Origin of the sequence: Halomonas sp. SpR1 (assembly GCF_031010175.1) — a bacterium.
Lineage (GTDB): Bacteria > Pseudomonadota > Gammaproteobacteria > Pseudomonadales > Halomonadaceae > Vreelandella.
Genome location: NZ_JAUAMB010000035.1, coordinates 1 through 57037 on the forward strand (window position 1 = coordinate 1; position 57037 = coordinate 57037).

Annotated in this window: 48 protein-coding genes and 7 tRNA genes; 29 read left to right on the top strand and 26 right to left on the bottom strand. The window is 55.3% G+C overall.

What is annotated here, in order from left to right; all coding sequences use genetic code 11:
- A partial coding sequence (locus tag QT231_RS19380) for a hypothetical protein (protein ID WP_308338466.1) occupies window positions 1-225 on the top strand: 225 nt, incomplete at its 5' end.
- A 972-nt stretch (window positions 226-1197) separates the two neighbouring features.
- On the opposite strand, the gene QT231_RS19385 is transcribed toward QT231_RS19380, so the two are convergent.
- On the bottom strand, window positions 1198-1884 hold the full coding sequence (locus QT231_RS19385; RefSeq protein ID WP_308338467.1) for a type 1 glutamine amidotransferase domain-containing protein: 687 nt from the start codon (window positions 1882-1884) through the stop codon (window positions 1198-1200).
- Window positions 1885-1975: 91 nt separating this feature from the next.
- Between QT231_RS19385 and QT231_RS19390 the strand changes: the two genes are divergently transcribed.
- Both QT231_RS19390 and QT231_RS19395 read left to right on the top strand, forming a co-directional pair.
- Window positions 1976-2755, top strand: coding sequence for a CLCA_X family protein (locus tag QT231_RS19390; RefSeq protein WP_308338468.1), 780 nt, complete (start codon window positions 1976-1978; stop codon window positions 2753-2755).
- Window positions 2756-3383: 628 nt separating this feature from the next.
- The gene (locus QT231_RS19395) at window positions 3384-4118 is read left to right on the top strand and encodes a Crp/Fnr family transcriptional regulator (RefSeq protein WP_308338469.1); all 735 of its coding nucleotides are present in this window, start codon (window positions 3384-3386) and stop codon (window positions 4116-4118) included.
- 357 nt (window positions 4119-4475) lie between these two features.
- Here QT231_RS19395 and QT231_RS19400 read toward each other — a convergent pair.
- The 6 genes from QT231_RS19400 to QT231_RS19425 form a co-directional block, all read right to left on the bottom strand.
- Window positions 4476-4563 (bottom strand) — tRNA-Ser (locus QT231_RS19400).
- A gap of 106 nt (window positions 4564-4669) precedes the next feature.
- Window positions 4670-5179, bottom strand: a complete 510-nt coding sequence (locus tag QT231_RS19405; RefSeq protein ID WP_308338470.1) for a YiiD C-terminal domain-containing protein — start codon at window positions 5177-5179, stop codon at window positions 4670-4672.
- 15 nt (window positions 5180-5194) lie between these two features.
- The gene (locus QT231_RS19410) at window positions 5195-5755 is read right to left on the bottom strand and encodes a nitroreductase family protein (protein WP_308338471.1); all 561 of its coding nucleotides are present in this window, start codon (window positions 5753-5755) and stop codon (window positions 5195-5197) included.
- A gap of 61 nt (window positions 5756-5816) precedes the next feature.
- Window positions 5817-6650 carry an NADPH-dependent 7-cyano-7-deazaguanine reductase QueF gene (gene queF, locus QT231_RS19415; RefSeq protein ID WP_308338472.1) on the bottom strand — a complete coding sequence of 278 codons (834 nt, stop codon included), beginning with the start codon at window positions 6648-6650 and terminating at the stop codon, window positions 5817-5819.
- 33 nt (window positions 6651-6683) lie between these two features.
- Window positions 6684-7457 (bottom strand): ABC transporter permease, encoded by a 774-nt coding sequence (locus QT231_RS19420; protein ID WP_308338473.1) that lies wholly within the window; start codon window positions 7455-7457, stop codon window positions 6684-6686.
- Complete coding sequence (locus QT231_RS19425; RefSeq protein ID WP_308338474.1) at window positions 7454-8437, bottom strand: ABC transporter ATP-binding protein; 984 nt, start codon at window positions 8435-8437, stop codon at window positions 7454-7456. The genes QT231_RS19420 and QT231_RS19425 overlap by 4 nt, the downstream gene beginning before the upstream one ends.
- 291 nt (window positions 8438-8728) lie before the next feature.
- Here QT231_RS19425 and QT231_RS19430 point away from each other — a divergent pair, with 291 nt between their 5' ends.
- Window positions 8729-10369: a methyl-accepting chemotaxis protein gene (locus QT231_RS19430; RefSeq protein WP_308338475.1), complete on the top strand. Its 1641-nt coding sequence runs from the start codon at window positions 8729-8731 to the stop codon at window positions 10367-10369.
- A gap of 152 nt (window positions 10370-10521) precedes the next feature.
- On the opposite strand, the gene QT231_RS19435 is transcribed toward QT231_RS19430, so the two are convergent.
- From QT231_RS19435 to QT231_RS19460, 6 genes are all read right to left on the bottom strand, one after another.
- A tRNA-Gly gene (locus tag QT231_RS19435) sits at window positions 10522-10596 on the bottom strand.
- Between the two features lie 30 nt (window positions 10597-10626).
- A tRNA-Glu gene (locus QT231_RS19440) sits at window positions 10627-10702 on the bottom strand.
- A gap of 95 nt (window positions 10703-10797) precedes the next feature.
- Window positions 10798-10872 (bottom strand) — tRNA-Gly (locus QT231_RS19445).
- A 40-nt stretch (window positions 10873-10912) separates the two neighbouring features.
- Window positions 10913-10988, bottom strand: a tRNA-Glu gene (locus tag QT231_RS19450).
- Between the two features lie 4 nt (window positions 10989-10992).
- Window positions 10993-11067: transfer RNA gene (locus QT231_RS19455), tRNA-Gly, on the bottom strand.
- Between the two features lie 54 nt (window positions 11068-11121).
- A tRNA-Glu gene (locus QT231_RS19460) sits at window positions 11122-11197 on the bottom strand.
- Window positions 11198-11584: 387 nt separating this feature from the next.
- Here QT231_RS19460 and QT231_RS19465 point away from each other — a divergent pair.
- The 10 genes from QT231_RS19465 (at window position 11585) to QT231_RS19510 (ending at window position 20737) form a co-directional block, all read left to right on the top strand.
- Window positions 11585-12688: a TRAP transporter substrate-binding protein DctP gene (locus QT231_RS19465; RefSeq protein WP_308338476.1), complete on the top strand. Its 1104-nt coding sequence runs from the start codon at window positions 11585-11587 to the stop codon at window positions 12686-12688.
- A 1-nt stretch (window position 12689) separates the two neighbouring features.
- Window positions 12690-13199: a TRAP transporter small permease subunit gene (locus QT231_RS19470; RefSeq protein WP_308338477.1), complete on the top strand. Its 510-nt coding sequence runs from the start codon at window positions 12690-12692 to the stop codon at window positions 13197-13199.
- Window positions 13200-13202: 3 nt separating this feature from the next.
- Window positions 13203-14528: a TRAP transporter large permease subunit gene (locus tag QT231_RS19475; RefSeq protein WP_308338478.1), complete on the top strand. Its 1326-nt coding sequence runs from the start codon at window positions 13203-13205 to the stop codon at window positions 14526-14528.
- A gap of 25 nt (window positions 14529-14553) precedes the next feature.
- Window positions 14554-16140 carry a gamma-glutamyltransferase family protein gene (locus QT231_RS19480; protein ID WP_308338479.1) on the top strand — a complete coding sequence of 529 codons (1587 nt, stop codon included), beginning with the start codon at window positions 14554-14556 and terminating at the stop codon, window positions 16138-16140.
- Window positions 16141-16267: 127 nt separating this feature from the next.
- Entirely contained in the window at window positions 16268-16666 is a 399-nt protein-coding gene (msrB, locus tag QT231_RS19485) for a peptide-methionine (R)-S-oxide reductase MsrB (RefSeq protein ID WP_308338480.1), read from the top strand.
- Between the two features lie 83 nt (window positions 16667-16749).
- A complete protein-coding gene (ylqF, locus tag QT231_RS19490) occupies window positions 16750-17706 on the top strand; it encodes a ribosome biogenesis GTPase YlqF (protein ID WP_308338481.1) in 957 nt (318 codons plus the stop codon).
- An 89-nt stretch (window positions 17707-17795) separates the two neighbouring features.
- The gene (locus QT231_RS19495; RefSeq protein WP_064233946.1) at window positions 17796-19043 is read left to right on the top strand and encodes a pyridoxal phosphate-dependent aminotransferase; all 1248 of its coding nucleotides are present in this window, start codon (window positions 17796-17798) and stop codon (window positions 19041-19043) included.
- 116 nt (window positions 19044-19159) lie between these two features.
- Window positions 19160-20065 (top strand): protease HtpX, encoded by a 906-nt coding sequence (htpX, locus tag QT231_RS19500; protein WP_308338482.1) that lies wholly within the window; start codon window positions 19160-19162, stop codon window positions 20063-20065.
- 146 nt (window positions 20066-20211) lie between these two features.
- A complete protein-coding gene (locus QT231_RS19505; RefSeq protein ID WP_308338483.1) occupies window positions 20212-20484 on the top strand; it encodes a type II toxin-antitoxin system Phd/YefM family antitoxin in 273 nt (90 codons plus the stop codon).
- A gap of 28 nt (window positions 20485-20512) precedes the next feature.
- On the top strand, window positions 20513-20737 hold the full coding sequence (locus QT231_RS19510; RefSeq protein ID WP_374694417.1) for a Txe/YoeB family addiction module toxin: 225 nt from the start codon (window positions 20513-20515) through the stop codon (window positions 20735-20737).
- A 48-nt stretch (window positions 20738-20785) separates the two neighbouring features.
- Here the strand turns inward: QT231_RS19510 and pdxB are convergent, their stop codons facing one another.
- Window positions 20786-21952, bottom strand: a complete 1167-nt coding sequence (pdxB, locus tag QT231_RS19515; protein ID WP_308338485.1) for a 4-phosphoerythronate dehydrogenase PdxB — start codon at window positions 21950-21952, stop codon at window positions 20786-20788.
- Between the two features lie 84 nt (window positions 21953-22036).
- On the opposite strand from pdxB, the gene QT231_RS19520 reads away from it, so the two are divergent.
- Complete coding sequence (locus tag QT231_RS19520; protein ID WP_035577715.1) at window positions 22037-22318, top strand: hypothetical protein; 282 nt, start codon at window positions 22037-22039, stop codon at window positions 22316-22318.
- A gap of 21 nt (window positions 22319-22339) precedes the next feature.
- On the opposite strand, the gene QT231_RS19525 is transcribed toward QT231_RS19520, so the two are convergent.
- Entirely contained in the window at window positions 22340-22675 is a 336-nt protein-coding gene (locus QT231_RS19525) for a glutaredoxin family protein (protein WP_308338486.1), read from the bottom strand.
- Between the two features lie 12 nt (window positions 22676-22687).
- The gene (gene rlmKL / locus QT231_RS19530) at window positions 22688-24928 is read right to left on the bottom strand and encodes a bifunctional 23S rRNA (guanine(2069)-N(7))-methyltransferase RlmK/23S rRNA (guanine(2445)-N(2))-methyltransferase RlmL (protein WP_308338487.1); all 2241 of its coding nucleotides are present in this window, start codon (window positions 24926-24928) and stop codon (window positions 22688-22690) included.
- 362 nt (window positions 24929-25290) lie between these two features.
- Here rlmKL and rmf point away from each other — a divergent pair, with 362 nt between their 5' ends.
- Complete coding sequence (gene rmf, locus QT231_RS19535) at window positions 25291-25500, top strand: ribosome modulation factor (protein WP_007111057.1); 210 nt, start codon at window positions 25291-25293, stop codon at window positions 25498-25500.
- A 62-nt stretch (window positions 25501-25562) separates the two neighbouring features.
- Here the strand turns inward: rmf and QT231_RS19540 are convergent, their stop codons facing one another.
- The 5 genes from QT231_RS19540 to QT231_RS19560 all read right to left on the bottom strand — a co-directional run bounded on the left by QT231_RS19540 (window position 25563) and on the right by QT231_RS19560 (window position 34364).
- Window positions 25563-26588, bottom strand: a complete 1026-nt coding sequence (locus QT231_RS19540; protein WP_308338488.1) for a quinone-dependent dihydroorotate dehydrogenase — start codon at window positions 26586-26588, stop codon at window positions 25563-25565.
- Between the two features lie 134 nt (window positions 26589-26722).
- Window positions 26723-31546, bottom strand: a complete 4824-nt coding sequence (locus QT231_RS19545; RefSeq protein WP_308338489.1) for an NAD-glutamate dehydrogenase — start codon at window positions 31544-31546, stop codon at window positions 26723-26725.
- A gap of 179 nt (window positions 31547-31725) precedes the next feature.
- Entirely contained in the window at window positions 31726-32829 is a 1104-nt protein-coding gene (gene trmA / locus QT231_RS19550; protein WP_308338490.1) for a tRNA (uridine(54)-C5)-methyltransferase TrmA, read from the bottom strand.
- A gap of 49 nt (window positions 32830-32878) precedes the next feature.
- Window positions 32879-33727 (bottom strand): glutamate racemase, encoded by an 849-nt coding sequence (locus QT231_RS19555; RefSeq protein ID WP_308338507.1) that lies wholly within the window; start codon window positions 33725-33727, stop codon window positions 32879-32881.
- Between the two features lie 91 nt (window positions 33728-33818).
- Window positions 33819-34364 (bottom strand): hemerythrin domain-containing protein, encoded by a 546-nt coding sequence (locus QT231_RS19560; RefSeq protein WP_308338491.1) that lies wholly within the window; start codon window positions 34362-34364, stop codon window positions 33819-33821.
- Between the two features lie 227 nt (window positions 34365-34591).
- Here QT231_RS19560 and QT231_RS19565 point away from each other — a divergent pair, with 227 nt between their 5' ends.
- Window positions 34592-35926, top strand: coding sequence for a replication-associated recombination protein A (locus tag QT231_RS19565; protein ID WP_308338492.1), 1335 nt, complete (start codon window positions 34592-34594; stop codon window positions 35924-35926).
- Window positions 35927-36041: 115 nt separating this feature from the next.
- Here QT231_RS19565 and lolA read toward each other — a convergent pair whose 3' ends face one another.
- The gene (gene lolA, locus QT231_RS19570) at window positions 36042-36707 is read right to left on the bottom strand and encodes an outer membrane lipoprotein chaperone LolA (RefSeq protein ID WP_308338493.1); all 666 of its coding nucleotides are present in this window, start codon (window positions 36705-36707) and stop codon (window positions 36042-36044) included.
- A 223-nt stretch (window positions 36708-36930) separates the two neighbouring features.
- Window positions 36931-40197: a DNA translocase FtsK 4TM domain-containing protein gene (locus QT231_RS19575; protein WP_308338494.1), complete on the bottom strand. Its 3267-nt coding sequence runs from the start codon at window positions 40195-40197 to the stop codon at window positions 36931-36933.
- Between the two features lie 131 nt (window positions 40198-40328).
- Between QT231_RS19575 and aat the strand changes: the two genes are divergently transcribed.
- From aat to infA, 3 genes are all read left to right on the top strand, one after another.
- Window positions 40329-41075, top strand: coding sequence for a leucyl/phenylalanyl-tRNA--protein transferase (aat, locus tag QT231_RS19580; protein ID WP_308338495.1), 747 nt, complete (start codon window positions 40329-40331; stop codon window positions 41073-41075).
- 79 nt (window positions 41076-41154) lie between these two features.
- Window positions 41155-41889: an arginyltransferase gene (locus QT231_RS19585; RefSeq protein WP_308338496.1), complete on the top strand. Its 735-nt coding sequence runs from the start codon at window positions 41155-41157 to the stop codon at window positions 41887-41889.
- Window positions 41890-42020: 131 nt separating this feature from the next.
- Complete coding sequence (gene infA / locus QT231_RS19590; protein WP_007111068.1) at window positions 42021-42239, top strand: translation initiation factor IF-1; 219 nt, start codon at window positions 42021-42023, stop codon at window positions 42237-42239.
- A gap of 112 nt (window positions 42240-42351) precedes the next feature.
- On the opposite strand, the gene clpA is transcribed toward infA, so the two are convergent.
- The 3 genes from clpA to QT231_RS19605 all read right to left on the bottom strand — a co-directional run bounded on the left by clpA (window position 42352) and on the right by QT231_RS19605 (window position 47607).
- Window positions 42352-44628, bottom strand: a complete 2277-nt coding sequence (gene clpA, locus QT231_RS19595) for an ATP-dependent Clp protease ATP-binding subunit ClpA (protein WP_308338497.1) — start codon at window positions 44626-44628, stop codon at window positions 42352-42354.
- 139 nt (window positions 44629-44767) lie between these two features.
- A complete protein-coding gene (gene clpS / locus QT231_RS19600; protein WP_035538640.1) occupies window positions 44768-45076 on the bottom strand; it encodes an ATP-dependent Clp protease adapter ClpS in 309 nt (102 codons plus the stop codon).
- Between the two features lie 293 nt (window positions 45077-45369).
- The gene (locus QT231_RS19605) at window positions 45370-47607 is read right to left on the bottom strand and encodes an NADP-dependent isocitrate dehydrogenase (protein ID WP_308338498.1); all 2238 of its coding nucleotides are present in this window, start codon (window positions 47605-47607) and stop codon (window positions 45370-45372) included.
- Between the two features lie 244 nt (window positions 47608-47851).
- Between QT231_RS19605 and QT231_RS19610 the strand changes: the two genes are divergently transcribed.
- The 9 genes from QT231_RS19610 (at window position 47852) to QT231_RS19650 (ending at window position 56885) form a co-directional block, all read left to right on the top strand.
- Window positions 47852-48496 carry a pseudouridine synthase gene (locus tag QT231_RS19610; protein WP_308338499.1) on the top strand — a complete coding sequence of 215 codons (645 nt, stop codon included), beginning with the start codon at window positions 47852-47854 and terminating at the stop codon, window positions 48494-48496.
- A complete protein-coding gene (locus QT231_RS19615) occupies window positions 48496-48936 on the top strand; it encodes an NUDIX domain-containing protein (RefSeq protein ID WP_308338500.1) in 441 nt (146 codons plus the stop codon). Before QT231_RS19610 ends, QT231_RS19615 begins: the two co-directional genes overlap by 1 nt.
- Window positions 48937-49009: 73 nt before the next feature.
- Window positions 49010-50200 carry a tRNA 2-thiouridine(34) synthase MnmA gene (gene mnmA, locus QT231_RS19620; RefSeq protein ID WP_374694416.1) on the top strand — a complete coding sequence of 397 codons (1191 nt, stop codon included), beginning with the start codon at window positions 49010-49012 and terminating at the stop codon, window positions 50198-50200.
- The gene (gene hflD / locus QT231_RS19625; protein ID WP_088701115.1) at window positions 50197-50838 is read left to right on the top strand and encodes a high frequency lysogenization protein HflD; all 642 of its coding nucleotides are present in this window, start codon (window positions 50197-50199) and stop codon (window positions 50836-50838) included. Before mnmA ends, hflD begins: the two co-directional genes overlap by 4 nt.
- Window positions 50839-50903: 65 nt before the next feature.
- Window positions 50904-52289 (top strand): adenylosuccinate lyase, encoded by a 1386-nt coding sequence (purB, locus tag QT231_RS19630; RefSeq protein WP_308338502.1) that lies wholly within the window; start codon window positions 50904-50906, stop codon window positions 52287-52289.
- A gap of 62 nt (window positions 52290-52351) precedes the next feature.
- Window positions 52352-53542: a cupin domain-containing protein gene (locus QT231_RS19635; RefSeq protein WP_308338503.1), complete on the top strand. Its 1191-nt coding sequence runs from the start codon at window positions 52352-52354 to the stop codon at window positions 53540-53542.
- Window positions 53542-53982, top strand: a complete 441-nt coding sequence (locus QT231_RS19640; RefSeq protein ID WP_308338504.1) for a GNAT family N-acetyltransferase — start codon at window positions 53542-53544, stop codon at window positions 53980-53982. The genes QT231_RS19635 and QT231_RS19640 overlap by 1 nt, the downstream gene beginning before the upstream one ends.
- A 527-nt stretch (window positions 53983-54509) precedes the next feature.
- The gene (locus QT231_RS19645; RefSeq protein ID WP_308338505.1) at window positions 54510-56108 is read left to right on the top strand and encodes an isocitrate lyase; all 1599 of its coding nucleotides are present in this window, start codon (window positions 54510-54512) and stop codon (window positions 56106-56108) included.
- Between the two features lie 306 nt (window positions 56109-56414).
- Window positions 56415-56885, top strand: a complete 471-nt coding sequence (locus tag QT231_RS19650; protein WP_308338506.1) for a glycine zipper 2TM domain-containing protein — start codon at window positions 56415-56417, stop codon at window positions 56883-56885.
- The last annotated feature ends 152 nt before the right edge of the window (window positions 56886-57037 follow it).

A 57037-nucleotide genomic window follows, 5' to 3' on the forward strand; every position in this document is an offset into this window, starting at 1 on the left:
CGTCGGCTAGCACTTCCCCTTGCCGGGCGTGCAGGGGACTTTCACCCCCAAGTCATCCTGAGGCACCACCCCCAGGAACAGCGCCAGTCAAGGCGCTGCGCGCCATGCCTGGCGCACTATAAAAAAGAAGCCCCGGCCTTGCCCTGGCCGGGGCTTTATCAATCCTTCCTTGATCTGTCTTCACAAACATCCTGTTTGTGCTTCCATGAGCGTAAGCTTTCCTAGCTCGATCTTCCTTGTTGCCACTTCCTTATGGTATGCACCTAGAGTGAACCTTAAAACAGGTTATTTATCTAACCTATGTTATCAAACCGAAAAAATTTACCTTTTTTTACTTAGGTTAAATGCTCTCATTTAAAGCACATTATTTCATATTTTCATATGGCGCGTATGCCCAGCAGCGCTATACTTTTATAAGTATCGGCAACGATACTACTCTACACGGACGTTACCACGCCTGAACCATCAATAACCTAATGGTAGGAGGTCAGCGTGCGCGACATTATAATTATCAACAAAGTTAACGGACTGGATGTCATCTGTCGTCATTGCGGTAACTCAGAGTCACCCAAAAATCCGTTTTTTAATCGCTTCCGTTTGGAAGGCACCGGCAAGAGCAGCGCCACCATACGCTGCTTGAACTGCCAAACAGCGGTTGAAACACCCATGAATGAATTAAGCTCGCTTTATTATCACTATGCTTGTTGAAGGAAGCGCTTTCTTGCTGACGATCCTATTGTAGAAAGGAGTAATTGTTTGTAACACGGACTTTCAATCATCACAAGCATGCACTACAAGCATAAAAAAGTTAATAAAAGCTTTATAAGAGTTTAATTAAACCGTCATTTATGTCAAAAAAAACCCGGCCAATCCTTGGCCGGGTTTTATCAGGTCATCCCTGATCTTGCACCACAAACATCCCGTTTGTGCATCCTTGTGCTACACAAGCAATCCTTGCTTGTTCTTCCCTATCGCGAGTTCCTTTCGCTGTGTGTGCACAGTGCGCTTTATAACAGAGGGGTTATCTAACCTGTGATATGTAATGGCAAATAAATTGTTTTTAAAAATCTTTTTGGCTTTCTACGCCTTCTACCGCCTTGTAAAGGGAGGTAGAGAATAGCCTAATCAGTTAACAAAATAGAAACGGCGAGGAGTGCCTCGCCGTTTCCATCCAACATAATGATTAATACCGCCTAGTTACTTAGCTAGCCACGCCATCAGCGTCTCAGCCGTGAGCGCTGAGGATGGTGGGTTTTGCCCTGTAATCAGCTGGCCATCTTCACGTACATAAGGGGTAAAATCTTCCGCTTTGCTATAAATCCCACCACGCTTTTGCAAGGCATCTTCAACCAGGTGCGGCACGATATTGGTCAAGCCAACGGCTTCCTCTTCGCCGTTGGTAAAGCCCGTTACCTGGCGACCTTTTACCAGCGGCTCGTCAGCGCTATCTTTGGCATTTACCAACACAATCGGCGCGTGACACACCGTGGCAACCGGCTTGCCTTGGGCAATAAAGGTTTCAATTAGGCGAATCGAGTCCACATCGTCAACGAGATCCCACAGCGGGCCATGGCCGCCGGGGTAAAAGACTGCATCGAAGTCATCGGCACTTATGTCGCTTAAGCGATGAGTCGCTGCAAGCTCCGCATTAGCGCTGCCGTCTTGCTTAAAACGTCGCGTTTCATCGGTTTGGCTATCCTCTGCATCACTTTTGGGATCTAGCGGTGGCTGTCCACCCTTGGGCGATGCCAACGTTACTTCAGCACCTGCGTCTTTAAAGACATAATAAGGGGCAGCCAGCTCTTCGAGCCAAAAACCGGTTTTATTGCCGGTATCGCCCAGCTGATCGTGCGACGTCAGTACCACTAGAATGCGCTTGCTCATATCTCTCTCCTGGCGGTGGAAAATGAGACAATAAAAATGCGTTACGACTAGTTATGGGGCCTGGATGGCAGAATACAAGGAGAAACAAGCAGTGAGCATTGAAGCGCGGGATTTTTACCGCAACGGGCCTGACCACCGCCAGGGGCAAACGAGTAGCTTTGCCTTGATACGGCGCCAGTTTGATTTTCGCTCCATCGAAATTGGCCGCTGGGTCACCAGCACTGAGCGTGACCGAGCTGCTGAGCTTTTTCACGATGCCCTCTGTGATCTTATGTTGATACTACAGGGGTCTGAAACACTGATCTCATTACGTGGCTCAATAGCACTGCAGTACGGGTGTGGTGGTCGCCCGGGTGTTTCTGCCCACTATGACCCCAGCCAGCGCAGCTTCTCACTAGCCAAAAACGCAGGCCCCGGTAGCATCGCCCATGAGTGGTTTCACGCTTTTGATCACTATATCGCCACGAAATGTTTTCGCGACATTCCCAGCGGCATGTTCGCCTCCACCGCCTGGCTAACCGATGCATCGCCTATCTTGCACCCACTCAATCAGTTACTGATGCACTGTTTCAAGGCCATTCTGCTACAGCCGAAAGGCGACCAGCCTAGCGAGCTGTTCCAGCGCTCGACGCAGATGGACAAAAAACTCGGCCAGCTCTACTACAGTAAGCCCGAAGAGCTCTGCGCCCGAGCTTTTGAAGCTTTTGTGCAAGATGCAGCCCTCACCAATCACTTTCTGGTCAAAGGCACCAAGGCGTCTCCTGAAGCCGAGATGGGGCTTTACCCACAGGGCGAGCAGCGGGAGAGGATTAACCGTGCGTATAGCGACTATTTTGGCGGGCTGGGGAAGGCACTAGGAGAGGCAACGTAACCATTACAGCGTTCGGCATGCCTGAGAGTCGTTCCTGCTGTGAGGGAAAAGCGACACAACCATTCTCGCCGACGTGCGAAATAGCGCTTTCGCTACTACGCTATAACAACGCTCACTACTCAAAAACGCTCACTACTCAAAGGAAGAGAATATGTCTACTACCACTATCGTCGTTATCGTTGTTGTTGTCGTTGCCGTGCTGGGCATTGGTTTCAGCGGCGTGCTGCCTTTTTAATACGCGTATAGGTTAACGTAGGGCATTGAAGCGCTTCACCCATACCTGCCCGCCCAGCAGATATTTTAACAAAAGTTAAAATATCAACCAAGCTGGCCTGCCGAGGGCCAGCTGTTAGCTATTTAATATCAAAACACTCACACCAGACAAATACCTACTATCATTTGATTACATTTAAAAACTGTAAAAAACCCAATCCAGAAAAGCGTGCCCATATTCTAATCCAAGCAAACAAAATACTCTTTACAACTTATCAATTAGTTACAACCAATTAAACTCTTGGCTATACGCTTTCTTATAAGTCAGACTAGACTTTGACATATAAACCACATCAGCAACTCATCGTGACAACTATTGGTAAAGATCTCATTCCTACCAAATTAGGAGTAAAAGATGCCTACTGCTCTTTCAGCTCATACCTACCTAATGATTCGCAAGATAGAAAGTAATTATACTCTTACTGCTGAGGAAAAGCTGGCACTGCAGAAATTACCGGTACAAACTGTAGACGTAAAGTCTAATCAAGACATCGTTAAAATGGGCGATCAACCTACTCAATGTTGCTTACTCTTAGAGGGTTTCTCATGTGTATATAAGTTAACCCTTGAGGGTAAACGACAAATAATGGCACTGCACATACCTGGCGACATGCCAGACCTGCAAAGCCTGCACCTGCAAGTCATCGATATTAATATTGCCTCACTCAGCCCATGTAAACTCGGCTTCATACAGCACCATGATTTACATCTTTTATTTGAGCACCACCCTCGCCTCATTAACTCCTTCTGGCACGAGACATTAGTGGACGCTTCTATTTTCCGCGAGTGGCTTTTAAATGTCGGACAACGCGAAGGGTATTCACGTATCGCTCATGTTATCTGTGAGCTCCTGCTGCGCCTGAAGGCAGTAGGGTTAGTAGAGGATAATTCTTTTCACATGCCCATTAGCCAAGCGGAACTGGCCGACGCAACGGGGATGACCCCAGTTCATGTCAATAGAGTATTACAAGCGCTTCGCAACAATGGCTTAATCATCACGAACAGAAGACAGATAACCATACCTGACTGGCAAAAATTACAAGAAGCTGGCGGGTTTGACTCACTTTACCTACATCTTAAAAGTGACTAATTATTCGCAAGCTAGCTTTATCCTTACCTGCCTTTATAAGTTTAGCTAAAGAGTCCAAGGGCCACCAACACAAATAAATAGGTAAGCTGAAAAAAGGGGTATGCATGGAATGCACCCTCGGCTTTATTGCCCTTGACCACAGAAACTGAGTACAACACCTGAGCATTCCGCTAGTGTGCTTCCTTATGTCATACATCGAACTCTGCGCGGACTAGAGTAGGACTAACCGGACACTCAGCGTTGACCATTACTATGTGGGTGGCCAACTAGCTGACACTGTCAAGGCCTTACGCGACATGCCTTGCGCACAATAAAAAAGGCCGTCGAGCTAAGTGCTTGACGGCCTTTAAAATTCTGTGGCGGAGGGGGAGGGATTCGAACCCTCGAAGCCTTGCGGCTTACACACTTTCCAGGCGTGCTCCTTCGACCACTCGGACACCCCTCCGCGTTTTGGCGCTGTTGAAAGGCTGAACCTTTCGCGACAGAACGGCGCATATACTATTGGCTAAGCCTCGAAATAGCAAGCCTTTTCAGGCTGATGGCCCATTCGATTAGCGAGATGGCAACACAGCGTAGCTGCCGTTAGCTTCCAGGCAGAGCGACTCGCCACAATAGAGCTGCTGGGTTAGCGCTATACGGCCTTTACCGCGCTCAGCGAGCTTGCTGGCAAGCTGGGCGGGAGCTTCTGGTACCGCTGGCGTGCATACCAGACGGTAGTCACTTGTTACCGGCGCAAGAAAGCGCTGGCTGGACTCGGCAACGACGACATCTCGGTCGATGCCTCGTTCACGCAACCATAGCGTAACCCAGCACCAGCCTTGCAGCGTGGTTTGTGCCGTTAATGCGCCACCAAAGCCAGTGCCTTTATCGTTAAGGTTGGGCGCTAACGCCAACTGCCAGGTAAGTGCATCGCCTCGGCGCGTTACCTCGCTAATGCCCAGGGCGTTCACCAAGGGTATGGCATCACTCAACCACTGCTGAAAAGCTGCCAAGTCTTCTGGCTGCCCCTCAGGCAGCGGCAGACGTGGGTGGGGGATGCCAGGCTGGCGGGGTAAACTCATGGCGTCTTCCTCAAGCTACCCCCAACGCTCCACAAAGTCAGCAACATTATGCTGCGGCACGGGTTTGTGGCGTCCACCTAAGGTGCCCAGATAAATAAACGCGACGACTTCGTCATCTTCATCAAGGCTTAGCCCTTTGCGAACCACGGGGTCAAACGCGTACTTCCCACTGCGCCACATAGCCCCCAGCCCCAGGGCGTGGGCCGCTAGCAGAATGCCGTGAGCGGCGCATCCGGCAGAGATCACCTGCTCCATCTTGGGCACTTTGTCGATTTCGGGCGTGACCTTGGCGATCACGGCAATAATCATCGGCGCCCGCAGCGGCTTTTTACGCGCGGAGTTGAGCGTTTCGTCGTCGGCGCTAGGGTCTTCCTGGAACTCCGCCTCAGCAAATAGCTCGCCTAGCCGCTCACGCCCCTCCCCGCTGAACTCGATAAAGCGCCAGGGGCGCAGCTCTTTATGGTCGGGCGCACGTAGCGCGGCCTGGTAGATAGCGCTGAGCTGTTCGGCGCTGGGCGCTGGTTCCGTCAACTTGCCCATTGAGCTACGTTCGTGAAGCAGCGTAAGTGCGTCCATTAATGACTCCAAATCCAATCGTGAAGGGCTACTCTAGCACCATCATTTATAACACTGCCGTTTACTGCCTTGCTAGACGCAGCGGCGTGGGCGGCGTTAGCCCGGGCGTTGCCCGCCAGGGGCTGATATCCAAGCCACCACGACGAACGTAGCGCGCCAGCACTAGCAGTTGCGTGGGCTTTGTCTGGGCCATTAGATCGGCAAAGATATGTTCAACGCAGTGCTCGTGAAAATCCTGGTGCTGACGGAACCCAATGAGGTAACGCAGCAGGCCTTCGCGATCGACTTTAGGTCCTTTATAACGCACCAGCACACTGCCCCAGTCTGGCTGGCCGGTAACGGGGCAATTAGATTTCAGCAGATGCGAGTAGAGTGTCTCTTCGACAATCTCCTCCCCTACCGTTAGATGAGTGCTGCTAGGCGTGTAATCGCTTACGGCGATATCTAAATCATCCAGGCATTCACCCGGCAGGGGCCGTGCTGAAAGCTCCGGGGAATCCACATCAAACAACTCAACGCTCACCTCGGCACCCGCTGCAGTGGCTAAGTCATGGGCGAGGGTTTTCATCACGTCCTCACGACTATAGAAACGGGTTTGATTGAAGCTGTTGAGGTAGAGCTTCCAGGATTTAGACTCAATCAGATAGGGTGAGGCTGCTGGCAAACGAAAGCGTGCTACCGCCACAATGGGCTTACCGCGACTGTTCAGCCAGGAGACTTCGAAGGCGTGCCACTCGTCTTCGCCTATAAACGGCAAGGCGCCCTCTTCTATCCCCAGAGGTGCACGGTTGGCTGCGCGGGGAATCGGATATAACAGCCCCGCGTCATACTGCTCAGGATAAGCGGAATCGCGCCCTAACGGCGCATGTTCTAAGGTGTCGGGGCGATGTGCCATTGCTTGCTGCTCTCTGCTTAATGCCGTTATTGATTAACTACGAATGCCTTTACCGCGCTCCAGCATCATCAGCGCTGCCAAAAACAGCACAATGATGAAGGCAAAAATCGCGGCAAGCGCCCACACCACGGGAATATCCGAGACGCCCAGGAAGCCGTAACGGAAAACGTTGACCATGTACAAAATTGGATTGAGCATGGAAACGCCCTGCCAGAAGTCGGGCAACATTGAGATCGAGTAAAACACTCCGCCCAAATAGGTCAATGGGGTAAGGATAAAGGTCGGCACGATGGAAATATCGTCGAACTTGTTAGCCAGCAAGGCATTAATAAAGCCGCCTATGGAGAACAGCGCAGACGTAAGTACTACGACTAATACCGTGAGCAGCGGATGCTCCATGGTTAAGCGGGTAAAAAACAGCGAGACGACGGTTACAATTAGCCCCACACCCAATCCACGCGCCATGCCACCTAAAATAAAGCCCGCTAGAATCACCCAATTGGGCATGGGCGACACCATCATCTCTTCAATTGAACGCTGGAATTTATTCGAAAAGAAGCTCGACGCCACATTAGAGTAGCTGTTGGTAATCACCGACATCATGATCAGCCCAGGGACAATAAAGTCCATATAGCTGAAGCCGTCCATATCGCCAATCCGCGAACCAATAAGGTTACCGAAGATGATGAAGTACATCGCCATGGTGATCGAGGGCGGCAGCAGCGTTTGCGGCCAAATTCGGGTAAAGCGTTTGATCTCTTTCAGCACCAGCGTCCATAGGGCGATCAGCGTCTGCGTGGCATTCATACGCGCGCCTCCCTGTCTTTAACGCCTGCGCCATCCACACGCTGGTCAATTGCCCCTAGGCCGCTTCCTTCCACCATCGACACAAACATCTCCTCTAATCGATTGGCTCGATTACGCATGGATACCACCTGGATCCCGTGCTCACTCAATGCATTGAAGACATCGTTCAAGCGCTGGCCACGATGTACCAACAGCGAAAGCTGGGTAGGTTCTATCTGATGAAGTTCAAAGCCTTCAATACGCGGTACTTCTATCACAGGGTCAGCCAAATCGATCAGGAAAGTCTCGGTATCAAGCTCAGCCAGTAGCTCACGCACGCTGGTATTACGCACAATATTGCCATTGTTGATAATGGCCACATTGCGGCACAGACTCTCCGCCTCTTCCAAGTAGTGGGTGGTGAGAATAATAGTGGTGCCTTCGTCCTGATTAATCCGCCGCATGTACTCCCACATGCTGCGCCGCAGCTCGATATCCACCCCGGCAGTGGGCTCATCCAGAATCAGCAGCTTGGGTCGGTGCATCAGCGCCCGAGCGATCATCAGACGGCGCTTCATTCCACCTGAGAGCATGCGCGCGCTGCCGTTGCGTTTTTCCCATAGGCCAAGATCAGTGAGCAGTTGCTTGGCGCGGGGCAAGGCCTCGCGGCTGGTCATACCGTAATAGCCCGCCTGGGCCAGCACGATATCGAGCACTTTCTCAAACTGATTGAAGTTGAACTCTTGAGGCACTACACCTAACTGGTACTTGGCTTTGGCGAAGTCCTTATCTACATCGATACCAAATATAGAGACCTTACCCGCCGTTTTTTGTACCAGCGAGCAAACCACCCCTAAGGTGGTGGATTTACCGGCGCCATTGGGGCCCAACAGCGCAAAAAAATCGCCCTGCTGGACGTCGAGATCAATACCTTTAAGCGCCTGAAAACCGTTGCCATACACCTTGGTGAGGCCACGGATCGACAATGCCGGTTCGGCCATGAATATGTCCTGTCAGCAAAATGAGAAGCACAAAAAAATGCGTTAGAAGGGGGGATATCGGGGCAATCATATGTTTTTTCAAGCCACTCCACTGCTGCTTTTAGCCTGCTATTAGATAGCGCGCTATCGATTCAAGCACATATGTACATTTATTGACACTTCGCCACGCTTTTGGGGCAGAACCTCATCAACTAATACTTTAGTATTAGCGCCGTGCTATGTAGGGAGTCGGTATAACCACCGCTTGGCATACAAGGGAATCAAGAAAACACATAAGAGAGCCATCACATAATGAGCGCCACCGTTACTCACCCCCCCAAGGTCTTAACCAGTTTACCACCAGTCGCTTCACCTAAGGCTAAGAATAGCTTAGCCGCCCTACCCTTACGTCGGCAGCGGCTTCTTGGGGTTGTTGTACTCTGGATGATCCTTGCCATCATGATTGTCGTTAATGCATGGCAAAGTCGTGCCTTGCTGTATGCCGAACGCGAGCAACGCATGGTCACCGCCGTGGATATCGCGGTTTCGACCATGGAACACTTTGACATGCTGGCTCAGCAGGGCGATATCACGCTGGATGAAGCTAAAACCCTCGCTTTTGACACCATTCGCGATGTGCGTTTCGGTGAAGAAGATAACTATCTATTTGCGTTTAGTGGCGACCTGAAAATGCTCGCCCACCCCCGTCGACCATACGGGGAAGATGTATCCCAGGCTAGAGACCCAGAAGGCCTGCTTATTTTTCGCAGCATATTGGATAACACGCGCAGCTCAGGCAGTGGCATTACTGATTACTACTCTAATTTTGCGCGGGGCAACGATGCAATGCCCTTGGTGCGCACCTACTCAGAAGCTTACACCCCCTGGGATGTCTATATCGCCAGTGGGGTTTTTATGGGCGATGTTAGCAGCGCTATTCTGAGCGAGCTGCTTGAAACAGTGATAGTCGGCATTGTGGCGGGCATATTAGTCACCATTGCATTCTGGAGCATGGTGTCTTTAATTTTGCGCCGTTTAGGCGGCGAGCCTAGCTATGCCGCAGGCGTCGTCGGCCGTATTGCTCAGGGCGACTTATCCGCGCCCGTCACCCTCAACCAGAATGACACCAGCAGCTTGCTGCACGATATTCAAGTAATGCGCGATAAGCTGCGCGATACCATGCAGGAGATTCAGGCCACCAGCAGCGCGGTTGACCATAATGTTGCTGAGATTGCCTCTGGCAACCAGGAGCTTTCTTCACGCACAGAGCAACAGGCTGCAGCGCTCCAGCAAACGTCTTCCAGCATGGAAGAAGTGACCGCAACTGTGCGTCAAAACGCTGATAGCGTAGAGCAAGCCAAAGAGCTGGTGCACGATGCAGGCGAAACATCTCAAGCGGGCCAACAAGCGATTGGTGAAGCGGTAGCTTCCATGCAGGAAATTAACGCAGAAGCAGCCAAAATCACTGAGATTGTCACCTTAATTGACGGCATTGCATTCCAAACCAATATTTTGGCACTGAATGCGTCTGTGGAAGCCGCCCGCGCAGGTGAACATGGGCGTGGCTTTGCCGTTGTCGCAGGCGAAGTGCGTCAGTTGGCTAACCGCTCGGCAAGCGCCGCTCAGGAAATCAAAACGCTGATCGACACCTCGAACGCGCAGGTTAGTAATGGCGCTAGACTGGTAGGTACGGCCAAAGAGCGGATGCAGAAAATTGATCAGCAAATCCAGCGGGTCAACGACCTGTTTGCTGATATTACTGCAGCGACCCATGAACAAACCCGCGGCATTGAGCAAATTAACATCGCGATTTCTCAACTAGATCGAGCAACGCAGGACAATGCGTCCATGGTTCAGCAAACAGCGGATTCCGCACATGACCTCACCAAGCGCTCACAGTCGCTTAACAACGTCGTCAGCCACTTCACGCTGGATAGCCAAGCAGCCTATTAAGCTTGCCATTTAGCTGCACCACTACGTCGCCCAAGTTCAGCAGCTTGGGCGACGTGTATGGCACCTATCGAATATCAAAAGGAACGAAAAATCTCGCACAAAAGAGGCGATAAGGGCAATCTAAGATAAGAGGGGTGCGGTAGGTGTTTACATGGAGCGGGAAAGGAGATTCGAACTCCCGACCCTCGCCTTGGCAAGGCGATGCTCTACCACTGAGCTATTCCCGCAACGCAAACACAACTGTTTGTAATGCTAGATGGCGTCCCATAGGGGGTTCGAACCCCTGTTACCGCCGTGAAAGGGCGGTGTCCTAGGCCACTAGACGAATGGGACTATATATCGAAACTGGAGCGGGAGAGGAGATTCGACTGGGCTGGCATTCCAGCTCCCGACCCTCGCCTGCCGTTCCTATATTGCACTGCTAAATCTGGAGCGGGAAAGGAGATTCGAACTCCCGACCCTCGCCTTGGCAAGGCGATGCTCTACCACTGAGCTATTCCCGCTTATAGAACGCTTGCTGTACAACGTTATGACTATCGGAAGTGGCGTCCCATAGGGGGTTCGAACCCCTGTTACCGCCGTGAAAGGGCGGTGTCCTAGACCACTAGACGAATGGGACGTGTTGGAGCGGGAAAGGAGATTCGAACTCCCGACCCTCGCCTTGGCAAGGCGATGCTCTACCACTGAGCTATTCCCGCATTCCGATACCTCTGACAACCTCTTACTCTAGTTCTATAAAGAAAAAGAATAAGTGGCGTCCCATAGGGGGTTCGAACCCCTGTTACCGCCGTGAAAGGGCGGTGTCCTAGACCACTAGACGAATGGGACGTTTCATTGCCTCGTCGAGGTGGCGCGTATGTTACTCAGACCTTATTGAGCTGTCAAGCTCTCTGCCAGCACTAAGCTAACTGTTCCCCTTTCAATCACCTACACACGAAGCCCTATACGAAACACAAAGCCCTATACGAAGCTGCTAAAACCGAAAGGGGCAAAATCAAAGCTCGCGATGCCAACATGCACACTGGGAGTGCTCTGAGCACTCATTAGGCGCCATATCGGTGCAAGCGGTTATTTTTCTTGCACTTACCCGCGCAAGCTACAACCTACAAAACCCTTTAAAATCTTTTATTTATAAAAAAATCGATTTTCATGGCACACCCCTTGCTACTTCATTGTGTTCCCTTGCTGACACATTCCCCAATAACGAGGTGTGCTATGTCCTTATCCCGCCGTAAGTTTCTCACTACAGCCGCGGTCTCCTCCACTGCAGGCCTAGTACTCGGTGCCCCATCGATTGCCCGTGCGCAGTCCGCCGAGAGCTTTAACTGGCGTATGACCAATGCTTATCCACCTGGATCACCGTTTTATGTGGAAGGCCCTGGCAGCCCTACTGATGTGATCGCCAAAATTAACGCCATGTCAGGCGGACGGCTCAATATCCAGCATTTCTCATCCGGTGAGCTCATTCCCGCCTTTGAAGGTTTTGAAGCCGTTCAAAGCGGCACCATCGAAATGAACGCTGCCAACAGCTATTTTTGGTCGGGCACCACTTTTGCCGCCCAATACTTCACTACCGTGCCGTTTGGCATGAGCTTTATGGGCCACATGGCGTGGCTTTATCACGGCGGCGGCTTGGAGCTTTGGCACGAGGTGTATGAACCCTACGGCATGGTGGCCTTCCCGCTGAATAATACCGGCGTGCAAATGACCGGCTGGTTCCGCGAACCGATCGAGGATATTAGCCAGCTCAACGGACTGCGCATGCGCGTTCCTGGCTTGGCCGGTCAGGTTTACTCTTCGCTTGGCGTGGATGCCCGCGTACTTCCCGGTGGCGAAATCTTCCCCGCGCTGGAGCGTGGCGTGATCGACGCGGCGGAGTTTGTGGGGCCCTTCCAAGACCGCCGCATGGGGCTGCACAACGCGGCCAAGTTCTACCACACCACCGGCTGGCATGAGCCCTCGACCACCGGCGAACTACTGATCTCGAAAACCCACTGGGACAGCCTGCCAGCAGATCTACAGATGATTGTGAAGAGTGCCTGCATGGCCGCCTGTCTGGAGAGTGTGACCTGGTCCGAAGCGGTTAACGGTGAAGCCATGACCGATTTGATCGAGAACGAAAGCGTTACTGCCAGCATGCTGCCGCAACCCGTCATTGATGCGCTGCGTGAGGCAACCATGGACACGCTTTCCAGCGAAGCCAACGCTGACCCGCTGGTGCGCAAAGTGCACGATAGCTATATGGCGTTTAAAGCCAACCACGACCGCTGGGCAGGTGCCAGCGAGCGTGCCTGGTTAAACGACATTATCGGAGTCTGATATGCGCACCGTGGCATGTTTTGTCCACGGCGTTGAGGCGGTGGTTCGGCTGTTTGGCTGGATCGCCGCCTGGACTTGCGTGGTATTAGTCGGATTAGTCGCTAGCGACGTATTGATGCGCTATGCGTTTAGTGTTGGCGCGGTATGGCTGCAGGAGCTGCAGTGGCACTTGATCTCGCCTATCGCGCTGTTTGGCATGTCATACCTGCTCCTGATGGGCGAGCAAGTCCGCGTGGATGTTTTCTACGAACGCTTCCCCTCCGGCCTGCAGCGGGTGATTGAGGTCATCGGCGGGCTGTTACTGCTAGTGATGGGGCTATATATCGCCTGGCTGACGTTGCCCTGGATCGCCCAGTCGTTCGCTCGTGGTGAGGCGTCACCCAACCCCGGCGGCCTGCCGCTGCGCTGGCTGCTCAAATCGCTGATTCCGTTTGGTTTTGTCCTTCTCGCGCTGCAAGGGCTGGCCCACGCGCTGCGTCAGGCGTTCGACCTGCCCACACGAGGTGAATAACGCATGTCTCCCAATGAATGGCTAGCGATCGGCATGATCGTGGCTTTCTTCGTGTTTCTGCTGATTGGTATCCCGGTGGGTATCAGCATCGCGGCCACGGCCTTTTTCTTTGGCTATATTGGCTTCGGCCCAATGCTGTTTAACCTGCTGCCATCGCGTATCTATGGCGTAGTGACTAACTATACCTTTATGGCTATACCGCTGTTTGTGTTTATGGGGGTAATGCTGGAGAAGTCGAAGCTGGCCGAAGAACTGATTGATGTGATCGGCCACATGTTTGGCGGCTTACCTGGCGGTATGGGCGTGGCGATTATTTTAGTTGGCGTGCTATTGGGCGCCGCTACGGGCATTGTTGGCGCCACGATCGTCACCCTGGGCCTGCTCACCCTGCCCACGCTACTCCGCCGCGGCTACCCTAAAACCCTGGCTACCGGCATGATCTGCGCGTCCGGCACCTTAGGGCAGATTATTCCGCCCAGTTTGGTGCTGATTTTGCTGGCGGAAATTCTGGGTGAATCGGTCGGTACAATGTTCGCCGCGGCCATGGTGCCAGGGCTGACCCTGGCGGCGGTGTATATTATTGCCATTTTGATCATTGCCAAACTCTACCCCCACCTGATGCCGCCTATTCCGGCTGAAGAGCGTGCGGATATGGGGCGGCGCCAGTTGATCCGTAAAGTCATCACCGTGGTGGGCCCGCCGGTGGGCTTGGTGTTTGCGGTGTTGGGCTCGATTATTGGCGGCATTGCGGCGCCTACTGAAGCAGCCTCCATGGGCGCGCTAGGGGCATTGGTGATTGTCGCCTGCTCCGGCCGGTTAACCTTTGCACTACTCAAAGAGGTTGCTAAGGCCACGCTGGTGATCTCAGCGATGGTGTTTTTTATCTTGATCAGCGCCCAGGTATTTGGCTTGGCATTCCGCGGTTTAGGTGGCGAGCATTTGGTGGCCCGCATGTTCGACTGGGTGCCCGGCGGTGAGCTAGGCGCGCTGCTGTTTATGCTGCTGCTGATGTTTGTGTTGGGCTTCTTTCTGGAGTGGATCGAGATCAGCTATATTGCCCTACCACTGTTTCTGCCGTTCTTTGTGCAGATGGGCGTCGATATGGTGTGGCTGGGTATTTTAGTCGGGCTGGTGCTACAAACCTCGTTTCTCACCCCTCCCTTTGGCTGGTCGCTGTTCTTCCTTAAAGGTGTGGCGCCTAAAGAGGTCTCAACGCTGGATATCTATAAAGGCGCTCTGCCGTTTATCGGTTTACAGTTTCTGGCCGTGGCACTGGTGTTTATCTTTCCCAGTATTGCCACATGGCTGCCGAACGCCATTGGCTGGTAATCACAATTAAAAAAGGTTTCTGGATATGCTTCACACTCAACGTAGTTACGGCGGCAGCTGTGTCGCCCCTCATCACCTGGCCGCCAGTGCCGGGCGGGATGTGCTTAAACAGGGCGGTAACGCGGTAGAGGCCATGGTCGCTGCTGCCGCTGCCATTGCAGTGGTTTATCCGCATATGAACGCCCTGGGTGGCGATGGCTTCTGGTTAATTCATGAACCGGGTAAAGCGCCAATAGCTATTGACGCCTGCGGCCCGGCGGCGGGCTTAGCCACTGCGGATTTCTACACCGGTGAAGCGCAGATCCCCGAGCGCGGCCCTAAAGCCGCCCTTACCATGGCAGGCACCATTGGCGGCTGGCAGGAAGCGCTCGACGTTGCGTCAGGCTGGGGCAAGCCACTCCCCTTAACAACCCTCTTGGCCGACGCTATTCACCACGCCGAAGCGGGCATCTCAGTCACCCAAAGCCAGGAAGCACTTACCGCCAAACACGTAGAGCGTTTATCTCAAAGCCCAGGCTTTAGTGATGCCCTGCTGCTTAACGGTCAGTTGCCCCGTGAAGGCGAGCGGCTACGTCAGCCGCGCTTGGCCGTCACCCTCAAGCGCCTGGCGGAAGCGGGGTTAGACGATTTCTACCGCGGCGAGCTGGCCGCCAGTATGTCGCGGGATTTAGAGGCCGTCGGCAGCCCGCTGCGGTTGGCGGACTTTCACGCCTACCGCGCCCAGCAAGTCACACCGCTGGAAATAACGCTACAAGATGCCACGCTGTATAACCTGCCCGCACCGACTCAAGGCATGGCCTCGTTAATGATTTTAGGCATCTATGAGCGTTTAAAGGCCGCCGAGCCGAACGGTTTTGACCACCTTCATGGGCTGATTGAAGCCACCAAGCGCGCCTTTATCCTGCGTGACCAAAACGTCACCGATCCAGACCGGGTGCCAACGTCATTGCAAACGCTGTTAAGTGAAGAGAGCATCGGCCATGAGGCGGCACAGATTGACCCGCAGCGCGCCCTGCCCTGGCCTCACGAACCCGCCCCCGGCGACACGATCTGGATGGGCACCGTGGACAGCGAAGGCCGTTCGGTGAGCTTTATTCAGAGCATCTACTGGGAGTTTGGCAGCGGCGTGGTGTTGTCGGAAAGCGGCGTGCTGTGGCAAAACCGCGGCATCAGTTTTTCGCTTAATTCCAATGACCTACGCGGTTTGGCCCCTGGCCGTAAACCCTTCCACACTTTGAACCCGGCGCTGGCCAAATTTAACGACGGTCGCACCATGGTCTACGGCACCATGGGCGGTGAAGGCCAACCGCAAACCCAGGCGGCGGTATTTTCACGCTACGCCCTGCACGGCATGCCGCTGCAGCAGGCGATTACCGCACCGCGCTGGTTGCTGGGCCGTACCTGGGGAGAAACCAGCACTAACCTAAAACTTGAGAACCGTTTTGATGACGCCTTGGTCACCGCCCTGGCAACAGCGGGCCACGATGTTGAAGTACTGACCGAGTCGTTCAGCGACACCATGGGCCATGCGGGCGGGATTGTGCACCATCCAGATGGGTTAATAGAGAGCGCCCACGACCCGCGCAGTAACGGCGGTGCAGCTAGCGTGTGATATTTCTCCTCGCCCTTTTCAGCTGGCTGAACTTGAGAAAGCGGCTGGCTGTCACTCCAGTGAGTGTTAAGCTAGTCTGCTTATATAGCCTCTGAAGAGTGGCAAACCAGAGGGAGAGGAGACCCCCATGGCGAAAATAGAAAAATCCCCTGACGAGTGGCAACAGCAGCTAACCCCGGAGCAGTACCGGGTAGCGCGTGAGAAGGGCACCGAGCGCCCATTCACCGGTGACTACCAGGTGCGCGATGCGCAGGGTATTTACCATTGTATTTGCTGCCACGCGCCGCTGTTTGAGAACGAGCACAAGTTTGACGCTGGCTGCGGCTGGCCAAGCTTCGATCGGCCGCTGGGTAGCCGCTGTGTGGAAGAGCATACCGATACCACTCATGGCATGCAGCGCACTGAAGTGGTCTGCTCCCACTGCGACGCTCACCTGGGCCACGTCTTCCCCGACGGGCCACCGGAGACCACCGGCTTACGTTACTGCATTAACTCTGTGTCACTGGAATTTCACCCCGACGAGTAATCAGCGTTAAGTCCGGCGGGCTGCTATAATGGCAGCCCGCTTTTTTTGTGCTTGTCTTTTTTTTGTGCTTGTAGGAGAGATCCATGCTCGGCTGGTTTCCAGGACATATGAACAAGGCCCGCCGCCAGATTAAGGAGGTGCTGCCTGAAATTGACGTCGTGATCGAGGTGCTCGACGCGCGTCTGCCCTACTCCAGCGCCAATCCAATGCTGGCCGAGCTGACCCGCCATAAGCCGGTGTTGAAAATTCTCTCCCGTGCCGATCTCGCCGACCCCGAGCGGACAGCCGAGTGGGTGGCTTATTTCGATGCTCAGGAAAATATGCGCGCCCTGGCGGTCACCACCACCAATACTCGCGAGCTTAAAAGAATCCCCAAGCTATGCCATGAGCTTGCTGGAGCCGTGCGCGCCGACCGCGATGTTCGCGTAATGGTGATGGGCATACCCAATGTCGGTAAATCCACGCTGATTAACGGCCTGGCCGGGCGAAAAATTGCCAAGACCGGCAATGAACCTGCGGTCACCAAGCGCCAGCAAAAAGTGCGTATCGATGGGCGCGTAGCACTCACCGACACCCCTGGGGTGCTGTGGCCCAAAATTGAAGACCAAGCCAGCGCCTATCGTCTTGCGGCCACCGGCGCCATTCGCGATACCGCCATTGAGTACACCGATGTAGCGATTGTGACCAGCGCGGAGCTAGCCAAACGCTACCCAGACGCACTGAGTACGCGCTATAAACTCAAAGAGCTACCGCCCTACTCAGCGCCGGATATCCCCCACGACATTGATGCCGATGGCCCGAAAAAGCCCGATTTTCTCGCCATTGCTGGCTTCGACGGCAACGCCATTTTGAAAGATATTGCCGCGCGTCGTGGCGGCCTGCGCCCCGGCGGCGCGATGGATCTGCATCGCGGCGCGGAAGTACTGCTTCACGAGCTGCGCGATGGCAAGCTGGGCCGACTAACCCTTGAAACTCCGGCGGATATTCCGCCGCCCCCCGTGCAAAACAACGAAGACAATCAAGACCTTTCCGACGCATAATGGTTTGGCAGCCTTTGAGCCGATGACGGCTTGTAGGCGCCTACCTTTTGGATACTTTGGGCCTCTCGCTACTTTTGGACAGACACCTCATGGATACCCCGCAGTCGCACGAATCACAACCGCTTAAGAAATCTCATAAGTTGCACAATGTCTGCTACGACATTCGCGGCCCGGTACTCGACCATGCCAAGCGCCTGGAAGAGGAAGGCCAGCGCATTCTCAAGCTGAACATTGGCAACCCTGCGCCGTTTGGCTTTGAGGCGCCGGAAGAGATTCTCCAGGATGTGATGCGTAACCTGCCCACGGCCCAGGGCTACTGCGACTCCAAAGGCCTCTACTCCGCACGCAAAGCGATTATGCAGGAGTGCCAGCGCAAGCAGATACCCGGCGTTGGTGTTGAGGACATCTTCATCGGCAACGGCGTCTCAGAGCTGATTGTGATGGCCATGCAGGCGCTGCTCAACGACGGCGATGAAGTACTGATTCCCGCGCCGGACTACCCGCTATGGACAGCGGCCGCCCACCTTTCCGGTGGTCATGCGGTGCATTACCTGTGCGACGAGCAGGCAGACTGGACGCCCGACATGGCGGACATCCGTGCCAAGATCACCAGCCATACCCGCGCCATTGTGCTGATCAACCCCAATAACCCTACCGGCGCGGTGTATCCGCCTGCCGTGGTGAAAGAGGTGCTGGCAATCGCCAAGCAGCACAATCTGGTGGTGTTCTCTGACGAGATCTACGACAAGATTCTATATGACGGCGTTGAGCACACTGCCACCGGCGCATTGGCGGACGATGACCAGTTAGTGATTACCATGAACGGCCTCTCCAAAAGCTACCGCTGCGCCGGCTTCCGCTCGGGCTGGATGATCATTTCCGGCACGCTGGCCAAGCTAAACGCTCAGGACTATATCCAGGGGCTGAATATGCTGGCCTCTATGCGGCTGTGCGCCAACGTGCCTGCCCAGCACGCGATTCAAACCGCACTGGGGGGGTATCAGTCGATCAATGACCTGATCCTGCCCGGCGGGCGGCTGCTGGCCCAGCGCGATATCACGGTGGAGAAACTGAACGCGATCCCCGGGGTTTCCTGCGTGAAGCCCAAAGGCGCCCTCTACGCGTTTCCGCGCCTCGACCCTAAAGTGTTCAATATCAAAGATGATCAGCAGATGGTGCTGGATCTGCTGCTGCAGGAAAAAATACTGCTGGTACAGGGTACGGCCTTTAACTGGCCAGAGCCGGATCATGTGCGCATTGTGACACTGCCCTGGGCCGACCAGCTTGGCGATGCACTTGACCGCTTTGCCAATTTCCTGTCTCGCTATCGGCAGTAGCGCTTGCATTAAACCAGCTCATTGACACCGCCATGCCTTGAAACTGCCATAAACAGCACGTATCTAAGCCATTAATCTAGCAATGCTTCGATGAACCTTAGGGGAGAACCTGCACCATGATGCGAATTCTGCTGTTTTTAGGCACCAATATAGCGGTTTTGTTGGTCGCCAGTATTACTCTGCGCCTGCTGGGCGTAGAGGGCTATCTGCGCGGCCAGGGCATCAACTTCACCAGCCTGCTGATTTTCTGCTTTATCTTCGGCATGGCGGGCTCGATTATCTCGCTGTTCATTTCCAAATGGATGGCCAAGCGCAGCACCGGCACGGTGATTATTGAGACGCCCTCCAACTCAACAGAACAGTGGTTGCTGGACACGGTCGCCGAGCTCTCTCGGGAGGCGGGTATCAAAACGCCGGAGGTGGGTATCTTCCCGGCCCAGCAGTCCAATGCTTTTGCCACCGGTTGGAACAAGGATGATGCACTGGTGGCCGTTTCGGCGGGCCTACTCAACCGTATGCGCCCGGAAGAAGTCCGTGCGGTGCTGGCCCACGAGATTGGCCACGTCGCTAACGGCGATATGGTCACCCTGGCGCTGATTCAAGGCGTGGTGAACACTTTCGTGATGTTCTTTGCCCGGGTAGTGGCGCACTTGGTCGATAACTTCCTACGCAGCCGCAGCGAAGGCGGTGGCGGTCTGGGCTTTATGGGCTACTTCGCGGTAGTCATGGTTGCTGAAATCGTGTTTGGACTTTTGGCCTCGGCTATTGTTGCCTGGTTCTCGCGCTACCGCGAATACCGGGCCGACGAAGCAGGCGCCCGTTTGGCAGGTACCAACGCCATGGTCAGCGCCCTGGCACGTTTGAAAACCGAAACCGAAATGCCCGACCAAATGCCGGATACGCTGCGCGCCATGGCCATCACCAAAGGCCAAACGCGCTCGCTGGTAGAGAAAATGTTTGCCAGCCACCCGCCACTGGATGAGCGCATTCGCGCGCTGAAAGAAGCCGCTTACCGGCAGTAAGTGCAACCTCATAAGCCGTCCCCTCTGTCACGGGGCGGCTTGCTTGGTAGAAAGAACCTGGAACGCAGAAAAACGTTGCCGTGCTTGGCTTTATGAGAGCACACACTCTATAATCGTACGGAAATACCGTACATAAAGGTGGCGTCATGGACACCATTAGTGTCAATAAGTTTAGAGATAATCTAAAGAGCGTTGTTGAAGAAGTCGTTAGCCGACACGAGACACTCAAGGTCACTCGCAGGGCCGGGGAAGCATTTGTGGTGATAAGTGCTGAAGACTGGGAAAGAGAGCAAGAAACGCTACATGTTCTTCAGAGCCAGGATCTGATGCAACAAATTGCCGCTTCCCTCAATACTCACAACCAAGGCCAAGGGTACACCCCTACTGATGAGCAGATGAATGAGATCACTGGTATTTGAAGGGCGTACTTGGGAAGCGTATGAAAAGATGCGCGAGACGGATAAGAAGCTGCACAAAGCGCTTTGCAGACTGCTGAAAGAGATGCTCCGATCAGAAGATCCCTCAGTTGGCATCGGTAAACCTGAGCCCCTTAAACATAACCTGACAGGCTTATGGTCAAGGCGCATATCGCAGAAAGACCGCTTGATATATCGGTTCGACGACAAGTCTATTTACATCTTCGCCATTGGAGGCCATTACGACCAATCCTAACGCTGCTCAGCACACGCTGCTCTGGAATGGAGACGAAGCCGCAATGGATCACTGATTACCTCCCTTCACATTAAACCCTGCCCCACGCAATATACCCTCCAGCTCTACCGCTTCCCCAGACAGATGCACATTAAGCGTGGCAAATTCACGCCGCAGCGGGTAGTTGGCGCGGCAGTCGTCAAAGCCTTTGCGCATGCCGTGATGCAGTGTTTGGCGCTGTAGCGCATCGTGGTCGCGGCGTACGTCATACACCGCTCTCATGCAGAGCCGCAGGGCGTCTTCCGGGGACAGCGCGTGCTGCAAATGTAGCGACGCTAACGCGGGCGGTGGGCAAATATCGGCAAAGGTTAGCTCGCTGGACTGGTCGCAGTGGCGGGCCAGCGCCTGCTGAATCATCCAGGTACCGCGCAGCTTGCCGTCCAGGCTATGCCCGGCAATATGCGGCGTTGCCAACGAGACAAGATCGCGCAGGCCTACGTCGATATCGGGCTCCTCTTCCCACACATCCAATATGGCACTGATATCACCTTTACTCGCCAGGCGATTGCGCAGCGCCAGGCCATCCACGCAGTCGCCCCGTCCGGCATTCAGTAACACGCTGCCCGGCGCCAGCTCTCCGATGCGCTGGGCATTGAGTAGCTGATAAGTCGCGTGCGGGCCTTCGCGGGTCAGCGGTGTATGCAGACAGAGTACGTCACAGCGCTCGATCAGGACGTCTAAAGCGTGAAACGCCTGCTGGGACTCCACTTCTGCCCTCTCTACAGCTGCCTTGGGTGGGTCACAGGCAAACGTGGTCACGCCCATAGCGTTTAGTCGTGCCTGCAAGCGACTGCCAACATTACCCGCCCCCACAATACCTACCGTGCGCTCACTCAGTTGCCAGCCATCCCGCTCCGCCAGCGTGAGCAAACTACTCAGTACATAGTCGACCACCGCTTCGGCATTACAACCTGGCGCACTGGCGAAGGCGATATCACGCTGGGCAAGGGCGGCGTGATCGATATGATCCGTGCCGATGGTGCAGGTGCCAATAAAACGCACGGGGCTGTCTGTGAACAAGGCGTCGTTCACCTGGGTGATCGAGCGCACGATGAGCGCATCGGCATCCTGTAGATGGGCGGCATTTATCTCCCGCCCAGGTACACGGGTGAGCGAACCGAAATGGCCAAAGCAGCGTTCGGCAGCGGGGATATTGGCGTCGATGACAAGTTTCATAGGCGTTTGGGTATCCGGGCTTTACAATACGCCCGCGACGACTTGTAGGGCAGGCGTGTTTAAAGGGTATTTAAGGAGAGTGTTGTGATCGTACGCTGGGAAACCAACCATGACTATGTGTTGGTTCATATTCACCAGGATATGTTTGGTGACTGGATTTTCAGCCGTGCCTGGGGCCAAATCGGCACCCAGTTTGGTGGCCTGAAACATCAGCTAGCCGATACGCTGGATCAAGCCCATATGTGGCTAGAGGACGAGGCCACTATCCAGTCCTCACGGGGGTTTCGCAAGGTGCTGGAAGTGGCCGACCATACGCCCGAAGGCCAGGAAGCCATGCGCCAGCTCTCGCTGCTGGACGTACTTTAGCCGCTCACTCCCGCCCAGGGATTAACCCAGAAATCGCCGCCCATCGCGCTTATGGGCGCCTTTGGGCGGCGTGGACTCTGGCAATGCCGTAAACGCCGCCAGCGCGCTCTCATCCAGCCAGCCGCGTTCGCGCAACCAAGCGCTTAAGCGCTCCAGCTCGAAACCACAATCCAGCTCATTGCCCTCACTATCCACTATCACCGGTATGCGTACGCCGTAGCGCTCGACTAAGGCGTCGTCATCACTAATTTCGATATGGTGCAGCCACACCTTTTGATTCGCTAGTGCAGCCACCAGCGCCTCTAACTGGCTGCACAGGTGGCAGCCCATCGTTGTATAAAGCGATAGCTGAATCATGTAAAAGCTCTCTTATGACGCCTTATGACGAAGTAAAAACACATGGTGCAGGTTTGTGCGCCGCTGAAAATCAGGATCGAAACTGCGTCCGGTAATGTCCTCTACCGCAAATTGCTCGCTAAGCGCCTCGTCCAGTTTAAAACGCCGCTGGTTATTAGAAAACACCAAGGTGCCCCCGGGTGCCAAACGCGCCATAGCCAACTCCACAAGCCGCGGATGATCACGCTGCACGTCGAGGGTGTCGCGCATTTTCTTGGAGTTTGAGAACGTCGGTGGATCCATAAAGATCAAATCAAACTCGGCGTTGGCAGTCTCCAGCCAGCGAAAACAGTCATCGCGCACTACCCGGTGCAGGCGAGTATCCAGCTTATTGAGCGCAAAGTTGTCCTTGGCCCACTCCAGGTAGGTATTGGACATATCCACGCTGACGCTGTCGCTAGCGCCGCCTAACGCCGCCTGCACCGTTGCCGTAGCGGTGTAACAGAACAGGTTTAAAAAGCGCTTGCCGCTGGCCATTTCGCCCAGCATCCGCCGTACCGGGCGGTGGTCAAGAAACAGCCCGGTATCGAGATAGTCACGCAGATTGACCCATAGCCGTGCCTCGCCCTCCTGCACCTCAAAACGCTCACCGCTGGCGGCACGCTTCTGGTACTGGGCACTGCCGGCTTGACGCTCGCGGCGCTTGATATAGATTTTGCTGGCGTCAACGTTGAGCGCCTCGGGCATGACTTCCAAGGCGTCGTATAAGCGCTTTTGCGCCTGAGCCGGGTTGACGGAGCTAGGCGCCGCATACTCCTGTACATGTACGCGGTCGCCGTAGCGGTCTACCGCCAGAGCGTACTCGGGCATATCGGCGTCATAGACGCGGTAGCTGGTTTCGCCGCTCTGTTTGAGCCATTTTTTCAGCCGCTTCTGATTTTTGATCAGTCTGTTGGCAAACATCTGGGCATTGTCTGAGCCTTTCGGGGCTGATACTTGAGGCGTTTCTTGGCGCTCTTCCGTCGTCGGCTCAGCTCCATTTCCAGCGCTAACCTGGGGCACGTCGCTAGCCGCAGGCGAACGCTCGGCACCACCAACCTCCATCAGCAGCAGCTTGGCCTCCAAGGCGCCGTTTTTAAGCGCGTACTGTTTGTGCGCGCGCATCCCCAGCCGGTGGCCGAGATCCGGGTTGCCGGTAAATACCGCCAGTGTCCAGCCGGGGAACAGGGCCTTGGCTTTCTCACCCAGCTGGGCATAGAGGCGCACCAGCTCCGGCAACTCGCCCAGGCGCTCGCCGTAAGGAGGATTGGTGATCAGCAGGCCGCTTTCGGCAGTGAGCGTTGCTGGCCGGGTAAGCTGGGCAAGGCTCTGCCCATGCAGGGTAATCAAAGCAGGGATGCCTGCACGCATGGCATTGGCTTTCGCCGCGGAGAGCGCCGCCGGGCTCTGGTCGAAGCCGAGTAATTGAGCCTTGCAGCGCTTACGGCCAATCGACGCGCGCGCTTCGGCTTCGCGTTTCTGCTCACGCCACGCTATGTCATCGTGTCCTGCCCAGCCATGAAAACCGAACCGTTCACGGTTAAGGTTGGGCGCCTGGTCGGCGGCCATCATCGCGGCTTCAATGAGTAGCGTGCCTGCGCCGCACAGCGGATCAATCAACGGCTCTCCCGCTTTTAAACGCTCGGGCCAGCCCGCGCGTACCAATAGCGCTGCGGCCAAGTTCTCTTTGAGCGGCGCGTGGCCCACATCCCGACGATAACCGCGGCGGTGCAGGCTTTCACCCGAGAGATCCAGGCCAATGGTTAGGTTCATCCGGTGCAGGTGGGCGTAGATGCGCAGATCAGGGGTTTTGGTATCGACGTTGGGGCGTTCCTGCCCCGCCAACTGAAGCGCATCGACGACACCGTCCTTGACGGTTTGGGCGCCAAAGCGGGTGTGGCGAATCTGTTCGCTGCGGCCGTGGAAATCCACCGCCAGCGTGTTACCCGGGGCCAGGTGTTGCGTCCAGGCAATGCGTGCGACGACATCACGCACCTGCTCGGCGGTGTCGATCATCGATTCGCGCACCAGGGTTAAAATCACCCGGTTGGCCAATCGCGACCACAGGCACACCCGGTAGGCGATGGCTTGACTGGCGGTGAAGTACACCCCAGCCACCGTGGTTTTGCCCGGCGTGGCGCCCAGCGCGATGAGTTCATCGTGGAGCAGGCCTTCGATGCCTTTGGGGCAGGTGGCGAGCAACTGTAGGGGAGCGGTTTGGTTCGACTCGATCATGATAATAGCGGCGCTTAAAGGCGCGATATTCCTGTATATAACAAATGAGTTTACGTTTTATGACAAATTGGTAGTCGACAGATGACCCCATCATGGTCTAACAATAAGAGAGTAGCTACTGAAAAACGCATGCGTTGCCTGTCAGGGCCGGGTTCAAAACTCGGCTTATGATTTGAAAGAGATCGCCGCTCGACCCGTTCAGCTCGTGAGTGCTAGACATTTGAGTTGAAGCGGCGTCTCGCTCTTGAAGCAAGCTCTCGGAATAATGGTGTTTTCGAACATATTCTGTGAAACATATTCTGTGAATAGTGTCGTCAACATCTTATTTCTTATCAAAGGCTTTCGTGAAAAGAGGTTAGCCAATGAAACGGCAAAAACGTGATCGCTTCCAGCGGGCTTATGTCCACGGCTACAAAGCGGGTGTATCGGGTCGTTCTCGTGATGATTGTCCCAGTCAAGATATCAATTTACGCGAATACTGGATGAGCGGTTGGCGTGAAGGTCGCGGCGACCAGTGGGATGGGATGACCGGCATTTCGGGCATCCACAAAAATCCCCTAGTCATGGCCTAACGTTTTACTTTTCAATGTTTTAAAGAGAGATTTTAAACGCGGTTTTCAGTGAGCCCACTTTTTTAAGTGGGCTTTTTAGTTGCTTTAAGTGCCCTGGCACATTCACCGACTAGTTTAGGCCCTTGGTAGATCAACCCTGAGTAGAGCTGGACTAAATCCGCGCCAGCGGCGAGCTTGGCCTGGGCGGCAGCGGCACTATCGATACCGCCTACGCCAATAATCGGAAGTCGGGGTAGATGCTCACGCAGTTGGCGAATAACGCGATTGGATGCCTCAAAGACCGGCTTACCTGACAACCCACCCGCCTCCTCCGCTTGAGGGTCGTCCTGCACGGCTTCACGGGAAACCGTGGTGTTGGTGGCAATCACCCCATCAAGGTGGTTGCGTTCAATACTGGCTGCCATCAGCGCTACTTCTTCAGCGCTCATATCCGGGGCGATCTTAATCAGCAGCGGCACTTTGCGGCCCGCTTGAGCATCAAGCTCTGTAGCGCGGGCGCGAATAGGCGCTAGCAGCGCATCCAGCTGTTCACCAAACTGTAGGCTGCGCAGCCCAGGGGTATTCGGCGAAGAAACATTCACTGCAATGTAGTCCGCATAGGGGTGCACCGCGTCTAAACACACCAGGTAGTCATCCAACGCCTGCTCTACCGAGGTGGTGAGGTTCTTGCCGATATTGATACCCACAACGCCACTGTAGTGGCGCTGTTTAACCTGCTGAATCAGATACTCTACCCCTTTGTTGTTAAACCCAAAGCGGTTGATGATCGCCTCGTGCTGCGCCAAGCGAAACAGCCGGGGCTTGGGGTTGCCCGGCTGGGGTTTAGGCGTGACGGTACCCACTTCGACAAAACCAAAGCCCAGCGCGCCAAGAGCATCCAGATGATCGGCGTTCTTATCCAAACCGGCAGCTAGCCCCACCCGATTGGCAAACCGCAGCCCCATCAGTTCGACGGGGTCATTGACCGGCTGGCCAAATAACCGCGCTACGCCACCCACGCGATGCAGTGTCTCCAACGCGCTTAGCGCCATGCCGTGGGACGTTTCTGGATCAACGCGAAAAAATAGCGAGCGGGCAAGGTTGTACATAGCAGGTCTCTACAAACGGGGCCGAATGTGGGTGCGGGGCTAAAAACGGGCACCAGTATAACGCAATAAAGCGCGCCCCGGTGGAGAACCAGGGCGCGCTTTAACTAACGGTTGTGCGTTGAGACTATCTGGAACTAGGCCTCGCTATCACTCTCGGCGAGATCCACCAGCTCGCGTACCGCGACGGCAAACAGCGCAAAGCCACCTTCACTGCCACCCCGCACTTCTTCGATAAGGCGACACCAGCGGCGGTGGAGGTCAGCGTGCTGATCCAGCCACTGCGCCACCCGCTCCTGGGTATCGCGGCTTCCCGCATCGAGCTTCAGCACGCTTGTGGTCAGCGCCAGCTGTTGTCGCTCGATATCGTCACGGAAGGTTTCCCGCGCCTGGGCCTGCCAGGCGTCGCGCACTTCCAGCTGGGTTACCTGCTGAATCATCCACGGCAGCTCCAGCCGGCTGCCAATTTCGTACAGCACCTCCGCTACCCGCTGGGGTTTTTCATTGGTCAGGCGCGCCGCTTGGATAATACCCAGCCCAGCGTAGAGGCTTGATGACGCCGCCACGGTGGACGCCAGGGCCTCAGGCACACCCGCTTCCAGCAGTTCATCACGACGGCTATCCCAGGCGCTAAGCTCTTCACCGCTGAGCAACTCACCAATACCTTCCTGCAACTGCGCCAGGCGGGGAGCAAAGTACTCAATGGTGTCGTGGGTCGAGAGCCCCAGGTGCTGACGCACAAACCAGCGCGTGGCACGGCGGATCAAGCGCATCAGATCGAGCATCATTGAGTACTGAATGCGGTTGGGCACCTGATTGTCGAGTGCTTCAATTTGCGCCCAAAGGCTGGGCAGGTTGAAGCTATCCCGGGCCACGATATAGGCCCGTGCGATATCGGCACGTCCTGCCCCGGTGGAGTCCATCAGGCGGCGGACAAAGACGATCCCCATATGGTCAACCAGATCGTTGGCGACCTGGGTGGCGACGATTTCACGCTTTAGCCGATGCTCGTACATCTCATCTTTAAAGCGCTCCACCAGAACCGATGGGAACAGCCGTTCCAAATGGCGATTGATGTAGTGGTCGTCCGGCACATCAGAAGTGATCAAATCACCCTTCAAGGTGCTCTTGGCGTAGGAAATCAGCACCGAAAGCTCCGGCAGGCGCATGCCTTGGCCGTTACTGGAACGTTCTTTGAGCACATCATCGGCGGGCAAAAACTCCAGCTCTCGATCAATTTGCCCGGACGCTTCCAGTTCGCTGATAAAACGGCGATAAGGGCCCATCGAATAATCGGAGAGGATGGCCGATAGATCCAACGCCTGGCTTTGGCGATAGTTATCCAGAATCACCAGTTCTGATACTTCATCGGTCATTTGCGCCAGCAGCTCATTGCGCTGCTTGTCGGTCATATCGCCGCGCTTGACCACTTCATCGATCAGAATTTTGATATTGACCTCGTGGTCGGAGCAGTTCACCCCACCCGCGTTATCAATAAAGTCGGTATAAACGCGCACGCCCTTGGCAGCAGCTTCCATACGCCCGCGCTGGGTCAAACCGAGGTTACCGCCCTCACCCACCACACGGCAGTTCAAGTCATTGCCATTGATGCGCAGGGTATCGTTGGCTTTGTCACCCACATCGGCATCGGTTTCGTCGGAGCCCTTCACGTAGGTTCCGATACCGCCATTCCAGATCAAGTCCACCTTGGATTTGAGCATGGCGCGGATCAGTTCATTCGGCGACAGGCGCTCTTCCTTGATACCAAATACTTGCTGCATCTCCGGCGTGATGCTAATCGACTTGGCGCTACGACTAAAGATACCACCACCAGCGGAGATCAACTCCTGGCTGTAGTCTTCCCAGCTTGAACGCGGCATTGCGAACAGCCGCTTACGCTCGGCAAAAGAGGCCTCTGCATCCGGGTTGGGGTCAACAAAGATATGCAGGTGGTTGAAGGCGCCCACCAGTTGAATCTTGTCGGAGAGCAGCATGCCGTTACCAAACACATCGCCGGCCATATCGCCGATCCCCACCACGCTAAACAGATCGCGCTGGGTATCGAGATCAAGATTTTTGAAGTGGCGCTTAACCGACTCCCAGGCACCGCGAGCGGTGATCCCCATCTTCTTATGGTCGTAGCCGTTAGCACCACCAGAGGCAAAGGCATCGCCCAGCCAGTGGCCATACTCGATGGAAATTTCGTTGGCGATATCCGAGAAAGTGGCGGTGCCTTTGTCGGCAGCTACTACCAGATAAGCGTCGTCCTCATCGTGGCGGACAACATTTTCCGGCGGTACCACATCGCCACCCACCAGATTGTCAGTCACATCCAAAAGGGCACGAATAAAGATTTGGTAGCAGGCGATGCCCTCTTTCTGGACGACATCACGGCTGGCATTTTCCGGCATGCGTTTACACACAAAGCCGCCCTTGGCGCCGACGGGGACGATAACGGCGTTCTTCACCTGCTGTGCTTTAACCAGCCCCAGCACTTCAGTGCGGTAGTCTTCGAAGCGATCCGACCAGCGCAGACCACCGCGGGCCACTTTGCCGCCACGCAGGTGTACACCTTCCACCCGCGGCGAGCAGACAAAAATCTCAAACATCGGTCGCGGCTTGGGCATACCGGTAACTTTGGAAGGCTCGAGCTTGTAGGCGATGTAGTCTTTAAAGCGCCCACCCTCAGCAAGCTGGTAGTAGTTGGTACGCAGGGTGGCGAGGATCAGCTCCATAAAGCGGCGCAGCAGCTGGTCGTCGTTAAGGCTGGCCACCCCTTCCAAACGCTCATTTAAGCTCGCAACGCACTCGTCGGTAGCGTGGCTCTGCTGCTCAGGATCAAAACGCAGCCGGAAGAGCTCAACCAGCTCACGGGTAATGGCCGGGTAGTTGGCCAGCGTGGCCGCAATGTAATCCTGAGACATACCGAAGCGGATTTGTTTTAGATACCGTGCGTAGCCGCGCAGCATCGCCACTTCGCGCCAATCCAGCCCCGCGCCGATAATCAGGCGGTTAAAGGCATCGTTGTCGGCTTCGCCAGTCCAGATGCGCTTAAAGGCTTCAGTAAAGACATCGCGCATATCGCCCAGACTGACATCCGCACCGCTATGCTCTAGCTCGAAGTCGTGAATCCAGTAGCGCTGTTCAGGCGCGTTAATATCGTAGGGGCGCTCGCCGATCACGCGCAGGCCGAGATTCTCCATCATCGGCAGCACGTCAGAGAGAGGGATCTGCGTGCCACGGTGGAACAGCTTCAGGTTAACGCCGCCGCCCTGCTCTTCCAGCGGACGGTAGAGCGACAGCGATAAATCATCGCCGTTGTCCAGCGTTAGCAGGTGCTGAACATCAAACACCGCAGTACGCGCGGAAAAATCTTCCCGATAGCTGGCTGAAAAGGCCTCACGGAACTGATCCATCAGCAGGTTAGCGCGCTCTTCACCGAAACCTTCGATCATCGCGTTATGCAGTTCGTCGCGCCAACTGCGCGCCAGCCGGGCCACTTTGCTCTCCAACCGTTTAAGGTCGTAGTCGCTGGGGGCGTCGCCATTAAAGCGCAGAATTAACTGAATACGCGCCAGCACCGACTCGGATAAGTAGGTGTTAAAGTCGCCAAAGTGGGCATCCAGCTCGTCGCACAGCACGTTTTGAATCCGCTGACGCAGATCCGTGGAGAACACATCGCGGGGAACAAATACCAGGCAGGAGTAGAACTTACCGCTGATATCCGCGCGGATAAACAGCCGCACCTGGCGGCGCTCACGGATATTGAGAATACCCAGCGCCGTACTGGCCAGTGACTCGGTATCAATCTGGAACAGATCATCCCGGGGATAGACTTCCAGCACCTGGAGTAGCTGCTTGCCATTGTGGCCCTGGGGATTAAACCCGGCGATATCCATCACGGCTTTCAGCTTGCGACGCAGCAGCGGAATATTGCGCGGCGATTCGTTGTACACCGTGGAGGTGAACAGACCAAAGAAGCGCCGCTCACCAATCACATTGCCGTCGTCATCGTAACGGTCAACGGTGATGTAGTCTGGATAGGTAGGACGGTGCACCCGGGAGTGGTGGGCGCTTTTGGCAAACGACAGTAGCTGAGGCACCAGCACATAATCGTTATGCTCATCCACCCCCTCCTCGGTGCGAATCCGTTCGCAGTAGCGCGGCTGATCCAGGCGGAACACGCCCAGCACGCTATCAGCGTCGCGCTTTAACTCGCTGCCTTCCAGCTGGTACTCGTCGTAGCCCAGGAAAGTGAAGTTATCTTTGAGCATCCACTCTAAAAAGGCAATCGCCTCTTCGTGGTCGTCAGGATCGATCTGTGGCGGGCAGTTCTTTTCAAGCTCTTGAATCGATGCGGTTATTTGTGAACACATGGCATCGAAATCACCCACGGCGGTACGGACATCGCGAAGCACGTCATTTAGATTGCTTTCGATTTTCTCCAGCAGTGCCGCATCAGTGTGCCGATCCACCTCAATCACAATCAGCGACTCGCGGGCGTCAGGCGCGTTTTCATCCCTGGGCGAGCTCAGCGCTTGCAGTTGGTGCCGCTCATCACGGGCGACCGCCACCACGGCGTTTTGAATTGCGTGCACGGTCAAACCACGGCGGTTGAGCTCGATACGCACTGAGTCGACCAAAAACGGCATATCTTCATGCAGAACGGCAACAAAGGTATGCGTCGACTGCCAGCCATGCTCTTCAAAATCCGGGTTAAATACCCGTACTTTGGGGGTTTGCGGATCGTGATGCTGCAAAAACTGCCAGATCGACAGCGTTGCGCCATACAGATCGTCCAGGCGACGATCCACCAGGTCTTCCACCGGCACGGTGGCATAAAAGTGCCGAGCAAAAGCATCCACAGTGGCGGCGCGAGCGGGGTCTAACCGCGCGTGCAGTCGCTCCTGGAGCTGCTTCAAAAGATCCTGCCGACTCTCTTCAATCGCAACGTAGTGCATCCATCACCTCGACTGCCTAGGCCATAACGGCCAAAAAACGAAGGACAATAGGCCTTTAGGCCAACATAACGGCTAGCTTACGCTACCTATCGTCGCGTCTCTAATCACCTGACGTGTTGTTCATGGCACATACCGTTTACGCATTAGGTCGAATGCTGACTAGTATTTTCCCCACCAGCCTAGCGCCGCTTTAACAGCACTCCACACTCACAGTGGTCGGTAAACGGAAACTGGTCAAATAGCGCAAAACGCTCTATCCGATGAGTATTGGTCAGTATGGTCAAGTTTTCAGCTAACGTGGCTGGGTTGCATGAAATATAGACGATCTGAGCGTATTCGCTGAGTTGCTCACAACTCTGCTCGTCTAAACCGGCACGCGGCGGGTCTACCAGCACGGTGGAAAAATCGTACTCTTCCAGCGCCATTTCCGCCACGCGGCGACCGTTTTTTTCCCCCTTCAGCGCCAACGCAAACTCCTCGGCTGACATTCGCCCAATCTGTGCGTTGGTTACCCCATTGGCCTCCAGATTGACGTTGGCACTGGCCACAGAGGTGCGAGAAATTTCTGTGGCCAGCACTCGGCGGAAGTTATCCGCCAGGGCAATGGTGAAATTGCCGTTACCGCAGTAGAGTTCGACCAGATCCTCCTGTTGATGACCAGCGGTCACTTCCCGCGCCCAACTGAGCATTTTTTGGCAGATGTGGGCATTAGGCTGGGTAAAGCTGTTTTCCACCTGCTGGTAGTGCAGCGTGCGACCATCTACTTTAAGGCGTTCCCATACGTGATCACGGCTCAGCACAATGCGCTGCTTGCGGGAGCGGCCAATAATCATAATGCCTAGCTCAACTTCCAGAGCGCGGGCTTCACGCTCCCACTCATCGCCTAACGGGCGGTGGTAAATCAGCGTTACCAACGCCTCTCCCGATAGCGTGGTTAAAAACTCCACCTGGAACAGCCGCCGACGCAGCTCGTCAGAGCGCAGGCAGGCCTCGCGTAACTGCGGCATTAGCTGATTGATGCGTTCGCTGGCAACTGCGTACTGATCCAACCGAACCACCCGCTTGTTTTTCGGGTTATCAGGATCCACTTCGAACATGGCGTAGAAGAGGTCATCCTCTTCATGCCATATGCGAAACTCGCAGCGCTGACGGTAGTAGCCCGGCGGCGATTCAAACACCTCTAACGCCGGTGGCTGAAAGGCGGCAAAAGTACTCTCCAGGTAGTCACGTTTGACGGCTAGCTGTTCAGCGTAATGTTCGGGTTCTACAACGGGGATAGCCAAGGCTGCTCCTTTGAATAATTCGATCAGCAAGAATAGTGGTTAAACGTGTTCAGTAGCCTAGGTTGAGCAATTGGGATGCCTTAAACCCATAGCGGGCCAAACCAGCGGTCAGGTCGGCAGCAGGGGCAGTGGTAAAGCAGCGGCCATCCTGCTGGTCGCTATATAGCTCATCAACAACTTGCGCCACCCGACGGGCAATCGCATCGCCGGAATCGATCCAGTGCACTGGCTTCGGGGCAAGCTGAGATAGCCAAGGCTTTAACAGCGGAAAATGGGTACAGCCCAGCACGACCGTATCTAGCTCCGGGGTATCCAGCGGCTGATGATCAGGAAGTAAAGAATGGACAGGCGAGAAAGGGGTAATAGCGTGCCATAAAGGCGCCAGGGCCGCCTGCATGCGTTCGGTATTGGGCGTAATTCCTGCTAGGTACGCTTCGGCCTCGACGACCAGGGCATCGGCAGCGACCCGGGTAATCACACAGTCGCTGGCAAAGCTATCAATCAAGCGTTGGGTGTAGGGCCGCCCTACCGTGGCTTTGGTGGCTAGCAGCCCAATATGGCGTGTCTGGCTAATCGCTGCGGCAGGTTTGATAGCAGGCACGGTGCCAACGACAGGGATCACCAACTGCTGGCGCAAATTTTCCAACGCCAGCGTACTCGCGGTATTGCAGGCGACAACCAACACACTCGGCTTGCATGCTGCCACCGCGGCACTACATACCGCCACAATGCGCTCGGTCAGGGCAGCGTCTTCGCGCAGCCCATAGGGTAGCCAAGCGTTATCGCAGGCATAGCATAGGGCAGCATCAGGGTAGTGTTGGCGCAGCGACTGCGCCACCGACAGGCCGCCGACACCGGAATCAAAAATTAACACAGGGCCTTTCCTGACTCTGCCCATCATGGCTCTGCCTAAAAAAAACGGAGCATTAGTTTAGCATGCTCCGTGATTTTATCGATTGCCGTTAGTGGGTGGCGGTTAGCCGCTAGTGCTATACCGCGGGCACGTCGGCCCCACGCAGCTCGGCGTAGAGTTCCGGGTAGGCTTGCTGCAGGCGCTCTAACTCCTGCTCAGCACCTTCAGGGAGCGCTTGACGAAGTTCTTCCATGTCTTCAGGACTGAAGTGCTCATCAATCAGTGGGAATAGCTTCTCCCGTTCGTGGCGCAGATAGGCACGATGCGCTTCTAAATAGTTTTTCAAGTCATCGGCAAAACGATCCATCGGTAGGATGTTATCCATTAGGATCATATCAATATCGTTGGAAAGCCGCTGGAGGCGTGGCTTTAGCTCACGATAGTCATTAGCCATCTGCTCGGTAAGCGCCAGGTGTTCCGGCGCCTGGGTTTGCAGCCGTTCGACACAAACACGCTCTAAGGGGGCCGCAAAACCATCCATATACGACAAAATATAGTCGACAACCTCACGCATCAGCTGAAAGTTGGGGCGCTCGCCCTGGGCAAGGGTTTTCTGCTTGAGCTGCAGCACATGGAGTAGTCTCGCCATGTTGGCATGATCCAGACGCAGTTGGTTTAACATCGAACCGTCTCCTTTTATTGTGTCATGCCTACCGTCTAAGCCTTGATGATTGACGGCATGCGAACATAAGCGCGTGGGGTTATCATAAACAATGCCCCTCTAGCGTTATCCTAGCAAGTGTATCTTTCTGATAGGTTACGCCAAAGGTAGTTCGCCAAGGCGCGATTTACCACCAACACTTGTTGGCAATTTGTTGCTCAACGTACTGATTTATAACGGAAGCTTACATGGATCTTTTCGATAGCGCTCAGGCGATACCCGCTGATGATGCCCCCTTAGCCTTTCGTATGCGTCCACGCCAGCTGGATGATTACGTGGGCCAGCAGGCGCTGGTGGGGCCAGATAAACCTCTTCGCCGCATGGCGGAATCGGGCGTAGTGCGCTCAATGATTCTCTGGGGGCCACCAGGGGTTGGCAAAACCACGCTGGCAGAGCTGTTAGCCAGAGCTTCCCAAGCGCATCTAGAACACCTCAGCGCGGTGATGGCTGGAGTGAAAGAGATTCGCGCCGTGGTTGAGCGCGCCCAACAGATGTCCTCCACGGTTATCCTCTTTTTAGATGAGATTCACCGCCTAAACAAGAGCCAACAGGACGCTTTGCTGCCCCATGTGGAGTCGGGGCTGTTAACGCTGATTGGTGCCACCACCGAAAATCCCTCCTTTGAAGTCAATTCGGCGCTGCTCTCCCGCGCGCGGGTTTACGTACTGAAATCACTCACCCAGGAGGAACTGATCACGGTGATGCGCCAAGCGCTCAACGACGTTGAGCGAGGGCTGGGTAAGCGTGATATCCAGGTGGATGATGACGTATTAACCGCACTGGCCCACGCCAGCGCCGGCGATGCACGGCGGGCGCTGGGGCTATTGGAAACCGCCTGCGATTTCGCTACTCAGGAAGCGGATCGCGAAGTGCTGCATAAAGAGGTACTTGCCGATGTGATCGGCCATCAGGCCAGCGCCTTCGATAAACAGGGCGATGCCTATTACGACCTGCTTTCGGCGATTCATAAATCGATACGCTCTTCGCGCCCCAATGCGGCCTTGCTGTATATGGCGCGCTTTATGCAGGGCGGCGGCGACCCGCTGGACGTGGTGCGCAGGCTGACCGCCATTGCCTCAGAGGATGTCGGCAATGCCGACCCCCGCGCGCTACCGCTGGTAATTGCGGCGTGGGATGCCTATCTGCGCTTGGGTGATTACGAAGGCCAACGGGCGATTGCCCATGCGGCAATTCATTTGGCAGTGGCGCCCAAAAGCAACCGTATAGACCGAGCCTGGAATGAAGCCAAGCAGTATGTGCGCCAGCAGCCCCAGGTGGAAGTACCCACCTATCTGCGCAATGCGCCGACCAAGTTGATGGAACAGCTAGGCCACGGTGAGGGCTACCGCTATGCCCATAATGAGCCAGACGGCTACCCGGCGGGCAGCGCCCACGACTGCTGGCCTGAAGAGCTGCCTAAAGCCGACTTTTTCAAGCCGAGCGCCATTGGTCAGGAGAAGCGCTTTGGGGAAATCATGGCGTGGCGAGAAAATCTTGACCAGGAAGCAGATCAGGCGCCCTAGGGCGCCTGATGGTTAAAGCAGTGGCAGGTTTAACTGACACTCTCCAGCAACTACTTATCTTTAACGATTTATCTTTAAAGACTTACCCCTCACGCCTTACCATTCACTTTTCACCCTAGAGCTCTTCACGAATAACATCGGTGCCTTCGGGAATCTCAAAGTCAAAGATGTCTGGGGCGATATCGCCATTGAGGGTGATATTGCTAAAGGTAATCGCGGTACGCTGGCCGGTGCTGTCCATCATCCACAGCTCGGTTAACGTTTCGCCTTCAAAGACCATGCTCAACTCTTCAAACAGTGTATCGGCAGAGATGGGCACCAGGGTAAAGACATCTTCTCCCCCATCCTGCTCGTAGAACACCTCATAGCTCTCGGTTAAATCGTTTGAACTTCCCGACAGTAATAACGCAGGGGTGTGGGTTACTCGATCATCCATCTCTTGAACGGTGACCTGCTCAAGATCGGGATCGTACATATACACATCTTCACCGTCGGAGACCACCGTTTGACTGTAGGGTGCCTCCACTTCCCAACGCAGCATACCTGGGCGGGACAACCACATCTCGCCGCGTGCGCTCTGCAGACGTTCGCCGCTGCCATCCAGAATCTGCTGTTCAAAACTCGCTTGATAGCGCTCAAGCGGATCCAACCGCTCGGTCAAACGTTCGGCAGCATCCTCTGCCCAAGCGGGAGCGCCAAATGTTAATCCCAAGGCGCTGGCAGCAAATGCCAGTTGTGGCGCACCTATTGATGACGGACGTTTTGTTTGCGTATCGCGCATATGATCTCCCTAGGCAACCGTTGCCAAATTACTGTTGTTCAAAGCTGCTGCTCAAAACTGATGTTCAAAACCGTTGCTCAAAACTATTGCTCAAAAATCAAGCAGTGAGGCAGTGAGGTCGGCTTAACCGTCCATGTGTCGTTAAGACGCGAAAAACGCCGCAGGGTTTCACCTGCGGCGCCACTTCCACGCTTATTGCATAATTGTGCCTTACACCAAACGGTTAGTGTCCCACCGGAGGCGGCGCAAGCACTTCCCGGGCCCCGTTAGAGCCCATAGAGGTCACCACGCCAGCGCCCTCCATGGCCTCAACCAAGCGAGCGGCCCGGTTGTAGCCAATTTTAAAGCGCCGCTGCACGGCGGAGATCGAGGCTTTGCGCGTTTCAGTAACAAACTGAACGGCCTCATCGTAGAGCGCGTCCTGCTCCGCATCGTCGCCATCGCCCCCTTCGGCTTCAAGGCCGGTTAAGGCATCGGCAGAAACGCCGCCAGAAAGAATCTCTTCAATATATTCAGGCGCACCACGCCGCTTCCAGTCATCGACCACCCGGTGTACTTCGTCATCATCCACGAAGGCACCGTGGATACGGTTAGGCGGCCCTGAGCCCGCAGGCAGATAGAGCATATCGCCATGGCCCAGCAGGCTCTCCGCGCCGCCCTGGTCGAGAATGGTGCGCGAATCAATTCTGGATGAGACCTGAAACGCCATCCGCGAAGGGATGTTGGCTTTGATCAAGCCCGTCACCACGTCTACCGAGGGGCGCTGGGTCGCCAGAATCAAATGAATACCCGCGGCGCGAGCCTTTTGCGCCAGGCGCGCAATCAGCTCTTCAACCTTTTTACCGACAATCATAAACATATCGGCAAACTCGTCGATCACCACGACGATGTAGGGCAGTTTCTCTAACACCGGATGGGGCTGATGCACTTCCCAGGGTTGTGGCTCCCAGAGCGGGTCGGCTACCTGGGCGCCGGCACGCTCGGCTTCATCCAGACGACCATTGAAGCCCGCGATGTTACGCACCCCCATGGCCGCCATTAACTTGTAGCGGCGCTCCATTTCGGCCACACACCAGCGTAGGCTGTTGGCCGCCTCTTTCATGTCAGTGACCACAGGCGCCAGCAGGTGAGGAATGCCGTCATACACCGACAGTTCCAACATTTTCGGGTCGACCATGATCAGCTTTAGCTCGCTAGGCTTGGCTTTAAGAAGCATCGAGATCAGCATGGCGTTAACGCCCACCGATTTACCCGACCCGGTAGTACCGGCTACTAACAAGTGTGGCATCTTGCCCAAGTTGGCGACCACAGGGCTGCCGCCAATATCCTGGCCTAGCGCCATGGTCAGCGGTGACGTCTCCTGCTGATAACGGTCGGAGTCGATGACTTCGCGCAGGCGGATCATGGCGCGATTGGGGTTGGGAATTTCAATCCCCACCGTGGGGCGCCCTGGAATCACCTCGACTACCCGCACGCTTTTAACCATCAGTGAGCGTGCCAGGTCTTTGGCTAGATTACTGATTTTAGAGACTTTCACGCCCGCAGCAGGCTTGATCTCAAAGCGCGTAATCACCGGCCCAGGCCAGGTGTCCACCACTTCCGCTTTCACGCCGTATTCACGCAGCCGCACTTCCAGCAGCTCAGCCATATCAGCTAACTGTTCATCACTGTAATTGGGCTGATGCGGCTCTGCTGGTGTCAACAATTGCAGGCTCGGCACCTCGCCTTCGGGCTCATCAAGCGTTTCAAAAGCAGGCCGCTGGCTCTGCAGATGCTCCACGGTCCATAGGGCGGGACCTTCATCCGCTTCTTGCGGGCTCTCTTCAGGCGCAAAGCTGGGTTCTTGGCGTGCGGCTGGGGGTGGCGTGGGCGAAGGAGGCGCCATTGAGCGCGCTTCGCTACCTCGCTCCTGCGCATACAGCTCATCATCCATCTCTTCATCGTCCCACACCGGCTCGGGCACTACCTCAGCTACACGTTCAGGTTTACGCGCAGGTTCAGACGCGGTGACACGCTCAGGGCTCCAGGCGGTATCAGTGTCGCCGATATGAGGCTCACCAACACGAGGTTCGGGCTGGCTGTTGCTAGGGTCAGCGGTGAGTGATGGCTCACTGCGGCGCTCAGCGGGCGCGGCATGAGCATGCTCTTTCTCGGCGGGCGCCTCGTCGCTGACAAAGAAGTTACTTGTGGCAGGCGCCGGGGGCTCTTCTTGACGAGTAGCCCGCAGCGGGAAGGAAGTCTCGGCTTCCTTGGGCTCCTCATCGGACGCAGGTGCTTGAGCCTCGGGCGCTGCCGACGTTACCTCCGCCTGGACAAAAGCATTTTCCCGCGGCGCTGGGGGTGTCGTCGCTTCCTTCTCTTCTGCCGTTTTAGCCGTTGACGTCAATGACGGGGCTGCTGCAGGCGCTGAAACTGTCGGCTCCGCGGTAGGTGTCGAAGAATCAGGCGCGGGTGTTTTAGCAGGCACATGCTTATTGCTTGAAAACGCCGCGGCTTCCCAGGGAATCGAGGTATCCGTCGTCTCGCTGCTATTTGCAGGCGCCTTGTCTGCCGCACTGCTCTCTGAAGCGCTGCTCGCCTCGCTGCTGGAAAGTGGCACAGAGAAACCTGGCTCACGACGTTCGCGGCCATTGGGGCTTTTACCTACCGGCTCTGCCACAGGCTTCGTCTCAGCGGCGGGTGCAGCCTCAGGGGCTACAGGAGACGTAGCTCCAGACTCAGGCTCTTGAGGCTTGGGCGTAGGCTTCTTGGCGGCTTTAGCAGCCGCCCGCTGAGCGGCGCGCATACGGCGTGTTTGTCGACGTGCCGACAACCAGCCGCCCAGGCGGCATAGACGCTTGCCGAGCTCATCGGCCACCTGCAGCCATGACATACCACTAAACAGCGGAAAGCCGCTTAAAATGAGCGCCGCGGCGATCAAGCCAACGCCACCACTGCCCACTAGAGGCCTTAATGCACCGACCAAGCCTTCGCCCAAAATACCGCCGGAGGCATAGGGGAGAATACTGTCCGGGTGATAGAAGTGCAGCGCACCCAGCATGGTGGTGCCGAAAATAAGCAGCACCAAACCTCCCGCGTGTACCGCTATTGCCACCGGGTCGAGTTCAAAACGCACCTGGCGTGAGCGAATCAGCCACCAGGCAGCAAAGCCGAACATGCCCGGCCACCACAAAGCACTGGCGCCCAATAGAGAATAGAGGACATCGGCCAGCCAAGCGCCCACTTGCCCCATCCAGTTACCTATATCTGTCTCAGGGCCCTGATAAGACCAGCCGGGATCAGAAGGTTGATAACTAAACAGCGCCAATAATAAGAAAACACACAGCGCCAGCAGAATCACCACTACGCCTTCGCGAACGGATCCTTGTAAGCGCAGGCCAAAACGACGAGCCTTATCCTTTGCGGCGCTAACGCGCGCAGATGAAGCCGATGATGGTGTTTGACGCGCGCTACGTTGCGTTCGCTTGTTGACTGCTTTATTCACTTTCAAGCGACTCTCCCTTTACACCTCGATGGCGTCTTTAATCCACTTGCGAGTTTGCATGATACCGAGCATCCTTCCGCCGTCACAGAGGCTATTGTAAAGCGCTCAGTACAAGAACGTCGTAACAGGAGCAAGTAATGCTACCTTGGCTTTCCTCGCCACATCCTAAATTTCCACCTACTCAGGTGGCGCTGGACTCCCCGAATGGCCTGCTGGCCGCTGGTGGAGAGCTCTCCCCCGTTTGGTTGGTAGAAGCCTACCGGCAGGGCATATTCCCCTGGTTCAGCGACGACGATCCGATTCTGTGGTGGAGCCCAGATCCGCGCATGATACTCCTACCTGAGCAATTTAAGCAGCGCCGTAGCCTCACCAAACGATTACGCCATGGTGGCTTTCATATCACCCTGGATCAACACTTCGACCAGGTGATTCAAGCCTGCGCCGCCCCACGAGGTGACGAGACCGGCACCTGGATCACAGAAGAGATGCGCGACGCCTACAGCCTGCTGCACGCCCTGGGCATTGCCCATAGCATTGAAGTCCATCAACAGGGGCAATTGGTGGGAGGCCTCTACGGCGTCGCCATGGGCCCGGTATTTTTTGGTGAGTCAATGTTCTCCCGCGCCCCGGATGCCTCTAAGGTGGCCCTGGCCCACCTCGCCAGAGCCATGCGTGAACATGGCGGCAAACTCATCGACTGCCAAATGCATACACCCCACCTAGCGAGCCTGGGCGCTATTACAGTCGCTCGCGAGGCATTCATCAACTATCTTAAAAACTGGTTGCCCGATAAGGCTTTTACGTTAACCACATCACCCAATGAGGCGCCCGCTGTTCCGGCATCGCTCTGGCTTAAGGCGATTGCTACCAAGGGTAATGCGTAGTGATGAACCTACGTAGTGATAAACCATAGTGACGAACTTATTCTGTTCCAACCATTTTTTTATAACGAGGAGACAGGCCGTGAGTAGTAACACTCCGCGTCGGCCGGTGCGGGATTTGCGCTTCTTCCTTACCGTGCCGCATGCCTGTAGCTATTTACCCGGCAGGGAAGCGACTACGCTGTTTCTCGATCCCCAGGAGTCGCCCGTTCCGGGTGTCTATGACTCGCTGGCGCTGTTAGGTTTTCGTCGCAGTGGCCGACACCTTTACCGCCCCCACTGTGACGGCTGCAGCGCCTGCCACTCGGTGCGCATCCCGGTTGAGCAGTTTGCGGCTAACCGCACTCAGCGTAAAATCTGGCGCCGCAATGCCGACATCCACGTTCGTGTTGTGCCAGCTCACTTTGCATCCAGCCACTACTCGCTTTACGCTGACTATATTCGCCAGCGCCATGCCGACGGCGATATGTACCCTCCCAGCCGCGAGCAGTACCGTACCTTTCTCACCCTAGATGAGCCCTATGCCCATCTGATGGAGATGTATCTCGGCGACGAACTGGTCGGGGTAGCCGCCTTTGACCAGTTGGAGCACGGTCTCTCGGCAATCTACACCTTCTTTGCCGTGAGCGAAGCACTGGATAAGCGTTCGCTAGGCACCTTTGCTATTCTCCAGCTCATTGAGCTCAGTCGAGAAAAAGCGCTGCCGCACCTTTATTTAGGGTATTGGATCGAAGAGTGCCGTAAGATGCGTTACAAGCAGGCTTTTGCGCCGTTGGAAATACTCGACGGGCGCCATTGGCGGCCATTAATTCGCTAAACCCACGAGCTTTTTTGCCTTGACGGCGGGCTTACGGCACAATATAGCGCTGTTTCTTGAGCGCCCACCTAGCGGCACTCAAATTCTGACCGGTTATTACATCACTAACTCATAAGTGAGGACATGCCTATATGGCACGCGAAGATCATATTGAAATGGAAGGCGTTATCGTCGATACCCTTCCGAACACCATGTTTCGGGTTGAGCTGGAAAACGGTCACGTCGTTACCGCTCACATCTCTGGCAAAATGCGCAAAAACTATATCCGCATTCTGACCGGCGACAAGGTAAAAGTAGAGCTGACACCGTACGACCTGTCCAAAGGCCGTATCGTCTACCGTTCGCGCTAAGCCCTCAGCGGGTTGATGACGGCTGACTAAGAACGACAACGCCCCGTCAAAGACAGGGCGCTGCGTTTCTATGAATTTACATCTTTGGCGTCAATGCGGCTTAGCGCCCTTTTCAGGGCGCATCCGCCATTTCAGTCTCAGTGGAAAGATGCAGTTCACCCTCCTCTAGGCTTACGTGAACAATGCCGCCCTGGTCAGCCAGTTCGCCAAACAGAATCATCTCGGCTAGTGGCTTCTTCAGCTTCTCTTGAATGAGGCGCGCCATTGGTCGTGCGCCCATATCAGGATCGTAGCCTTTATCGGCCAGCCAATCCCGGGCCATATCGTCCACATCCAGCTGAACACGCTTCTCATCCAGCTGCGCCTGCAGTTCGATCAAGAACTTGTCGACGACATTGCGCACTATGGAAACCGGCAGCGAATGGAACTGAATGATGCCATCCAGACGGTTGCGGAACTCCGGCGAGAAGGTGCGGCGGATCACTTCCATGGCATCGGTAGAGTGATCTTGACTTTGGAAGCCAATTGAACGGCGCGATGCCTGCTCTGCACCGGCGTTGGAGGTCATGATCAGGATAACGTGGCGGAAGTCCGCTTCGCGGCCATTGTTATCCGTTAAACGACCGTGATCCATGACCTGCAGCAGCAGGTTAAAGACTTCCGGGTGCGCTTTCTCAATCTCATCCAACAGCAGTACGCAGTGTGGCTGCTTGGTAACCGCTTCGGTCAGCAGGCCACCCTGGTCGTAACCCACGTAACCAGGAGGCGCACCAATCAGGCGCGATACGGTGTGACGCTCCATGTACTCGGACATATCGAAGCGCACCAGCTCGATGCCCATGATATTCGCAAGCTGTTTGGCCACTTCCGTCTTACCCACACCGGTAGGGCCGGCAAACAGGAAGCTACCAACGGGCTTATCGGGGGATTTAAGCCCGGCCCGGGAGAGTTTAATAGCCGCGGAGAGGCTATCAATCGCTTCATCCTGCCCGAATACCAGCATTTTCAGGTCACGATCCAGCTTCTCGAGCAGTTTACGGTCAGAGCTCGATACACTCTTCGGCGGAATGCGCGCAATCGATGCCACCACGGCTTCCACTTGCTCGACATCGATGGTCTTGGCGCGAACTTCCGGAGGCAGTAGTCGCTGGTGCGCGCCTGCCTCGTCAATCACATCAATCGCTTTGTCAGGCAGGAAACGGTCGTTGATATAGCGATCCGCCAAACGTGCCGCACTCTCCAGCGCGCCATCGGTGTACTTCAGTTCGTGGTGCTCTTCAAAGCGTGAACGCAACCCTTTTAGGATTTTGATGGTGTCTTCAACCGAGGGCGCCATCACATCCACTTTTTGGAAGCGCCGCGCCAGGGCACGATCTTTCTCAAAGATACCGCGAAACTCTTGGAACGTGGTCGAGCCAATGCAGCGCAGCTCGCCCGAGGAGAGCAGCGGTTTGAGCAGGTTAGACGCGTCCATCACGCCACCCGACGCAGCACCAGCACCAATGACGGTATGGATCTCATCGATGAACAGCACAGCGTTAGGCTGTTTGCGTAGTTCGCTCAGCAGGCTCTTGAGACGTTTTTCAAAATCCCCACGGTACTTGGTGCCAGCCAGCAGCGCGCCCATGTCCAGCGAGTAGACCACCGCATCGGCAATCACGTCAGGCACGTCTTCTTCAACGATACGCTTGGCTAAGCCCTCGGCCACCGCAGTTTTACCCACCCCCGCTTCGCCGACTAACAATGGGTTATTTTTGCGCCGCCGAGCCAGAATTTGCACCACGCGTTCAAGCTCATGATCACGGCCAATTAGCGGATCAATTTTACCCAGCCGGGCTTGTTCGTTCAGGTTGGTAGCGTAGCCAGTCAATGGATGCGCGGCGCCCTCGTTACCACCCTCTTCCGCGTCTTCACTCTCGGATGAAGAGGGAGCGGGAGACGGGCCGTGACCAGCCACTTTGGAGATGCCGTGGGCGATGTAGTTGACCGCATCGACCCGTGCAACGCTCTGTTGCTTAAGGAAGTAAACCGCCTGGCTCTCTTGTTCGGAGAAAATCGCCACCAGCACATTGGCGCCGGACACTTCGCTTTTGCCAGATGACTGAACGTGGAAGACCGCCCGCTGTAAAACACGCTGAAAACCAAGCGTCGGCTGGGTCTCGCGATCACCCTGGCCTTCTGGGATCAGTGGCGTAGTCGAGTTAATAAAATCCTGCAGATCGGACCGCAGCTTGTCGAGGTTCGCCCCACAGGCCTTCAGTACGTCTACCGCTGAGGCATTATCTAGCAACGCTAGCAGCAGGTGCTCAACGGTCATAAACTCATGGCGCTTGGAACGCGCCACGGTGAAGGCCGTGTTCAGGGTCATTTCAAGTTCTTTGCTCAGCATGGCAGTCCCCTTTTCGCTACTACCTAGGGCGTATCGCCACCTAGGGCTTGCGTCGGATCAGTTTAATCGACCGGCACTCTCAACATCGGGTACAAATGGCACGGTTGCAAGCCTCGCCACCAATTATTTCTCAACGTTTCTAATTGGCGGCCTCAATATCACTTATCAACGGGTGCTCACACTCACGGGCATATTCATTGACTTGATAGCTTTTGGTTTCGGCTATATCGCGCGTAAACACGCCACAAGTGCCCTTTCCTTGGGTATGTACGGCGAGCATGACCTGAACGGCCGTCTCGCTATCCATATTAAAAAAATCCTGCAGCACTTCAATGACAAATTCCATAGGTGTGTAATCGTCATTGTGAAGTACCACCTTATAAAGCGGCGGTTGAGCCAGCGCCGGTTCTGCTGACTGCACCGCTATATCACCATCTTCATCAGGCATATTTGGCCGTGTCATCCCCGCAAGTACGGGCCGCAGGGCCAAGCATGAACTATTTTGGTTAGGCATAAGCAACACGGTTGGTTGTCTCAACACTGACCGATGGAAGTCTAAAGGCTATTGTCTACTTTCAGACGCTGCCGATCAGCAAGGGTTCATGGAAAATACAAAATTAACATATTCGATAAGACAAAAAACCCTCGCCCACCAGGGTGGGCGAGGGGTGTCACAGCGTTTTCATGCGCTTTGCCCAGTGGGCCGCGCAGAGTACTTGTGAAACGCCTGTCTTGGCAGCGTTAGCCGTTTGCCACCATAGCAAGCGCTTCGTTAAGCGTTTTGCTCGGACGCATGACTTGGCTAGCCAACTCGCCGTTCGGGTGATAATAGCCTTTAAGATCAACAGGCTGCCCTTGAACGCCATTGAGTTCATCAATGATTGTCGCTTCATTAGCTTTCAGCGTTTCCACCAGGCGGGCAAAACGTGTTTTCAATTCAGCGTCTTGATCTTGAGCCGCCAACGCTTCTGCCCAGTATAACGCCAGGTAGAAATGGCTGCCTCGGTTGTCCAACTCACCCACTTTGCGTGAAGGCGACTTGTTGCTTTCGAGGAACTTGCCGTTTGCTTCATCCAGCGCTTTCGCCAGCAGCTTAGCACGGTCGTTACCAAAGCGTTTAGCCAGGTGCTCCAAAGAGGCTACCAGTGCCAGGAACTCGCCAAGGCTGTCCCAGCGCAGATGATTCTCTTCCAGCAGTTGCTGAACGTGCTTGGGTGCGGAGCCACCGGCACCGGTTTCAAACAGACCACCGCCATCCATCAGGGGAACGATAGAGAGCATCTTAGCACTGGTGCCCAGCTCAAGAATCGGGAATAGATCCGTCAGGTAATCGCGCAGGATGTTACCCGTCACTGAGATGGTATCAAGGCCACGAATCACACGCTCTAGCGTGTAACGCATTGCCCGAACCTGGGACATGATATGAATTTCCAGCCCATCGGTGTCGTGATCCTTGAGGTACGTTTTGACCTTTTTGATCAGCTCGTTCTCATGCGGGCGGTATGGGTCGAGCCAGAACACCGTCGGCATACCAGAATCACGGCAGCGCTCTACTGCCAGCTTGACCCAGTCGCGAATCGGCGCGTCCTTGACTTGGCACATCCGCCAGATATCACCCTGCTCCACATTCTGCGTCAGCAGCACCTCACCCGTGTCCAGATCGGTGATATTGGCAACACCATCTTCCGGAATTTCAAAGGTCTTGTCGTGGGAGCCGTACTCTTCGGCTTTTTGCGCCATCAAGCCAACATTGGGTACGGTGCCCATGGTCGCTGGATCAAAAGCACCGTGCCATTTACAGAAATTGATCATTTCCTGGTAAATACGCGCGAATGTAGACTCGGGCATAACGGCCTTAACGTCCTTAAGACGACCGTCACCGCCGTACATCTTGCCTCCGGCACGAATCATCGCCGGCATTGAAGCGTCCACAATCACATCGCTGGGCGAGTGGAAGTTGGTGATACCACGCGCCGAATCCACCATTGCCAACTCTGGGCGCTTTTCATGGCACGCGTGCAAGTCGCTGATGATTTCATCGCGCTGTGATTCTGACAACGTCTCGATCTTCTCGTAGAGATTGGCGATGCCATTATTGACGTCGACACCCAGCTCTTTGAACAACTCACCGTGTTTCTCAAAGGCGTCTTTGTAAAAAATCTTGATACAGTGGCCAAACACAATCGGGTGTGAAACCTTCATCATCGTCGCTTTTACGTGCAACGAGAACATCACGCCAGACTTGCGGGCATCTTCTATTTCCTGCTCGTAGAATTCGAGCAAGGCTTTTTTGCTCATGAACATACTGTCGATGATCTCGCCTTCGAGTAGCGGGATATTCGACTTGAGCACCTGGGTTTGGCCACTCTTGGTGGTCAGTTCCATCTTCACATTGCGCGCACGATCCAGCGTTATCGACTTTTCACCGTCGTAGAAATCGCCCTTATGCATGTGGGAAACGTGGCTACGCGAGGCCTGACTCCACTCACCCATCGAGTGAGGGTATTTTCGCGCGTACTCTTTGACGGCCTTCGGCGCACGACGGTCAGAGTTACCTTCACGCAACACTGGGTTAACCGCGCTGCCTTTGACTTTGTCGTAGCGCGCTTTGATATCTTTCTCTTCGTCGGTGCTTGGCTCGTCAGGATACTCCGGCAGCGGGTAGCCCTGCTCTTGCAGTTCTTTGATAACTGCCCGCAGCTGCGGCATGGAAGCACTGATATTGGGCAATTTGATGATATTGGCTTCCGGAACCCTGGCCAGTGCACCCAATTCAGCCAAGTGATCCTCAATGCGCTGTTCTTCAGTTAAATAATCGGGGAATAAAGCGAGAACACGGGCCGCCAGGGAGATATCCCGGGTTTCCACTTCAATGCCAGCAGCGTCGGTAAAGGCGTCAATAATTGGAAGCAAAGAGTATGTTGCGAGCGCAGGCGCCTCGTCGGTGAGCGTGTAAATGATCTTCGGCGTTTTAGACATTTTGCGTTAACCTCTTTTCTATCGCTGTGATTATAAAGACCCTGAGCAACGCGACTCATTCAACGAGAGACCATGCCGCGAAGCAGGCGGGGTCGTTTTATTTGGCTTTCTAGGTTATTGATCGATGGTTGTTGAGCTGGTTATTGGGATAGCTGTTGAAACGACTTTTGAAAAGTATACCAGCGCAGCATTTTAATCGCATGAGAGATTGTCGACAAATCAAGGGCAACCCCATAAAGAGATCATGAGTACCTTATATTTACTGCACAAACCCTATCGTATGCTCTCTCAGTTTACCGACAAACAGGCTCGCGCCACATTAGCCGATGTTATTACGGTGCCAGGGGTGTACGCCGCCGGACGCCTTGATTACGACTCAGAGGGTCTGCTACTGCTCAGTGATGACGGCGAATTGATTCACCGCATCTCTCACCCGCGTTACAAGCAGCCCAAAACCTACTGGGCTCAAGTAGAAGGTGAGATTAGTGACGCAGCGCTGAAAGCGCTACGTCAAGGGGTGGCGCTGAAAGATGGCCCAACGCAGCCAGCCAAGGCTCGTCGAATAGATCCCCCGACGATTGCGCCGCGCCAACCCGACATCGACCCCAAACGCCACCCGTCGACTAGCTGGCTGGAGCTCACCATCAGCGAAGGCCGTAACCGCCAAGTGCGCCGCATGACCGCCCACGTCGGCTTTCCAACCCTGCGTTTGATTCGTGCGGCCATTGGCCCCTGGCGGCTGGATGGTTTAGCCCCTGGCGAATGGCGCAAAGAGACCCTGCACGCGCCCCGGCCCGCCAATGCGCCCCCTGGTCGGGGAGTAGGACAGCGAGTAGCGCAGCAGAAAAATCAGCGCGCACGGCCCACCACCAAACGCAGGAAACCCTGATGAGCCTTATTCGTAGCACGGCAGCCTGCGTGATTCAGCAGGGCCAGCGCTTTTTGCTGGTGGAAGAGCATCGCGGCGGCCCGCAAAGCGTGTTTAATCAGCCCGCTGGGCATATTGAACCCGGCGAAGGCCCCATCAGAGCAATTCTGCGCGAGGTAGTGGAAGAGACTGCCTGGCAGGTATCACTTACCGGGTATCTGGGCCTGTATGTTTTTCATACCGGCGCTGGAGAAACGTTCCATAGCCACGGGTTCATTGCTGAGCCGCTTCAGCAACTCGACCTTCCCCTCGACCCGGATATTTTCGCCACCCACTGGCTTACCGTTGAGCAGATACGGTCGCTCGAGCAGCAGGCGCGCCTGCGCAGCCCGCTAGTGCTTAAACGCATTGAAGACGCACTCAGCGAGCAGTGTTACCCGCTGGCAGTGATTCGCGAGTGAAGCACTCGAAGGCATTCCCTCCCATCGTGTATAATCCCCGCCCAATTGCACACTACTTCTACTGAGGATGCCTATGTCATCCAATACCGGGTCATCCAATACCGAGTCATCCAGCACTGGCTCAACCACTACCGAAACCTCTGCTAACGGCAAAGTGATTGTCGGTATGTCCGGCGGCGTGGACTCGTCCGTTTCTGCCCTTCTCCTTATGCAGCAAGGCTATGAGGTGGAAGGTCTGTTTATGAAAAATTGGGATGAAGACGACGGCACCGAGTACTGTACGGCCAAAGAGGATCTCGCCGACGCCGAGGCGGTCTGCGCAAAGCTCGGCATTAAGCTGCACACCGCTAATTTTGCCGCGGAGTATTGGGATAACGTCTTTGAGCACTTTTTAGCCGAATACAAAGCGGGCCGCACACCCAACCCGGATATTCTGTGTAACCGGGAGATCAAGTTTAAGGTGTTCCTTGAGTACGCCGAAATGCTCGGGGCTAGCAAAATCGCCACCGGCCACTATGTTCGTCAAGGGCATGTCCGCCAAGGCATGAGCGAAAGTCGCCCCCGCCTGCTTAAAGGCCTGGATGGCAATAAAGATCAAAGCTACTTCCTGCATGCGGTGCCGGAAGCCGCGATTGCACGCACCCTGTTCCCCGTGGGTGAGCTGGAAAAACCTGCCGTGCGCGCCTTGGCTGAACAGCATGGACTGGTTACCGCCAAGAAAAAGGACTCCACAGGCATCTGCTTTATCGGCGAGCGGCGCTTTCGCGACTTCCTGCAGCAGTACCTACCCGCCCAGCCCGGCAGCATTGAAACGCCGGATGGCGATGTGATTGGCCAACATATGGGGCTGATGTACTACACCCTGGGCCAGCGCCAGGGCCTTGGGATTGGCGGGCTTTCCAACTATTCAGAAGAGCCCTGGTACGTGGCGGCAAAAGATCTTGATCGCAATGTACTGATCGCGGTGCAGGGTAAGCACGATCAACTGCTCTACTCCGATACATTAGCCACCGAGGCGATGGACTGGGTCGCCGGTGAGCCGCCGGCTCAACAGGGTCGCTTTACCGCTAAGACCCGCTATCGGCAAAGCGACTGCAGCTGTGAAATGCGCGTGCTGCCCGACGGCGGCGTTGAGGTCACTTTCGACGACCCACAGTGGGCGGTTACCCCAGGCCAGTCACTAGTACTTTACGATGGCGATATTTGCTTGGGAGGCGGCGTTATCCGGGCCACCTGGAAGAAAACCACGGAGGCCGCCGCATGAATCCCACCACCCCGATTCATCGCGCTCCCGACTCCCCGGCCGCCCGCCAAGCGCTTGCTTTGGCGGGCGTGTTTCAGGCCGCTAGCCTGGTTGACGAGCTCGCCCGCACAGGCCAAGTCGACCCCCGCGCCTGGGAAACGCTGATTGAGGCCACCGTTGATACTAATCCAGCAAGTTTCGAAGCGATTTATGGCGGGCACCCCAATAACCTTCGTCGGGGCCTGGATACCTTAGAAGCCCTGGTAGGTCGCAAACAGGCGAACCCGGTGGTACTGCGTTACGGTTTTTCGCTGCTGATGCTGATGAATAAGCTGCGCACCAATAACGACATGATGGATACGCTGGGGCAAAAATTAACCCGTATTCAGGGGCAGGCTGAACACTTCGGCACTACCCATGAAAACGTGGTCGCCAGCCTAGGGGAAGCTTACCAGGAGACCATCTCCACGTTTAAAACCCGTATTGTGGTGCAGGGCGACCCGTCGCTACTGCAGAGCCGCATGATGCCCGAGCGCGTGCGCGCCTGTTTAATGGCAGGCATCCGCTTTGGGCTACTGTGGCACCAGCAAGGTGGGCGACGCTGGAAGCTGGTATTCCAGCGTAAAGCGCTACGCCGGGCGCTGGACAGCCTCAGTTAAGCCACTATTTAATCGATTAACCTGCTCTCGACTAATTTTCTTTCGAACCTCCTGGAAACGATGCCATGCAACTCTCCGCTTTGACCGCCCTTTCCCCCGTCGATGGCCGCTACGCCTCTAAAGCCGCCGCCCTGCGCGAACATTTCAGTGAATTCGGCCTGATCCGCGCCCGTGTGATTGTGGAAGTTCGCTGGCTACAGCGTCTGGCTGAACACGCGCAAATTATCGAAGTACCGAGACTCTCCGCTGAAGCTACGGCGTTTCTAGAGCAGTTGATTCGTGAGTTTTCGCTTGAAGACGCCGAACGCATCAAAGAGATCGAGCGCACCACCAACCATGACGTCAAGGCGGTGGAGTATTTCCTCAAAGAGAAAATTGCCAATCAAGCCGAGCTGCATGCGGTCACTGAGTTCATTCACTTCGCCTGCACCAGTGAGGATATCAACAACCTCTCTTACGGCGTGATGCTCAGCGATGGCCTGAACGCCATGCTACCCACCATGCACGAAGTGGCTGATGAAATCGGCAAATTAGCCATTGCCCATGCCGCCCAGCCGATGCTTTCCCGCACTCACGGGCAAACGGCGACGCCCACCACGCTGGGTAAAGAGATGGCCAATGTGGCTTACCGCCTCAAGCGCCAGCTTAAGCAGATTGAAGCGGTGGAAGTGCTGGGCAAGATCAATGGCGCCGTGGGCAATTACAACGCTCACCTGACCACCTACCCGGAAATTGACTGGGAAGCCAACGCGCGTACCTTCGTGGAAGGCCTGGGGTTAACCTTTAACCCTTACACCACCCAGATCGAGCCCCACGACTATATCGCCGAACTGTTTGACGCCATTTGCCGCTTCAATACGATCCTGATCGACTTCGATCGCGACGTATGGGGCTATATTTCATTGGGCTACTTCAAGCAGCGCACGGTGGAGGGCGAAATTGGCTCATCGACCATGCCGCACAAAGTTAACCCGATCGACTTTGAAAACTCCGAGGGCAACCTGGGCCTGGCCAATGCGGTGCTCAGCCATCTCGCCCAGAAGCTGCCCATCTCGCGCTGGCAGCGTGACCTGACCGACTCCACCGTGCTGCGTAATCTGGGCGTGGGCCTAGCCTATGGTTTGATTGCTTACCATGCCAGCCTGAAAGGCATCAGCAAGCTGGAAGCCAATCCCGAGCGTTTAGAGGCTGACCTGGACAACAGCTGGGAAGTGCTTGCCGAGCCAATCCAAACGGTGATGCGCCGCTACGGCATCGAAAAGCCCTACGAAAAACTCAAGCAGTTGACCCGTGGCAAGCGTATTGACCAGGCGGGCTTTGCGGCGTTTATTGATACCCTGGAACTGCCTGGCGAGGTCAAAACCGAGTTGAAGGCGCTCTCACCAGCCAACTATATTGGTAATGCCCAGGCCCAGGCCGAAGCATTGACGCAACAATTAAACTCTTTATAAAGACATCTATAAAGACATCTATAACGCCATATAACGCTAACTTACTAACGCCAGGGAATGCCATGAACCATCACGATAAGCCGTTAACCCTGCTGGGCGACCTTACCGCCGCCGACTTTCTGGCCAATTATTGGCAGCAAAAGCCGCTGCTGATTCGCGGCGCGATGCCGGATTTCATCAGCCCGATTGAAGCCGATGAGCTGGCAGGGCTTGCCTGCGAGCCTGGCGTGGAAGCGCGATTGGTCGAAGAAGAAGGCCCGGATGGGCCCTGGCAAGTCTCCCATGGCCCCTTCGATGAAGCCACCTTCGAACGGCTGCCGGAAAACAACTGGAGCCTGCTGGTGCAAGCGGTTGATCACTATGTGCCGTCAGTGGCTGCACTAATGGACGAGTTTGATTTTCTGCCCCGTTGGCGGCTCGATGATGTGATGATCAGCTACGCGCCTCCTGGCGGTAATGTGGGTGCCCATATTGATCAGTACGATGTTTTCCTACTCCAAGCCAGCGGCCACCGCCGCTGGCAGTTGGGTGGCAAACTGACCGATGAAGCGCCGATTATCCAGGGGATTGATCTGCGCATTTTAAAGGAGTTCACCGTAGAGCCTGACTCCGACTGGGTGCTTGATCCCGGCGACATGCTCTATCTCCCACCTGGTTGGGCGCATCACGGCGTTAGCCAGAGCGATGACTGCATGACCATCTCGATTGGTTTTCGTGCTCCCTCCGCCGATGAAGCAATCACCTCCTATGCCGACTATTTAGGCGAGCAGCTTCCCGCCTCACAGCGTTACAGCGATGCAGGCATGGCGCCTGCCCAGCAGGCCGGTGAACTGGACGACGCAGCCGTTGAACGTATGCGTCAGCTGATTATATCGACGCTGGATAACCCCACCCAAGTCGCCCAGTGGTTTGGCCGGGTGATGACTCAGCCAAAATATGTCGATCAAGTGGTACCGCTTGAAACGCCGATGACCGAGGCTGAGCTTGTTGCTCAGCTACAAGACGGCGAACCGCTTTACCATATGCCCGGTGCACGCTTTGCCTGGCGTAGTGATGCCAGCGGCACCACGCTGTTTGTCGATGGCGACGGCCACGCCTGTTCGGTTGAGCTAGCCAAGCGACTTGCCGACACTACTCCGCTCTACGCCGAAGACCTTGAGCTTGACGGTGCCGCTACGCTAATCACGCAGCTGGTTAATACCGGCAGCCTCGGCTTTATGAGCGATGAAGGTGACGACGACGAGGGGTATTAATGGCCATCACCCACATCAGTACCGGCGACTGGGAGGCACTGGGCCAGGCTGCCAGCGAAATCCGGCGCAAGGTATTTATTGAAGAGCAAAACGTGCCTCCGGATGAGGAGTGGGATGATTTAGACCCAGAATGCCAGCACTTTTTGGCGCTCCTCGACGGGCAGCCGGTCGGCACCGCACGACTGCTGCCCGACGCGCATATTGGCCGTGTCGCGGTACTTAGTGATGCCCGCGGCACCGGCATTGGTGTACTGCTGATGCAGTCCGCCATTGAAGCGGCTCGCCATGCGGGTCACGCCCAGGTAGCCCTCAGCGCTCAGGTTCACGCGCTGGCTTTTTATGAGCGGCTAGGCTTCGTCGCCCACGGCGATGAGTTTATGGATGCGGGCATTCCCCATCGAGAAATGACGCTTTCGCTTACGGAGTTTCAACCCCAGTAGGCACCGAATCGGATCAACCCTCCGCGGGGGCGCTGTAAACCCATCCATGGGCGCTACTTTTGCCATCCATGGCAAAAGACCCCCGCTACGGGCCGATTCCGATCCTCTTTCTGCACATTTTATTTACAACTAATCTCTAGCACTGCCTCGGCAGTGCTTTTTTATGCCTTCCTGACGAAAAACCACTACACAAACCCACCGCTTTCTCACCCTACTGTAGTCGGGTTACAACGCCCTATGCCTCCAAGTGTCAATTGTTGAATGCGCTCTCCTAGTAGATAGTTGTTGCATTGCAGCGTTATGGCGATGTAGCGAGTACTTCAAGTCCGCGACGCTGTTTCAGATGTATTTAGCACTGATGTTTCTAGTACCCAAGACAATGGGCTTAGAGACGATTGACTTAGAGACAGAAACGCCAAATTGAATGATGCTGAACACAACTTCGCAGGTGCAGCATTAGCAAGCACTGATTGGCGAAACGACACCAGCATTTAAGAACTGCCAACACAAACGAAGAGGGTAAGCTCATGACAGGACTGCTCGACGATATCAAAGCCATGGCCCAACTACGCGAAGCACAAGGCGGTAAGTGGGAAGCCATCAAACCCGAGTACGCCGCCCGTATGCGTGCTCAAAACCGCTTTCACACCGGCCTGGACATTGCCCGCTACACCGCCAAAGTCATGCGCGAAGATATGGCCGCCTACGATGCTGACACCGCACAGTACACCCAGTCCCTGGGTTGCTGGCACGGCTTTATTGGTCAGCAGAAGCTTATCTCGATCAAAAAGCATTTTGGCACCACCAAACGTAGCTACCTCTACCTTTCAGGCTGGATGGTGGCCGCGCTGCGCTCCGAGTTTGGCCCACTGCCCGACCAGTCGATGCACGAAAAAACCTCCGTGGCGGATCTGATCGAAGAACTCTACACCTTTCTAAAACAAGCCGATGCCTGGGAACTTAACCACCTGTTCCGTGCGCTGGATGAAGCCAAAGAAGCCGGTGACAGCGGCAAAGAGCGTGAACTGATCAGCAAAATCGACAACTACGAAACCCATATCGTCCCCATCATTGCCGATATTGATGCGGGCTTTGGTAACGCAGAAGCCACCTACCTGCTGGCTAAGAAGTTTATTCAAGCGGGCGCCTGCTGTATTCAACTGGAAAACCAGGTCTCTGATGAGAAGCAGTGCGGCCACCAGGACGGTAAAGTCACCGTGCCCCATGAGGACTTCCTGGCCAAAATCAACGCCGTGCGTTACGCCTTCCTCGAACTCGGTATTGAAGATGGCGTTATCGTGGCGCGTACCGACTCACTGGGCGCTGGCTTGACGCAAAAAATTGCCGTCACCAATGAACCAGGCGACCTCGGCGATCAGTACAACAGCTTCCTGGATGGCGATGTGATTGAGAACGCTGCCGACATCAACAACGGCGACGTCGTCATCAAACAGAACGGTAAACTGGTTAAACCCAAGCGCCTCGCTTCGGGCCTTTACCAGTTCAAACCCGGAACCGGCGAAGACCGCGTTATTCTTGACTGCATCACCAGCCTGCAAAACGGTGCAGATCTGCTATGGATCGAAACCGAGAAGCCCCATGTGGGCCAGATTGCCAGCATGGTTAACCGGATTCGTGAAGTAGTGCCGGATGCCAAGCTGGTCTACAACAACTCACCGTCGTTCAACTGGACGCTGAACTTCCGCCAGCAGGTGTTCGATGCCTGGCAGGAAGAGGGTAAAGACGTTTCCGCATACCAGCGTGACAAGCTAATGAGCGCTGAGTACGATGACACCGAACTTGGCCAATTGGCCGATGAGTGGACGCGCAATTTCCAGCGCGACTCGTCTCGCGAAGCGGGCATCTTCCACCACTTGATCACACTGCCGACTTACCACACGGCCGCCCTGTCTACCGACAATCTCGCAAAAGGCTACTTCGGCGACGAAGGCATGCTGGCTTACGTAAAAGGCGTACAACGCCAGGAAATTCGTCAGGGAATCGCCACAGTACGTCACCAGGATATGGCCGGCTCCAATATCGGTGATGACCACAAAGAGTTCTTCCACGGCGATGCAGCGCTCAAAGCCGGTGGCAAAGACAATACGATGAACCAGTTTGGCTAATGGGCAGGTTTTAATACCTTAACTCACCATGCACCCCTACAACAGGAGGCCTCCCGGCCTCCTGTTTTTGTTTTTCTAGCGGTATTTGCACACTGTTTTCTTAATACACTGTTAGACTCTAGATTAAGCTATTTTTTGGCTACAGCTTGCTCAGCTTTGATCTTTTTAAACGATCGCTGGTCAAAGCCATTAGCATCGGCTATCTTTAACGAACACTGTTCTATAACTGCAATCGCTCCTCAAACCGTCATCTGAATGACAGCTATGTGGGCGACAGTTATCAACATAGACACCCTGGAGGTTTTAATGAAACGTCTTCTTTTACCCGTTGCCGCACTAAGCATTCTCACCCTGGCTGGCTGCGCCAACACATCCGGCTACTCTGGCGATGTCTATAGCGGTAACCAGGCTAAAACGAGCCAAAGCGTCACTTATGGCACTATCGTGGCGGTTCGCCCGGTACAGATTCAGGCGGAAAGCCGTGCAGGCGGTCTTTTAGGTAGTGGTGGTGGCGCGATCATTGGTGGCCTGCTGGGCAACCAAGTCGGTGGTGGCTCAGGTCGTCAATTGGCAACGGTTGCTGGCGCACTCGGTGGTGCGGTGGCAGGTACGGCCGCTGAAGATGCGACTAACCGCGTCAATGCACTGGAAATGGAAATTCGTCGTGATGACGGCTCTGACATCGTTGTTGTTCAGCGTGCAGATCGCCAATTCCAAGCTGGCCAGCGTGTTCGCTTGATCGGCAGTGGTGCTAACCTCAGCGTGGCGCCCTATTAAGCAGCATTGATAGTCGAAAGCGGTTAAGATCGAGTAGGAAGGGGAGTCGCCTCCCCTGTCCTCTCACACCACCGGGCATACGGTTCCGTACCACGGCGGTTCATGAAGAACGCTTGAGCCATCTTACCGCGTCCAGTATCGAGATCAGTCCC

What these genes read in the sequence shown, in the direction of transcription:
- QT231_RS19385 (WP_308338467.1), bottom strand. Translation starts at nt 1,884, where the DNA reads ATGAGCAAGCGCATTCTAGTGGTACTGACGTCGCACGATCAGCTGGGC.
- QT231_RS19395 (WP_308338469.1), top strand. Translation starts at nt 3,384, where the DNA reads ATGCCTACTGCTCTTTCAGCTCATACCTACCTAATGATTCGCAAGATA.
- QT231_RS19405 (WP_308338470.1), bottom strand. Translation starts at nt 5,179, where the DNA reads ATGAGTTTACCCCGCCAGCCTGGCATCCCCCACCCACGTCTGCCGCTG.
- QT231_RS19410 (WP_308338471.1), bottom strand. Translation starts at nt 5,755, where the DNA reads ATGGACGCACTTACGCTGCTTCACGAACGTAGCTCAATGGGCAAGTTG.
- queF (WP_308338472.1), bottom strand. Translation starts at nt 6,650, where the DNA reads ATGGCACATCGCCCCGACACCTTAGAACATGCGCCGTTAGGGCGCGAT.
- QT231_RS19420 (WP_308338473.1), bottom strand. Translation starts at nt 7,457, where the DNA reads ATGAATGCCACGCAGACGCTGATCGCCCTATGGACGCTGGTGCTGAAA.
- QT231_RS19425 (WP_308338474.1), bottom strand. Translation starts at nt 8,437, where the DNA reads ATGGCCGAACCGGCATTGTCGATCCGTGGCCTCACCAAGGTGTATGGC.
- QT231_RS19430 (WP_308338475.1), top strand. Translation starts at nt 8,729, where the DNA reads ATGAGCGCCACCGTTACTCACCCCCCCAAGGTCTTAACCAGTTTACCA.
- QT231_RS19465 (WP_308338476.1), top strand. Translation starts at nt 11,585, where the DNA reads ATGTCCTTATCCCGCCGTAAGTTTCTCACTACAGCCGCGGTCTCCTCC.
- QT231_RS19470 (WP_308338477.1), top strand. Translation starts at nt 12,690, where the DNA reads ATGCGCACCGTGGCATGTTTTGTCCACGGCGTTGAGGCGGTGGTTCGG.
- QT231_RS19475 (WP_308338478.1), top strand. Translation starts at nt 13,203, where the DNA reads ATGTCTCCCAATGAATGGCTAGCGATCGGCATGATCGTGGCTTTCTTC.
- QT231_RS19480 (WP_308338479.1), top strand. Translation starts at nt 14,554, where the DNA reads ATGCTTCACACTCAACGTAGTTACGGCGGCAGCTGTGTCGCCCCTCAT.
- msrB (WP_308338480.1), top strand. Translation starts at nt 16,268, where the DNA reads ATGGCGAAAATAGAAAAATCCCCTGACGAGTGGCAACAGCAGCTAACC.
- ylqF (WP_308338481.1), top strand. Translation starts at nt 16,750, where the DNA reads ATGCTCGGCTGGTTTCCAGGACATATGAACAAGGCCCGCCGCCAGATT.
- QT231_RS19495 (WP_064233946.1), top strand. Translation starts at nt 17,796, where the DNA reads ATGGATACCCCGCAGTCGCACGAATCACAACCGCTTAAGAAATCTCAT.
- htpX (WP_308338482.1), top strand. Translation starts at nt 19,160, where the DNA reads ATGATGCGAATTCTGCTGTTTTTAGGCACCAATATAGCGGTTTTGTTG.
- QT231_RS19505 (WP_308338483.1), top strand. Translation starts at nt 20,212, where the DNA reads ATGGACACCATTAGTGTCAATAAGTTTAGAGATAATCTAAAGAGCGTT.
- QT231_RS19510 (WP_374694417.1), top strand. Translation starts at nt 20,513, where the DNA reads ATGCGCGAGACGGATAAGAAGCTGCACAAAGCGCTTTGCAGACTGCTG.
- pdxB (WP_308338485.1), bottom strand. Translation starts at nt 21,952, where the DNA reads ATGAAACTTGTCATCGACGCCAATATCCCCGCTGCCGAACGCTGCTTT.
- QT231_RS19525 (WP_308338486.1), bottom strand. Translation starts at nt 22,675, where the DNA reads ATGATTCAGCTATCGCTTTATACAACGATGGGCTGCCACCTGTGCAGC.
- rlmKL (WP_308338487.1), bottom strand. Translation starts at nt 24,928, where the DNA reads ATGATCGAGTCGAACCAAACCGCTCCCCTACAGTTGCTCGCCACCTGC.
- rmf (WP_007111057.1), top strand. Translation starts at nt 25,291, where the DNA reads ATGAAACGGCAAAAACGTGATCGCTTCCAGCGGGCTTATGTCCACGGC.
- QT231_RS19540 (WP_308338488.1), bottom strand. Translation starts at nt 26,588, where the DNA reads ATGTACAACCTTGCCCGCTCGCTATTTTTTCGCGTTGATCCAGAAACG.
- QT231_RS19545 (WP_308338489.1), bottom strand. Translation starts at nt 31,546, where the DNA reads ATGCACTACGTTGCGATTGAAGAGAGTCGGCAGGATCTTTTGAAGCAG.
- QT231_RS19555 (WP_308338507.1), bottom strand. Translation starts at nt 33,727, where the DNA reads ATGGGCAGAGTCAGGAAAGGCCCTGTGTTAATTTTTGATTCCGGTGTC.
- QT231_RS19560 (WP_308338491.1), bottom strand. Translation starts at nt 34,364, where the DNA reads ATGTTAAACCAACTGCGTCTGGATCATGCCAACATGGCGAGACTACTC.
- QT231_RS19565 (WP_308338492.1), top strand. Translation starts at nt 34,592, where the DNA reads ATGGATCTTTTCGATAGCGCTCAGGCGATACCCGCTGATGATGCCCCC.
- lolA (WP_308338493.1), bottom strand. Translation starts at nt 36,707, where the DNA reads ATGCGCGATACGCAAACAAAACGTCCGTCATCAATAGGTGCGCCACAA.
- aat (WP_308338495.1), top strand. Translation starts at nt 40,329, where the DNA reads ATGCTACCTTGGCTTTCCTCGCCACATCCTAAATTTCCACCTACTCAG.
- infA (WP_007111068.1), top strand. Translation starts at nt 42,021, where the DNA reads ATGGCACGCGAAGATCATATTGAAATGGAAGGCGTTATCGTCGATACC.
- clpA (WP_308338497.1), bottom strand. Translation starts at nt 44,628, where the DNA reads ATGCTGAGCAAAGAACTTGAAATGACCCTGAACACGGCCTTCACCGTG.
- clpS (WP_035538640.1), bottom strand. Translation starts at nt 45,076, where the DNA reads ATGCCTGATGAAGATGGTGATATAGCGGTGCAGTCAGCAGAACCGGCG.
- QT231_RS19605 (WP_308338498.1), bottom strand. Translation starts at nt 47,607, where the DNA reads ATGTCTAAAACGCCGAAGATCATTTACACGCTCACCGACGAGGCGCCT.
- QT231_RS19610 (WP_308338499.1), top strand. Translation starts at nt 47,852, where the DNA reads ATGAGTACCTTATATTTACTGCACAAACCCTATCGTATGCTCTCTCAG.
- QT231_RS19615 (WP_308338500.1), top strand. Translation starts at nt 48,496, where the DNA reads ATGAGCCTTATTCGTAGCACGGCAGCCTGCGTGATTCAGCAGGGCCAG.
- mnmA (WP_374694416.1), top strand. Translation starts at nt 49,010, where the DNA reads ATGTCATCCAATACCGGGTCATCCAATACCGAGTCATCCAGCACTGGC.
- hflD (WP_088701115.1), top strand. Translation starts at nt 50,197, where the DNA reads ATGAATCCCACCACCCCGATTCATCGCGCTCCCGACTCCCCGGCCGCC.
- purB (WP_308338502.1), top strand. Translation starts at nt 50,904, where the DNA reads ATGCAACTCTCCGCTTTGACCGCCCTTTCCCCCGTCGATGGCCGCTAC.
- QT231_RS19635 (WP_308338503.1), top strand. Translation starts at nt 52,352, where the DNA reads ATGAACCATCACGATAAGCCGTTAACCCTGCTGGGCGACCTTACCGCC.
- QT231_RS19640 (WP_308338504.1), top strand. Translation starts at nt 53,542, where the DNA reads ATGGCCATCACCCACATCAGTACCGGCGACTGGGAGGCACTGGGCCAG.
- QT231_RS19645 (WP_308338505.1), top strand. Translation starts at nt 54,510, where the DNA reads ATGACAGGACTGCTCGACGATATCAAAGCCATGGCCCAACTACGCGAA.
- QT231_RS19650 (WP_308338506.1), top strand. Translation starts at nt 56,415, where the DNA reads ATGAAACGTCTTCTTTTACCCGTTGCCGCACTAAGCATTCTCACCCTG.